General features: G+C 44.2%; 51 protein-coding genes (1 of these 51 running past the window's edge). 16 read left to right on the forward strand and 35 right to left on the reverse strand.

Annotation, left to right across the window (positions count from 1 at the left end; translation table 11 throughout):
• Positions 1-451: 451 nt before the first annotated feature.
• The gene (gene rpmB / locus CXF58_RS10520) at positions 452-688 is read left to right on the forward strand and encodes a 50S ribosomal protein L28 (protein ID WP_057761372.1); all 237 of its coding nucleotides are present in this window, start codon (positions 452-454) and stop codon (positions 686-688) included.
• A gap of 133 nt (positions 689-821) precedes the next feature.
• A complete protein-coding gene (rpmG, locus tag CXF58_RS10525) occupies positions 822-977 on the forward strand; it encodes a 50S ribosomal protein L33 (protein ID WP_010201403.1) in 156 nt (51 codons plus the stop codon).
• Positions 978-1151: 174 nt separating this feature from the next.
• Here rpmG and CXF58_RS10530 read toward each other — a convergent pair whose 3' ends face one another.
• From CXF58_RS10530 to ispH, 12 genes are all read right to left on the reverse strand, one after another.
• Entirely contained in the window at positions 1152-1463 is a 312-nt protein-coding gene (locus CXF58_RS10530) for a hypothetical protein (protein WP_068403843.1), read from the reverse strand.
• 206 nt (positions 1464-1669) lie between these two features.
• Complete coding sequence (locus CXF58_RS10535; protein WP_068403841.1) at positions 1670-1981, reverse strand: hypothetical protein; 312 nt, start codon at positions 1979-1981, stop codon at positions 1670-1672.
• 119 nt (positions 1982-2100) lie between these two features.
• Positions 2101-2460 carry a hypothetical protein gene (locus CXF58_RS10540; RefSeq protein WP_068403839.1) on the reverse strand — a complete coding sequence of 120 codons (360 nt, stop codon included), beginning with the start codon at positions 2458-2460 and terminating at the stop codon, positions 2101-2103.
• Positions 2461-2533: 73 nt separating this feature from the next.
• Positions 2534-3223, reverse strand: coding sequence for a ribulose-phosphate 3-epimerase (gene rpe / locus CXF58_RS10545; protein ID WP_068403837.1), 690 nt, complete (start codon positions 3221-3223; stop codon positions 2534-2536).
• Positions 3224-3346: 123 nt separating this feature from the next.
• Positions 3347-3664 (reverse strand): TIGR03643 family protein, encoded by a 318-nt coding sequence (locus tag CXF58_RS10550; protein WP_102077504.1) that lies wholly within the window; start codon positions 3662-3664, stop codon positions 3347-3349.
• A gap of 332 nt (positions 3665-3996) precedes the next feature.
• The gene (gene fghA, locus CXF58_RS10555) at positions 3997-4887 is read right to left on the reverse strand and encodes an S-formylglutathione hydrolase (RefSeq protein ID WP_068403835.1); all 891 of its coding nucleotides are present in this window, start codon (positions 4885-4887) and stop codon (positions 3997-3999) included.
• Between the two features lie 192 nt (positions 4888-5079).
• On the reverse strand, positions 5080-6552 hold the full coding sequence (locus CXF58_RS10560; RefSeq protein WP_226928889.1) for a C13 family peptidase: 1473 nt from the start codon (positions 6550-6552) through the stop codon (positions 5080-5082).
• Between the two features lie 253 nt (positions 6553-6805).
• Entirely contained in the window at positions 6806-8812 is a 2007-nt protein-coding gene (gene htpG, locus CXF58_RS10565) for a molecular chaperone HtpG (protein WP_227678608.1), read from the reverse strand.
• Positions 8813-9094: 282 nt separating this feature from the next.
• Entirely contained in the window at positions 9095-10624 is a 1530-nt protein-coding gene (locus CXF58_RS10570) for a catalase (protein ID WP_289051341.1), read from the reverse strand.
• A 317-nt stretch (positions 10625-10941) separates the two neighbouring features.
• The gene (locus CXF58_RS10575) at positions 10942-11757 is read right to left on the reverse strand and encodes a thioesterase family protein (protein ID WP_102077476.1); all 816 of its coding nucleotides are present in this window, start codon (positions 11755-11757) and stop codon (positions 10942-10944) included.
• A gap of 102 nt (positions 11758-11859) precedes the next feature.
• A complete protein-coding gene (locus tag CXF58_RS10580; protein WP_068403832.1) occupies positions 11860-12105 on the reverse strand; it encodes a hypothetical protein in 246 nt (81 codons plus the stop codon).
• 1 nt (position 12106) lies between these two features.
• Complete coding sequence (gene ispH / locus CXF58_RS10585) at positions 12107-13063, reverse strand: 4-hydroxy-3-methylbut-2-enyl diphosphate reductase (protein WP_068403830.1); 957 nt, start codon at positions 13061-13063, stop codon at positions 12107-12109.
• Positions 13064-13494: 431 nt separating this feature from the next.
• On the opposite strand from ispH, the gene gmk reads away from it, so the two are divergent.
• Together gmk and rpoZ are read left to right on the forward strand one after the other, a co-directional pair.
• Positions 13495-14121, forward strand: a complete 627-nt coding sequence (gene gmk, locus CXF58_RS10590) for a guanylate kinase (protein WP_068403828.1) — start codon at positions 13495-13497, stop codon at positions 14119-14121.
• 202 nt (positions 14122-14323) lie between these two features.
• Positions 14324-14584, forward strand: a complete 261-nt coding sequence (gene rpoZ, locus CXF58_RS10595; protein WP_068403827.1) for a DNA-directed RNA polymerase subunit omega — start codon at positions 14324-14326, stop codon at positions 14582-14584.
• A gap of 51 nt (positions 14585-14635) precedes the next feature.
• Here the strand turns inward: rpoZ and CXF58_RS13855 are convergent, their stop codons facing one another.
• Complete coding sequence (locus CXF58_RS13855; protein WP_180952573.1) at positions 14636-14803, reverse strand: hypothetical protein; 168 nt, start codon at positions 14801-14803, stop codon at positions 14636-14638.
• A 230-nt stretch (positions 14804-15033) separates the two neighbouring features.
• Between CXF58_RS13855 and CXF58_RS10600 the strand changes: the two genes are divergently transcribed.
• From CXF58_RS10600 to CXF58_RS10615, 4 genes are all read left to right on the forward strand, one after another.
• Positions 15034-17223, forward strand: coding sequence for a RelA/SpoT family protein (locus tag CXF58_RS10600; RefSeq protein ID WP_068403825.1), 2190 nt, complete (start codon positions 15034-15036; stop codon positions 17221-17223).
• A gap of 128 nt (positions 17224-17351) precedes the next feature.
• Positions 17352-17732 carry a RidA family protein gene (locus tag CXF58_RS10605; RefSeq protein ID WP_068403824.1) on the forward strand — a complete coding sequence of 127 codons (381 nt, stop codon included), beginning with the start codon at positions 17352-17354 and terminating at the stop codon, positions 17730-17732.
• Between the two features lie 150 nt (positions 17733-17882).
• Positions 17883-20180, forward strand: coding sequence for a primosomal protein N' (locus CXF58_RS10610; protein WP_068403823.1), 2298 nt, complete (start codon positions 17883-17885; stop codon positions 20178-20180).
• Between the two features lie 371 nt (positions 20181-20551).
• Positions 20552-21757 carry a cation diffusion facilitator family transporter gene (locus CXF58_RS10615; protein WP_068403822.1) on the forward strand — a complete coding sequence of 402 codons (1206 nt, stop codon included), beginning with the start codon at positions 20552-20554 and terminating at the stop codon, positions 21755-21757.
• Between the two features lie 164 nt (positions 21758-21921).
• Here CXF58_RS10615 and CXF58_RS10620 read toward each other — a convergent pair whose 3' ends face one another.
• On the reverse strand, positions 21922-22236 hold the full coding sequence (locus CXF58_RS10620) for a hypothetical protein (protein ID WP_068403821.1): 315 nt from the start codon (positions 22234-22236) through the stop codon (positions 21922-21924).
• 179 nt (positions 22237-22415) lie between these two features.
• Here CXF58_RS10620 and CXF58_RS10625 point away from each other — a divergent pair, with 179 nt between their 5' ends.
• Both CXF58_RS10625 and CXF58_RS10630 read left to right on the forward strand, forming a co-directional pair.
• The gene (locus CXF58_RS10625; protein ID WP_068403819.1) at positions 22416-23120 is read left to right on the forward strand and encodes a hypothetical protein; all 705 of its coding nucleotides are present in this window, start codon (positions 22416-22418) and stop codon (positions 23118-23120) included.
• A 75-nt stretch (positions 23121-23195) separates the two neighbouring features.
• On the forward strand, positions 23196-25082 hold the full coding sequence (locus CXF58_RS10630; protein WP_102077477.1) for a monovalent cation:proton antiporter-2 (CPA2) family protein: 1887 nt from the start codon (positions 23196-23198) through the stop codon (positions 25080-25082).
• A gap of 24 nt (positions 25083-25106) precedes the next feature.
• Here the strand turns inward: CXF58_RS10630 and CXF58_RS10635 are convergent, their stop codons facing one another.
• Positions 25107-26036, reverse strand: coding sequence for a DUF2628 domain-containing protein (locus CXF58_RS10635; RefSeq protein WP_068403817.1), 930 nt, complete (start codon positions 26034-26036; stop codon positions 25107-25109).
• Positions 26037-26425: 389 nt separating this feature from the next.
• Here CXF58_RS10635 and trmB point away from each other — a divergent pair, with 389 nt between their 5' ends.
• From trmB to CXF58_RS10650, 3 genes are all read left to right on the forward strand, one after another.
• Positions 26426-27241 (forward strand): tRNA (guanosine(46)-N7)-methyltransferase TrmB, encoded by an 816-nt coding sequence (trmB, locus tag CXF58_RS10640; protein WP_068403853.1) that lies wholly within the window; start codon positions 26426-26428, stop codon positions 27239-27241.
• 1092 nt (positions 27242-28333) lie between these two features.
• On the forward strand, positions 28334-29392 hold the full coding sequence (gene recA, locus CXF58_RS10645; protein WP_068403815.1) for a recombinase RecA: 1059 nt from the start codon (positions 28334-28336) through the stop codon (positions 29390-29392).
• 40 nt (positions 29393-29432) lie between these two features.
• The gene (locus CXF58_RS10650; RefSeq protein ID WP_102077478.1) at positions 29433-30503 is read left to right on the forward strand and encodes a regulatory protein RecX; all 1071 of its coding nucleotides are present in this window, start codon (positions 29433-29435) and stop codon (positions 30501-30503) included.
• A gap of 49 nt (positions 30504-30552) precedes the next feature.
• Here CXF58_RS10650 and CXF58_RS10655 read toward each other — a convergent pair whose 3' ends face one another.
• From CXF58_RS10655 to CXF58_RS10685, 7 genes are all read right to left on the reverse strand, one after another.
• Positions 30553-32010, reverse strand: coding sequence for an anion permease (locus CXF58_RS10655; protein ID WP_102077479.1), 1458 nt, complete (start codon positions 32008-32010; stop codon positions 30553-30555).
• Positions 32011-32336: 326 nt separating this feature from the next.
• Entirely contained in the window at positions 32337-33065 is a 729-nt protein-coding gene (locus CXF58_RS10660) for a YidB family protein (RefSeq protein WP_102077480.1), read from the reverse strand.
• A gap of 294 nt (positions 33066-33359) precedes the next feature.
• Positions 33360-33818, reverse strand: coding sequence for a hypothetical protein (locus CXF58_RS10665; protein WP_102077481.1), 459 nt, complete (start codon positions 33816-33818; stop codon positions 33360-33362).
• A gap of 82 nt (positions 33819-33900) precedes the next feature.
• The gene (locus CXF58_RS10670; RefSeq protein WP_068403808.1) at positions 33901-34194 is read right to left on the reverse strand and encodes an FAD assembly factor SdhE; all 294 of its coding nucleotides are present in this window, start codon (positions 34192-34194) and stop codon (positions 33901-33903) included.
• 153 nt (positions 34195-34347) lie between these two features.
• A complete protein-coding gene (gene folP, locus CXF58_RS10675; RefSeq protein ID WP_102077482.1) occupies positions 34348-35253 on the reverse strand; it encodes a dihydropteroate synthase in 906 nt (301 codons plus the stop codon).
• 191 nt (positions 35254-35444) lie between these two features.
• Positions 35445-37340: an ATP-dependent zinc metalloprotease FtsH gene (ftsH, locus tag CXF58_RS10680; RefSeq protein ID WP_068403805.1), complete on the reverse strand. Its 1896-nt coding sequence runs from the start codon at positions 37338-37340 to the stop codon at positions 35445-35447.
• A gap of 450 nt (positions 37341-37790) precedes the next feature.
• Positions 37791-38423: an RlmE family RNA methyltransferase gene (locus tag CXF58_RS10685; RefSeq protein WP_102077483.1), complete on the reverse strand. Its 633-nt coding sequence runs from the start codon at positions 38421-38423 to the stop codon at positions 37791-37793.
• A gap of 400 nt (positions 38424-38823) precedes the next feature.
• Between CXF58_RS10685 and CXF58_RS10690 the strand changes: the two genes are divergently transcribed.
• Complete coding sequence (locus CXF58_RS10690) at positions 38824-39135, forward strand: YhbY family RNA-binding protein (protein WP_068403801.1); 312 nt, start codon at positions 38824-38826, stop codon at positions 39133-39135.
• A 159-nt stretch (positions 39136-39294) separates the two neighbouring features.
• Positions 39295-40131 carry a DOMON domain-containing protein gene (locus tag CXF58_RS10695; RefSeq protein ID WP_102077484.1) on the forward strand — a complete coding sequence of 279 codons (837 nt, stop codon included), beginning with the start codon at positions 39295-39297 and terminating at the stop codon, positions 40129-40131.
• A gap of 124 nt (positions 40132-40255) precedes the next feature.
• Here the strand turns inward: CXF58_RS10695 and CXF58_RS10700 are convergent, their stop codons facing one another.
• Positions 40256-40981 carry a CHAP domain-containing protein gene (locus CXF58_RS10700; RefSeq protein WP_068403797.1) on the reverse strand — a complete coding sequence of 242 codons (726 nt, stop codon included), beginning with the start codon at positions 40979-40981 and terminating at the stop codon, positions 40256-40258.
• 164 nt (positions 40982-41145) lie between these two features.
• On the opposite strand from CXF58_RS10700, the gene CXF58_RS10705 reads away from it, so the two are divergent.
• The gene (locus CXF58_RS10705) at positions 41146-41661 is read left to right on the forward strand and encodes a hypothetical protein (RefSeq protein WP_102077485.1); all 516 of its coding nucleotides are present in this window, start codon (positions 41146-41148) and stop codon (positions 41659-41661) included.
• A 298-nt stretch (positions 41662-41959) separates the two neighbouring features.
• Here CXF58_RS10705 and lpxC read toward each other — a convergent pair whose 3' ends face one another.
• The 12 genes from lpxC to CXF58_RS10765 all read right to left on the reverse strand — a co-directional run.
• The gene (lpxC, locus tag CXF58_RS10710) at positions 41960-42877 is read right to left on the reverse strand and encodes a UDP-3-O-acyl-N-acetylglucosamine deacetylase (RefSeq protein WP_180952574.1); all 918 of its coding nucleotides are present in this window, start codon (positions 42875-42877) and stop codon (positions 41960-41962) included.
• A gap of 294 nt (positions 42878-43171) precedes the next feature.
• A complete protein-coding gene (gene ftsZ / locus CXF58_RS10715) occupies positions 43172-44368 on the reverse strand; it encodes a cell division protein FtsZ (RefSeq protein WP_068403791.1) in 1197 nt (398 codons plus the stop codon).
• Positions 44369-44610: 242 nt separating this feature from the next.
• Positions 44611-45903, reverse strand: coding sequence for a cell division protein FtsA (gene ftsA, locus CXF58_RS10720; RefSeq protein WP_197488851.1), 1293 nt, complete (start codon positions 45901-45903; stop codon positions 44611-44613).
• Positions 45904-46098: 195 nt separating this feature from the next.
• Positions 46099-46896 (reverse strand): cell division protein FtsQ/DivIB, encoded by a 798-nt coding sequence (locus CXF58_RS10725; RefSeq protein ID WP_068403787.1) that lies wholly within the window; start codon positions 46894-46896, stop codon positions 46099-46101.
• A gap of 479 nt (positions 46897-47375) precedes the next feature.
• Positions 47376-48497, reverse strand: a complete 1122-nt coding sequence (locus CXF58_RS10730; protein ID WP_227514909.1) for a D-alanine--D-alanine ligase — start codon at positions 48495-48497, stop codon at positions 47376-47378.
• A gap of 11 nt (positions 48498-48508) precedes the next feature.
• The gene (gene murC / locus CXF58_RS10735) at positions 48509-49966 is read right to left on the reverse strand and encodes a UDP-N-acetylmuramate--L-alanine ligase (protein ID WP_068403785.1); all 1458 of its coding nucleotides are present in this window, start codon (positions 49964-49966) and stop codon (positions 48509-48511) included.
• 77 nt (positions 49967-50043) lie between these two features.
• Complete coding sequence (gene murG, locus CXF58_RS10740; protein WP_068403783.1) at positions 50044-51129, reverse strand: undecaprenyldiphospho-muramoylpentapeptide beta-N-acetylglucosaminyltransferase; 1086 nt, start codon at positions 51127-51129, stop codon at positions 50044-50046.
• A 400-nt stretch (positions 51130-51529) separates the two neighbouring features.
• Complete coding sequence (gene gshB, locus CXF58_RS10745; RefSeq protein WP_068403781.1) at positions 51530-52501, reverse strand: glutathione synthase; 972 nt, start codon at positions 52499-52501, stop codon at positions 51530-51532.
• A gap of 134 nt (positions 52502-52635) precedes the next feature.
• Positions 52636-53367 carry an orotate phosphoribosyltransferase gene (gene pyrE / locus CXF58_RS10750; RefSeq protein ID WP_068403780.1) on the reverse strand — a complete coding sequence of 244 codons (732 nt, stop codon included), beginning with the start codon at positions 53365-53367 and terminating at the stop codon, positions 52636-52638.
• A gap of 76 nt (positions 53368-53443) precedes the next feature.
• Positions 53444-54430 (reverse strand): hypothetical protein, encoded by a 987-nt coding sequence (locus CXF58_RS10755; protein WP_068403778.1) that lies wholly within the window; start codon positions 54428-54430, stop codon positions 53444-53446.
• Between the two features lie 61 nt (positions 54431-54491).
• On the reverse strand, positions 54492-55349 hold the full coding sequence (locus CXF58_RS10760) for an SDR family oxidoreductase (RefSeq protein ID WP_102077487.1): 858 nt from the start codon (positions 55347-55349) through the stop codon (positions 54492-54494).
• 81 nt (positions 55350-55430) lie between these two features.
• Positions 55431-57671, reverse strand: partial view of an Lnb N-terminal periplasmic domain-containing protein gene (locus CXF58_RS10765; RefSeq protein ID WP_227678601.1) — the 3' portion only. It continues 21 nt past the right edge of the window; the window shows 2241 of its 2262 coding nt (coding positions 22-2262); the start codon falls outside the window, past its right edge; the stop codon is at positions 55431-55433.

A 57671-nucleotide genomic window follows, 5' to 3' on the forward strand; every position in this document is an offset into this window, starting at 1 on the left:
GCCATGTATCGAAAAACTGGGACTGTGACAGTCGGGGCAATTGATCTGTATTTGTGTCTTCATAACCTCAAATATATCATCTTGCTTCGGCTGTCACCCTTCCTTTATTACTCCAGCATACTTTTTGATACACCATCAAAAATCGAACTTTAGTATTAAATAATCAATCACATAGCACACGCAATTCAGGGTATAATAGCTATCGTTTAAAGCGACGATTATTATAAAAATATTTGAATATTCATTAGTTTTATGGTATAAATGTCGGCTTTAAAATTTTCTGAATTGGTTTGCCTGTTATTTGCCTTTAGATGACAGTAATATCAGCTCAACCTTCATAATAGTTTTGTTTGGTGCAAAGCTGCCGCTTGCTGTGTCCATGCCGCAAAAACGTGCAACTTGCCCAGACTGGTATGAGAATCCCTCATACCTCATAGATTAGGAGTTCGCCATGTCTAGAGTTTGCCAAGTGACTGGAAAGCGCCCTATGGTGGGTAATAATGTTTCGCACGCAAACAACAAAACCCGTCGTCGCTTTCTACCAAACCTTCATAACCATCGTTTTTGGGTAGAGTCTGAAAATCGTTTTGTACGTCTACGTGTGTCTACCAAAGGTATGCGCATCATTGACAAACTTGGTATCGACAAAGTGTTAGCGGATCTACGCGCACAAGGTCAAAAAGTATAAGTTAAGATAAGCAGCTTGAGTGGTCGATAATTTTCACCTTCCAAGCTGCTTTTTGGCTACGTTCTTCGTAGCAACTGACCTTTTTGCACTCGTACCTATCGTTTGAAGACCCCTCATTTACAGGAAAGCTATCATGAGAGATAAAATTAAATTAGTATCAACTGCTGGTACTGGGTATTACTACACCACTACCAAAAACAAGCGCACTATGCCTGGTAAAATGGAAATCAAAAAGTTTGATCCAAAAGTACGCCAGCACGTCATCTTTAAAGAAGCAAAAATCAAATAATTTATCACTAAATTATTTGAACAAAAAAAGGGTTTATCAATAGATAAACCCTTTTTTTATTGCCAGTTTTTGACCCACCAACCATTTCAACCATACACTATTTTAACCAGCTACTATATTTCGTTCTTACAGATTTAGAAGCTATAAATTTAGAAGACATCAGCCTGTTTAGCCTTAGCTATAGTGAGTGGGTTCTTTGTCATAGACATGGGCATGCCACTGGCTCATCTGTTTTTGCATAATGACCTGAATCGCGGCATGAATCATGTGCTGACCAATCGCTTGGGTATCGCTGCCTAGTATTTCTTTCAGCTTATCAGAAAAATCGATGGTCATCAGCGGTGCTTCTTCTTCCTCGGCATCACGTAACAGCAATTTGCCATCCGCTGCTTCAACCAACTCAAGCGTGGTTTCTTTAGCAAATCCAGCGAACTGATCGCGACTATCGTTATCTACTTCTATTTCATTATCAATATCGTATGGCATCTATTTTTTCCTTATTATCCCGCTTTATGTCTGTAAAAAGGCGCTGACTTCGTTTATAAAATCTTAGTTTTACAGATATTCGGGCAAAACTATCTTACTTATACAATGGACGCTTTGCACCGACAATTCAAGGCCTGACGCGTAAGTGTTTTGCCTAAATGCTATTTAATACTACTTATCAACCTTATGAACGAGCTAAATCGCTATTAACGCCAATAGCGTAATTTCGCTAAGGTAAATAAGAAAGCAACAAACATCCCCAGATAATACATTTGCTTGAGCTCAAGCGACGGGTCGCGATATTTAAACGGTAAAGCTACGGTAGCGGTGGCAGTTGGAATAATAAGCAACATGAGTAGCCAATTTTCAAAGACGTGTAGCCAGCCTTGCAGTCCGGTACCATGGCGCAGGTAGGATAAGCCTAAGAGCAAACAGGCGATAATCAGCAAAATAAACAAACTGTTTGGAAGGTCTTTTGGGAAAATAATATCGGTGATTTTCTTAGAGGAAGTAGCCATACTAGCAAGTGTCCAGTCGCATCATAAAGCGCGACTTATTAAAAAGTAGAAATCGATGAATGCCATAAAGACAAAGTTTTAAAAGATAACCATGTTAAAGCGCTAACATCAGCCAATTATTAGCTATAAGTGCCCATTAACCAAAGCATGGCTATACAAGAGGTTAAATAGCCCAAGCTAATAGCGTTCCAGCTTGCGATATGCAAACCTTTGAGCTTATTTAAAATGCGCGAACCGAGCCAAAAAAATAGCGGAATACCAATCATAAAGGCTGGCACTATCACTGCTGCATGACGCAGCACTTCTCCGACATCATCGCCAATCAGCAGGCGAAAACCATAACCAGAGAGACTAAGCACCAAGGCAAAAGCTGCCATGCCAATAGTGATACCCTTAGGTACTAAGCTTGGGGCTTGCGACTGTTTTTCTTTTATAGGCTCAGGCGATACTGACGAGTTAATGGGCTTTTGCGTGTTCATATTTCACCTTTATATAGCTTATCGAGTCCATCGTTATAACCTTAACACTCATACTAATAGTTATAAATGGGGATTAATAACCATTTGCCAAGGCTAATTCGGCGCGCATAGCGTCGATGGCAGATTTATAATCTTCTTGATTAAAAATAGCGGAACCAGCGACGAACATATCAGCCCCCGCTTCGGCAATCGCGCGGATGTTACTCGCTTTAATGCCGCCATCTACTTCTAGTCTAATATCGCGACCACTGGTAATGATACGCTGACGGACTTGGCGCACTTTATCTAAGGTACCATCAATAAATGACTGCCCACCATAGCCTGGATTGACGCTCATCAGTAAGATTTGGTCAACCTTGTCCATCACATAATCTAAATAATGCAGCGGTGTTGCTGGATTTAAGACCAAGCCACATTCAGCACCGCTATCTTTAATCAGCTGCAAAGAGCGGTCAATATGGGCGCTGGCTTCTGGGTGGAAGGTGATAATACTCGCACCCGCCTCTAAAAACTGCTCGATCATGCTATCGACTGGCGATACCATAAGATGGACATCAATCGGCGCCTCGATACCATAGTCACGCAGCGCCTGACATATCATGCTACCAAAGGTTAGGTTAGGCACATAGTGATTGTCCATCACATCAAAATGGATGACATCAGCGCCCGCCTCCAATACCTTTTCGACCTCCTCACCAAGTCTGGCAAAGTCAGCTGATAAAATAGAAGGCGCGATAAGATAAGGTTTGGCTGGGCTAGTCATAGTTGAGCTACCTATTTGGGTTGGTATAAACATTTAATAAAAAAGCTTTTAATCACTGGAATTGGTATTTAGATACTACACTTATTAAACGATTGGTTTTAAATGAGCCGTTTTAAAAAAACGTTAGCGCGGTTTATATTGGCTCTTACAATACGCGCGACCGACATCAAACGGACGCTTTGCTTGATGCTTGGTCACACGGCTGGTGACACGCCGTCGCCATAGGCGAAAAGACGACGGCTTTAACTCTTGGCGCATCAGCTTGATGACTGCGGTCTCGTTTAGAGCGTAGCTGTGCGCTATCGCTTCAAACGGTGTTCGGTCTTCCCACGCCATCTCTATCACCCGCGATAATTGCACGGCATCAAGCGCGTTAATATTAGCTGCATTAGCTGACTTTACTTTGCGAGTTTCTGATTTGACATTATCTTTTTGAACCATATTAGCTTGCTGCTTATTTTTTAAAGCCGCCCTCATATCAGCCATATCCGCTTGCATCGCGGCCAGCGATAATTGAGCCGCCTGCTGTCGATTAGTCAGATTTGTCTTCGATGGCGCTATCAGATTATTCATCATAAAACTTACCTTTAAAAAAGTTTTGCCTATTGGCAAGCTCGCTCTATTTTGCATCAATCTGTTTTGTACCGATCTATTTTATAACAGTAAAGGCGCTTGATTAAATAATCAGCGTAACGCTCTGTCAAGTTATATGACAGACGATACGCTCAGCTATTAGACGGCTATTATTTGTAGACAGATATTATTGGACAGGCTTAGCCCATTTGCGCCATACGCCAGTGGTGTTCGATGTGGTCATTAATCACTGTTTGGATAAAGTAATAGCTGTGGTCATGACCGGCTTGATAGCGTAACGTCAATGGCTGCTTGGCCTTGTCACACGCTGCTTGTAGCTTAGGCGTTTGCAGCTGACCTTCTGCTAAAAAATTATCAGCCGCGCCTTGGTCGACCAAAATACTGGCATACTGCTGGCCGACTTCTACAATCATCTGTGAGGCGTCCGCTTGCGCCCATAGCGACTTATCATCGCCGAAGTACTCTGCATAAGCGGCCTGCCCCCATGCCGACTCACTGGCAGCACAAACAGGCGATAAGGCGGAGACACTGACAAACTTACTTGGGAACTTAAAGCCCAATAGTAACGCCCCATGACCGCCCATCGAGTGGCCTGTGATGCCGATACTATCAATCGGAAACTCTGAGCGCAGTAAATCGTATAATTCATCAACGATATAGCTTTGCATATTAAAATGTTCTGCCCACGGTGCTTGCGTCGCATCGACATAATAGCTTGCGCCCTGCCCGACAAAATAACGCTCATCGTTTGCGACCTCGTGTGCGTCATGACTTCTAGGAGAAGTATCCGGCGCAATAAATATCATGCCAAGCTCGCTGCATTTTTGTTGAAAATGCGCTTTATGGGTGACGTTATCGGCATTGCAGGTCAAACCCGAGAGATATAAAACAGCCGGACAACGGCGCCCAGCCAGCGCTTCATCTGGCAGATAAATACTAAAGGTCATCGGCGTTTTGGTCGCGGTGGACTCATGACGATAATAATGCTGCTCGCCATCGAAGCAGCGATTGACGCTGATTTGCTCAATCTTTGAGTTGGTAGACAAACTGTGTTTATAAGAATTATTCATAAGTGACATCCTTTTTATCCAAGACGAAATAAGCGCTGAGTGACAACTGCCCATCCTTACTATTAGCAAGCAAACTGTTAAAGACAAGTAATTCAGTAAAGTCAATTAAAGACAGTCGGTCACTCGAGTAGTATTTTAAAAGTTCAAAAAGCGCGCCTTAGTAGCGACATAAATCTAATTTATCAGCAGGCCTTAGTCATTTTCAGGCAGATTATCGATTATGTTTGCCGTATCAGGAGCTTGAGTAACCTTAACAGAATTCGGCTGATTAGTCATATTGGCGAGTGCTGGGCGGGTTTTAGCAAACAGTACTTGCTCAAATGCTGGCAGCGCGGTTTCCATTAAGCTACCAATGACCATCTGCGGCTCTGATGGCTCAAAACCCATATAAAGCTCACGTTCTTGCACGCGGTAAGCGGCGTCTTTAAAGGCATCAGAAAAACTGGTGTTTTCGCGCAAGCTCTCCGCAAAGAAGGCCTGTCCAAAGTAAGTCATCTCAGCACTATTGGTGCAACCAAATGACATTTTATCAGCGGCGGAGGCAGTAATAATCACCGTTGTTGGCGACGCCAACTCATCGATAAATGAGCCTGAATAGCACGCCGACACCACAATTACCCGCCAGCGGATACCGGACGCATCTAACGCTTCACGCAGCCACGTAGCATCTAAATTATCCATCGCTAATGGTGGATTTGCCAGTTGAATAATATTCTCATCACCATGTGACGATAGGGTAAGAAATAACACATCTTCATCAGCATTCATCTGCTGACCGATGGTTTTTAACCCGCGCAAAATACTGGTCTTTGTCGCAATTGGCTCATCTAGCCACGTATAGTTATTATTAATCAATGCCAGCGAATGGCCACTGGTGCCAAAGCGCACATCAAACAACTCACGCACTTTATTAATCTCAGAACGAAAGACGTTTTGGTCTGAGAATCCTGCCACGCCCATAAAATACCAGTCACTTTTACCCGGTATACTCGGGTCGATACGGTCTAAAGCTTGCTGCAATAATCGCGGTTGCTCGTATAAAGCCGCTTCTTCTAGTACCGGCTCAACAGGAATTTGCTTAAATATCGGCTGGTCGGCGACGTTGCGCTGCCAAATGGTCAATAATGCCACTGCTCCTACTAAGACGATGATTCTCTCCCACCAAGAAATACGCAGGCGGCGGAAAAATATCCATAATAAAGCGAGGGTTTGCCATAAAAACAGCACTAAAAATAAAATGGGTAAAAAAGAATAACTCCAACTTGGCAACCACCCATAGCTGCCAAAAAACTGTACCAGGCTTTGCAGTAACGCTGATAGCGTATCGGCAACCAGCCATAAAATAACAGGTACAAAAACCAGCGTTTGATTGCCAGCGCGGCGGGCTAAAATAATACCGCCGAGCAAAATAATCATCGGCCAAATTAAATAGCTGACCAATCCTTGCTCATTAAAGACGCTGCCATTTGCGGCGGCTAACCACGAGAATAGGACATTACTACCCAGTGCCAATATGGCGAATACCGCAAACTGGATAAAGGTAGGTTTTACCCAAGAGAACGCCCGCGTCGACCCGACCAGCATCCATAAGGTAGCAATAATATTGGCCGCGAAATTGAGCGAGAAGCGCTGAAGCGATACGGTTTTTAATGACGCAAGTGACAAAGACTTAGACCTCTAGCCAGTCGAGAGAAATAACGCCAATTTATTATTATTTGACGATAAAATAGGATTGAAAAGCGAGAAATTTAACTTAATATTTTAGCTCGCTAATCTATCGCGATTGTAACGGATTGTCGCTCAAGAGGATAAGGCTGATTTGTAAAAACTGCCGAAAAATTACTCTAAACGTTGATCGACAATCCATTAAAAAAGGAGGCCTTAAAATCAAGACCTCCTTTTTATTAAACAGCAAATATTATCGCATCAATAGCTCATTGACGCGTTTTAGATAAGCGGCTGGATCTTCTAGTTGACCGCCATCGGCAAGTAACGCTTGGTCAAAAATGACCTGCGCCAGCTTGTCAAAATTGTCGTCAGACTGCTCGCTACTCTCTAACTTTTTAATCAGTGGATGATCAGGATTGACCTCAAGCGTTGGTTTGCTCTCTGGTACATCTTGACCCATTTGCTTCAGCATCTGAATCATCTGCGGTGACAGCTCACCTTCACCAACGACTAGACACGCTGGACTATCAACCAAACGCGTTGAGACTTTAACGTCTTTTGCGCGCGCGCCAAGTGCTGTTTTTAGCTTATCAACGACTGGCTTCATCGTCTCTTGCGCTTTTTCAGCTTCTGCCTTTTCTTCCTCATCTTGCAAATCGCCCAAATCAACCGCACCTTTGGCGATATTTTGTAGCGGCGTGCCATCAAATTGGGTTAAGAAGTTCATCGCCCATTCATCGACACGGCTGGTCATCAAAATAACTTCGATGCCTTTTTTCTTAAATAGCTCAAGTTGTGGACTATTCTTTGCCGCCGCCAAATTATCAGCCGTTAAATAATAGATGGCTTTTTGACCGTCAATCATACGACCTTTATAATCTTCAAAGCTGGTCTCAACCTTGTCATTGGTGCTGGTGGCATAACGCAACAATTTGGCGATACGCTCTTGATTGCCCATATCCTCACCAAGGCCTTCTTTAATCACATCGCCAAATTCGCTATAGAATTGGGCAAATTTTTCTTGTTTATCGCTGTCTTCGCTGTTAGCAAGGCTCGCCAGCAAGGTCAAAATACGGCGCGCGTTACCATCTCGGATAGATTTGACATCGCGCGATTCTTGTAGAATTTCGCGGCTGACGTTAAGTGGCAGATCCGCTGAATCAATCACCCCTTTCACAAAACGCAAATACATCGGCAGCAATTGCTCAGCGTCGTCCATAATAAAGACGCGCTTCACATAAAGCTTTAAACCGTGCTGCTGCTCACGCGTGTATAAATCCATCGGCGCTTTTTTCGGAATATATAAAAGCTGGGTATACTGAACGCGACCTTCAACGCGGTTATGTGTCCACGTCAGCGGCGCATCCATGTCATAAGTGATGTTTTTATAAAAATCGATATATTCATCATCTTCAACCTCAGATGCTGAGCGAGTCCATAAGGCACTGGCTTTGTTAATGGTCTCCCATTCATCGGTCAAGACCATCTGACCGCCTGCTGGCGCGTCACTGTCGTCGCTCTCTTCTTTCACATCTTCTTGCCAGACTTCTTTACGCATCTGGATTGGCAAGCTGATATGGTCTGAGTACTTATTGACCAAACGCTTGATTTTACCGCGGTCTAGGTAATTATCTTCACCCTCACTGTACTCTTCTTTTAGATGCAAAGTAATGCTGGTACCGCGCGTCTCTTTGGTGATTGGCTCAACAGTAAAGCTACCGGTACCGTCTGAAACCCAGCGTACGCCTTTGTCAGCAGGCTCGCCCGCTTTACGCGACTCAACGCTAATGGTATCAGCAACGATAAAACCTGAATAAAAACCAACCCCAAACTGACCGATTAATTGTCCATCTTGTTTTTGCGATTCAGATAATTTGTCGAGGAAAGCCTTAGTACCAGATTTGGCAATCGTTCCTAAGTTTTCGATAGCGTCGGCTTCATTCATCCCGATACCGTTATCGATAAAGGTAATGGTTTTGGCATCTTCATCGACAGCGATACGAATCTTTAACTCGCCATCATCTTCGTACAAACTGTCATCATTCGTCGCTTCAAAGCGCAATTTGTCGCAAGCGTCCGAGGCGTTCGAAACCAATTCACGCACAAAAATATCGGCATTAGAATAAAGCGAATGCGTCACCAAATGCAGCAGCTGCGCCACTTCTGCTTCAAAACTGTGTTTTTTTAATTCTGGGCTGTCTTTATTAATATTGATGTCATTAGCGTTTTTATTATCCGCTTGGGTCTGTTCACTCATAAAAACTCCTATTATTGATACCAAAAATGCTGTTACCAGCAGACGTTAATCACAAATTTTCAAATACTAGCAGCTGTGCCAATCTGCTTGTTAAGAAGGCGCTATAAATACTGCTAGGCTGCCTAATCAGATAGGGGCACGGGTAAAAATTTCAAGATCAAATAGGCTAAACTAAGCTAAAAAAATAATTAAGCATAAAAAAACCGCCCCAGTTTCCTAAGGCGGTGTTTTTATGCTTAATATAGAGCAGCTAAATTCTATCGTTTTCATTTTCTACAGATATTATAAACAGCTAGGTAAATGACGAGCAGGATCATTCTCACGTGCTGCCATAGCGTCTTCAACGCTCATGCCAAGGGCTTTGGCAACGCCTGTACCGTAAGCTGGATCACACCAGTTACAGTTGCGAATATGACGATATTTAATAAAATCAAGCGCATCACCCATCGCGCGGGCGGTATTATCAAACAACACTTGCTTTTGCTCATCGTTCATTAGGTTAAACAGTGCGCGCGGCTGGCTAAAATAATCACTATCGTCTTCACGGAAATCGTAATGCGCTGCGTAGCCATCAATCTTTAAAGCTGGCTCAGCGTACTGCGGCTGATCTTGCCACTGCTCAAAGCTGTTTGGCGTATAGTGTGGACGACCACCATAGTTATCATTGACACGCATTTGACCGTCGCGGTGGTTACTGGTCACCGGACAACGAGGTTTGTTGACTGGGATCTGCTTGTGATTGACGCCAACGCGATAACGCTGAGCATCGGCGTAGCTAAAGAGACGCGCTTGTAGCATACGGTCTGGTGAGGCACTGATGCCAGTCACGAGATTGTTCGGCGCAAAAGCCGCTTGCTCGACGTCTAAGAAATAATTGTCTGAGTTTTTATTAAGCTCAATCTCGCCAACTTCAATCAGCGGATAATCCCCTTTTGGCCATACCTTGGTCAAATCAAACGGATGGTAAGGTACTTTATCGGCATCGGTTTCTGGCATGATTTGCACGTACATTTTCCACTTCGGAAAGTCGCCATTGTCGATGGCATTGAGCAAATCTTCTTGATGGCTTTCACGATTCGAGGCGATAATTTCAGCAGCTTCGGCGTCGGTTAGGTTTTCAATACCTTGCTGAGTACGGAAATGAAACTTGACCCAAAAACGCTCATTATCGCTATTGATAAAGCTATAAGTATGCGAGCCAAAGCCATGCATATGTCTATAAGAGGCTGGGATACCGCGGTCGCTCATGGTAATGGTGACTTGGTGCAAAGACTCTGGCAATAATGTCCAAAAGTCCCAGTTATTGGTCGCCGAACGCATATTGGTACGTGGGTCACGCTTGACCGCTTTATTTAAATCTGGAAATTTGCGCGGGTCACGAACGAAGAACACTGGCGTATTATTACCGACCAAATCCCAAATGCCTTGCTCGGTATAGAATTTTAGGGCAAAACCGCGAATATCACGCTCAGCATCAGCCGCACCGCGCTCACCTGCCACCGTACTAAAGCGCGCAAACATCTCCGTTTGCTTGCCCACTTCGCTAAAAATATCAGCACGCGTATATTGAGTAATGTCATTAGTGACAGTGAAAGTACCAAACGCGCCCGAACCTTTGGCGTGCATACGGCGCTCTGGAATAACCTCGCGGTTTAAATCAGCGAGCTTTTCGTTAAGCCATAAGTCCTCTGCGAGTAGAGGACCGCGTTTGCCCGCGGTTTTGCTATTTTCATTGTCTACCACCGGCGCGCCATTACTCATGGTCAACGGCGTCATATCGTAAGGGCATTTTTTATCACTCATATCGTTCATGGCCATATTCCTTTAGTTATCGTTGTTGCAAGGATAAAGTGAAAGGTAACCTTCACTATCAAAACCCATCCTAGCAGTTTTGAATCACCTTGCCTCGTTGTGGTATTCCATTACAACCGATTTTCAATTATTTGTATAATCAATTAACTATATACTTTCGATTTGCTTTATATAATTAGATAACAAAATTTTTATAGCCTAACGTTATGAACTCAATAACTATTTAACAGGACAAACCGCAGCTTTGATAGCGTTACGTTTGGTTGCTCGTTGTTTAACCCATACTTATCTAATACATAGCTATTTAATAGCTAAAATTAACGCGGCATAGGGCGGATAGTCAGGATTTGCTCACTGCGACCAAACGGCCCGTGCACATCATGTAGCACGGCACTGGTCAGTCCAATACCGTCATCGCCGTATTGTTGCACCGCTTCGATGCCAAGCCAGCGCCCTTTTGGCGCGCGATGCATATGGATTTGCAAATCCGTATTGGGGAACATCCATTGCAATTCTGATAAGCCGAGCCCCAAGCGTGGCACGACGCCATTGGCGGTATCGACCATCCCCATTAGATGTACCAAATCGTCAGTCATTTCGCCTTCTACCATCTCGACATCATTGGTAATCCATACCATACCACGACCAGCACAGCGATCAGGCTCAGCAACCAAGCGAACGCTTTCGATAAAACCGCCCGGCCAGCCTTTCATACCCTCCCAAACAGGCAAATCCTCAGGCTGATGCAGCGCTTTTTGATCTTCAAGTCCGGCAATTTCGCTAGTATCTTGGGTCAGCAGTCGCCAAGCACGCGCGATAATGGTATCACGGCCACGACTGCTCATGACCGCTTCGATTAGCTCAATCGTTTTACCCGGACGGATACAACGCGTGGTAACGGTAAACTCATCAAGCGGTATCAAGCCTAAAATATCCAGACTGATACGAGCAATACGCATGTTTGCTTGCGGCGCATAACCTTCAATCTCAGCGGTCAGCAGGCCAGTGGCTGGCGCCATATGCTGCTCGTGTTCATTCCAAGCGCCTTGTGCATGTTTGGTTGGCTGATAATGGGCAACGCTAACGCCACCTTCTAGCTGTTCGCGTTTGATAAACTGATAATAAGCTGGCATGAACATCCTTAATCTAATCTTCTTTATTAATGCTGTATTCTCGACCACTTTAATAGGTTGGTCTTTTCATAATAACGGTTATATTTAATTTACCTTTAGCATTTACTTGGTAAGCTGTTGCTTTCTCATCATGAGCATGGTGCGACTTTTGGCCATTATAAATAGAAAAAACGCCATGACAGCGATAAGCGCGCCATATAAAAGACTATACTCTTTCATAAATTGCGCAGTGTTCAGCACCAGCATGACAATCAGCACAACGATGGTAAACAGATTAATTTTTAACTGTTTATTAATCTCAGCAAGCGTCGCTTCTGCTAACACAAAGCCTTTTTTCTGCTTATTCATGCTATTTACCTACTTGCGTAACCGGGATTCGTAGTGCTTTTGGCAAGCTAAAGGTCACGTTTTCTTCGATACCTGACAACTCACTTGGTAAATCTCCGCCCCAATCTTGCAATTGTTGTAGCACTTCTTGGATTAATATCTCAGGTGCAGACGCGCCAGCAGTAACGCCAACACTTTGAATGCCATCAAACCAGTTTCTATCCATCTCAGTAGCGTTATCAATCAGATAGGCACGGCAATCCATACGCTCAGCCAACTCACGCAAGCGATTAGAGTTTGACGAGTTTGGCGAACCAACCACCAACACCACTTCACAACGACCAGCTAAATCTTTGACCGCATCTTGGCGGTTTTGGGTGGCATAGCAAATATCGTCTTTGCGTGGGCCTTGAATACTGGGGAATTTTTCACGCAGCGCATCGATAACGCGCGCGGTATCATCCATCGAAAGAGTCGTTTGGGTTACAAAGGCCAAATGTTCAGCGTTTTGCACATTTAAAGCCTCAACATCGCTTTCATTTTCGACCAAATGAATTTGCCCGCCGTGGCGACGATTAAAGCGCCCCATAGTGCCTTCAACTTCAGGGTGCCCTGCATGACCAATTAATACCGCATCCATACCGTCTTGGGCAAATCGAGCCACCTCGATATGTACCTTAGTGACCAGCGGACAAGTGGCGTCGAATACGGTCAAATCACGGCGCTCTGCTTCATCTTCGACCGCCTTTGAGACACCATGCGCCGAGAAAATCACGATTGAACCATCCGGCACTTCGTGCAGCTCTTCGACAAAAACCGCGCCGCGATTGGCCAAATCTGAGACCACAAATTTGTTATGCACGACTTCATGACGCACATAAATGGGTGGCTCAAAACGTGTCAATGCTTCGTTCACTATCGCAATCGCGCGATCCACACCAGCACAAAATCCACGTGGATTGGCAAGATAAATTTGCATAAGAGGGCCTATCATTAGATAATTTATGGTTACAGCTCAACGTCAAACTGCTTAACCTCAAAACTTGGGATAACATCCATGCTCTACTTTAGCATAATTTGCTTTCATTGCCTTTGAAAATAGCCATGTTTCAAATCAACTGAGCATTAACGTTCATTGACACAGCGCCTTTTAATGCAAAAACAGACAATAAATAAGATTAAGTGCTAAAAAGCTTGCGCGAATTAAATAAAAGCGCGCCAAGCAGTTTATAATGACGTATCGATGAGAAATCAATACAACTCTATAGCGCCATACTTGATGGCGTTTTTTGTTTTTACCAGCTCAACACTTATTTGCGCCGTTTTTAGCTTTTTATTAGCGCACACTTTACTAGTACCTATTCCATTGTGGCACCTTACATTAGCAAACCATCCATTAGGAAAAACCGTATGACAGGTTCATTATTTATTATTACCGCCGCCTCAGGCACGGGCAAAACCTCACTGGTCAAACAGCTACTGGCCACCACCAACGACTTGACCGTTAGCGTATCGCACACCACGCGCGCGCCGCGTCCCGGCGAGATTGATGGTCAGCATTACCATTTTACCGACGTTGATAAATTTGTCACGGCTATCGGCGAAGGCAAGTTTTTAGAGCATGCCGAAGTGTTTGGCAATTATTATGGCACCTCAGAGCAAAGCGTGCGCGCGCAGCTGGAGGCAGGCGTCGATGTTATCCTTGAGATTGATTGGCAAGGCGCGCTACAAGTGAAAAAGATATTTACCGATGCGACGATGATTTTTATCTTGCCGCCAAGTTTAGCGACCTTACGTCAGCGCTTATCGACGCGTGCGCAGGATACCATGGAAGTCATCGAGCAACGCTTGGCGGGCGCGGTCACGGAGATGGCGCAATATGTACATTTTGATTTTGTGGTGATTAATGACAATTTTGAAGTGGCGTTAACCGAACTAAAAGCCATTATCGTCGCCGACAGACAAACCCTTAAACGCCAGCAGCAGCGCTATCATCGCACTATTGCCAATTTGCTAAATAGCCAAGTCGACGAATAAGCAAAGAAAACCTAGGGGAAAGAAAGCTTAAAAGTAAAAAATCTCGATTTTCGTATAACTAACAGCAGATATAAAAAGCAACTACGCGCCTAAGCAAAAAATGCTATAATGTCCAACTATCCCCCTTTTATATTTTTGATATTATTTTTATTGAGTGACGGACAAGCGCCGTGACTGATAAAAACAACCGAGGTAGCTATTTATGGCACGAGTGACGATTGAAGATTGTTTGGATAATGTTGATAATCGCTTTGAGCTGATTTTGGTCGCCAGTAAGCGCGCCCGTCAATTGGCCAAGGGTATCGCTGAGCCGATGGTTGACGTCGATAACGACAAGCCTACGGTCTTGGCATTACGTGAAATTGCTGCCGGCAAAATCACCCGTGATATTTTAAATCAGCCAGAGCATAACTTTGCGACAAGCTCATTAGATTTGGCTTTGTCGGGCGATCATAGCTTTTAATACAGAGCAGTTTTTAGTAAAACCTAACTTTTAGCAATAAGCACGACCACTTTATTCTGTGCTGACATTGCGAAAAGATAAGAACCACAGCGTCGGCTGTGGTTTTTTGGTTATGAAACGACTGATAACACCAAACGCTTGCCAATTATTGCGACCACTTATAGCGAAAATCATACCACTCAGGTAGAATTTTTTATTTTCTGCCAAACTTACGCGCATAAGAGTTGACATTGAGAACGATTTACGATTAATTAGAGGGTGGTCTGCCCTCTTTTCGCTTTGTGCGTTTTAAGTTAGTATGCTTTGACCTAATAGCTTACTCTTTTGCATAACCGCCGCTTATTCATCCAGCTATCATTTACCCAACAGTCCTAAACCCATTAAAAGTCCGTAGCCGACGAACCGTCCTGAACTGATAAATAGGTATTGGAAAATAGGATTACCACCTTATGACTCAAACCTTGCCCAAACTCAGTCATCCTTTAGTTGATGATGCTCAATACAACCTGCTGCGCTCAGTAGGTTATCTCACTGCGGCTGAACGTAGTGATATTATTGATGCCTGTGAGTTCGGTGATATAGCGCATATCAAAGATAAGCGCAAATCAGGGGAGCCTTATATCACGCATCCGATTGCCGTCGCCGAAATATTGGCAGGCTTTCGCTTGGATCGCGATACCATTATTGCGGCCATCCTTCATGATACGGTAGAAGATACCGAGGTTACCGCTGAGGATATTGAGCAGCGTTACGGTAAAATAGTATCCAGACTGGTCGATGGCGTGACCAAATTAAAATCATCAACCCATAACAAGCAAGAAAACAAAGCCGCCACCTTTCATAAAATCTTGACCGCCACCCTTGCCGATCCGCGCGTCTTGATTATTAAACTGGCTGACCGCTTGCACAATATGTCGACGCTCGATGCGGTACGTCCCGAAAAACAGCGCACCACCGCGCAAGAAACCTTGGATTTTTATGTACCCTTTGCGCGCTTGATGGGTCTCAATGACATTGCCGATTATATCGAAGTGCTGTGTTATCGTAATCTTGATTCTGATATGTATAACAAGCTGTCTGATAAGCTGCTGCAACATGGACTTGGGCGTAATTTTCAAAGAGAAGCCATTCATCGCTACTTGAGCATTGTGCTAAACAACCTTGATCTGAATGGCATGGTCAAAGTTTTAGACAATCGCGTCGTTATCTTCCGGCAGTTTTTCCGTAATCGCGGTGAAATCAATGCACTACTGCGCCACTATGCGTTTGAAATTGTGCTTGATAACATCGAAGCTTGTGACAAGCTTGCTTATTATCTCATTAAAAAATACCAGATTGATGACAGTCATATCGCTGATAACATTCGTCGTCCACTGCCCGGTGGCAATCAGTCGCTCACCCTTATTTATGAGCGTGACAATGATTTTGTTAAAGTCACCATCTTAACCAAGCAAATGCAAAACGCGGCAAGGCTTGGCGTTATTGGTGCCGAACACGCCTCCGATGTCAGCCAGTCGGTTATTCAAGCATCACTGCGTAATATGAAAGACTTGGTTGACGAAGACACGTTAGATGCCGATAGCCCTGATTTCTCCGCGGCCGTTTCTACTATTAATGAGCTGATGGATTATTTACACTCGAGTAAAATCATCTGCTACAGTCCGCAAGGCCGCGCTTATGAGCTGCCACAAGGTGCCACAGCCCTAGACTTTGCTTACGCCGTCGGCCCTATGGTTGGCAATGTTGCGGTCGGTGCCAATGTCGACAACAAACATGCAAAACTCGGTACGGTGCTGAAAAACGGGCAGTTGGTCGAGATTGAAGTCAGCAGTCATTCTGAACCAAAAGCGGAATGGCTCGGCTTTGTGGTGACCAATAAAGCCCGCGTGGAGATTTTACGTTGGTTTAAAGACTTATCGCCTGCAGATAAACAGCATCATGGCAGAGAGGCTTTAGACCGCGCGCTAAAAACCTATCAGAAAAGCCTCGATGATTTGACCGAAAGCGATTGGAAAAACCTGACCGAATGGCGGGGTCTAACAGAAAAAAATGCGCTGTTTGAGCAAATCAGCTCGGGCACGCTGCTGCCGCAACTGGTGGTCACCCGTTTGTTTAGCGATGAAGTCAGTGATATGCAATCGCAAGAAAGCGTTGATGATATGACCCAACCGCAACAATTGATTGTCAACGCTTCAGGCGTTGAGCTTGATTTTGCCAATTGTTGTCATCCGATTTATGGCGACCCTATCGTTGGCCATTTATCACGTCATGGTCTGGTTGTGCATCGCCATAAGTGCTTTTCGTTAGACGATATCCGTAAAGACAATCCTTATCAAGTTATCCAACTGCGCTGGCGCAATGATAAAGCCATTAAGCAAGGCGACTCATCCGGGGAACATAACAGCAAAATCCGCTTCCCTGCTTACTTAAAACTATCTATTGCTCTAAGCGACGAGCAAATCAGTGAAGTGATTTATCATCTGCGCCAGTTAAATATCGGGGTCGAAAAGGTCGACGTGCGTAGCAGCGACACCATTATTCATATCGTCGTGCGTAGTCGCAATCATTTAGCGCAAGGCATTCGCGAGTTGCGTTCGCTACTTGGCTTCCCTAATATTATTAGGCTTTATCAATTATAAAAGCCGTTAAAATACATGTTAAAATCTATCCCTTTTAAATCCATTCAATATTGAGCATTTAATATCGCCTGAAATTTTTTGGCCAATTTTTTAACCAAAAAACATCAAAAACATCATAAGGAAATCATATGACCCGTCAAACCATTCAAACCGATAAAGCGCCAGCCGCCGTTGGCACCTATTCACAAGCGGTAAAAGTAGGCAATACTGTTTATATTTCCGGTCAACTGGGCTTTGACCCTGATACCATGGAGCTAAAAGAAGGCTTTGAAGCACAAGCTAAGCAAGTATTTGCAAACATCAAAGCCATCTGTGAGGCAGCCGGTGGCAGTTTAAATGATGTGGTTAAATTCAACGTCTCTTTAACCGATTTAAATGACTTTGCCGCGCTAAACGACGTATTTATCGCCAACTTAAGCGAGCCATATCCTGCCCGCGCTGCCGTACAAGTAGCGGCGCTACCTAAAGGCGGTGTGGTTGAAATCGAATCTATCATGTATATTGAATAAGACGATTATTGAGCATTCCTGAGCATTACTGGTTTATAGTAAATGATAATAAGCTTAGCTTCATGCTAAGCTTATTTGTCTGTGCCTGTTTAGATTTGCGTTGTTGTTTCTATCCTCTATTCATTCGATAAAAGACTGCGAAGCCCAGTTATGTTGCTACAAGTTGCCCTGCCCGTGCCCCTTTATCGGGTATTTGACTACCGCTTGCCGGCAAACACGCCGACATTAGCAAATGGCGCTGCCATGGCGCTACCAGCGATTGGTAGCCGTGTTGAGGTACCTTTTGGTCGTCAAACCTTAATCGGTATTGTCATTGCTCATATTGAGGAAGCGGCTAGCGACGTACCGACGAATAAGCTCAAACCTATTAATAAATGCTTAGATGCTGAGCCCATTTTAGACAGCAATATGCTAAAGCTCGCGCATTGGCTGGCGCGTTATTACCACTATCCGCTCGGTGACGTGTTAGCGGTGATGTTGCCAACCCTCGTACGCCAAGGTAAGCCGCTGGATTTACTCACTACCCATTGGCGGATTTTACCGCACGTCACTGATGCTGACTTTCATAGCAATGCCAAAAAACAAAAGCAGCAGTTTGAGATGCTTAAGCTACACGGTGAGCACGGCGCTAGTGAAGACGTCCTATTATTAGAAGGTATGCAGCGACCCTTCTTAAAGATGCTAGAAGAAAAAGGGCTTATCGAGCGCTATATTGAAGCGAAATCTGCGCCCGCGCCCGTTACTTTAGCAAAAATGCCGCTTGACCTAAATGAGGAGCAACGGCTTGCCGTCGATGGCATTATTGCTGCGCATGAAAATAAGCAATATACGGGGTTTTTATTAAATGGCATTACCGGTAGTGGTAAGACTGAAGTCTACTTGCAAGCGATGCAAGCGGTCTTGGAAGCGGGCAAACAAGTTTTGATACTAGTGCCAGAGATTGGATTGACGCCGCAGACGCGCGCGCGCTTTGCCAGTCGCTTTGCCGCTCATATAGTCTTATTACATTCGGGTATGAACAATACCCACCGCCTGCAAGGTTGGCAAGATTGCCGTACTGGTCACGCGCAAATTATCATCGGTACACGCTCGGCGGTGCTGTATCCGTTTGCGAATTTGGGCTTAATTGTCGTCGATGAAGCGCATGATGGTTCTTATAAACAGCAAGACACGCTGCGCTATCATGCCGCTGACGTCGCGCTGTATCGCGGACTCCAAGCCAATATTCCCGTCGTACTTGGTACTGCGACGCCTTCGCTTGAACATCTAAAACTGGTCGATGATGGCAAGCTTATCGAATACCAACTGCAAACTCGCCCTGGTAACGCCAAACCTGCAACCATGCAGCTGATTGACGCGCGCCAGCAAAGCACCCATCAACAGACGACAGACGACGGTGCACGTTATGATACCGGATTGACCGACGCGCTTATCGGCGCGATACGGCAAACGCTAGAAGCGGGCGACCAAGTATTGATATTTTTAAATCGCCGCGGCTATGCGCCAGTTTTGCTCTGCGAAGCGTGCGGTTGGCAAGCCGATTGCCCGCGCTGTGATGCGCATTTAACCGTGCATTATAATAGCCAATCGCAATCCAATTCCTATTCAAACAGCTCTTATTTAAAGTGTCATCACTGCGACTGGCAGGCCTATATTCCGACGGTTTGCCCTGATTGTGGTAGTCAAAATTTGGACGCCAAAGGTATCGGAACGACGAGGCTAAGTGAAAATTTGCATGCAATTTTTGCCAATCCGCAAACCAGTAAAGCGCTGTATCCTATTATCCAAATCGATCGCGATACCACCAGACGTAAAGACAGCTGGGAGAATATTTATCAGCGTATCAATGAAGGCAAGCCTGCCATCTTAGTCGGTACGCAAATGGTCGCCAAAGGTCATCATTTTCCCAACGTCACGCTTGTCTGCTTGCCTAATGCCGATCGCGGTTTTTTGTCCGCCGACTTTCGCTCGCCGGAGCATACCGCCCAGCTCATGATTCAAGTGGCAGGCCGTGCTGGTCGCGGGGACAAATCGGGGCGCGTGCTTATTCAAACGCTGCAACCTGATAATGCGCTGTTATTAAAATTGGTAAAAGACGGTTACTTATCATTCGCACGTGAGCTATTGCAAGAGCGTAAAATGATGGGCTTGCCGCCGCATAGTTATGCTGCCCTAATACGCTGCGAAGGTAAAACGTTAGCTGCCACCACGCAAGCGCTAAAAGATGCCGTTGGTATTCTTCCAAACGCTCATAATCTTGCTGTTCTCGGCCCTATCGATGCGCCGATGAGTAAAAAGAACAGCCGCTACCACGCGCAATTACTGCTATTAGGCAAAGACCGACAGCAATTACATAGGGTACTCAATCACTGGTGGCAACCTGTACTTGCTTTGCCAAGCGCCAAATATCTAAAACTGACCTTAGATATCGACCCTGTCGGCTGGTAAACGTTCAATCTTAGAATACACCGCGCCAGTTTTAATCGTCATTCTATACATTAGCGTCAATAAAGAACGCTAGCCAAAATTCGCCTTATATCGTTTACTGCCTAGATACAGCAAGCCTTTAGTAAATGTGCTAAATTCTCTATAACTGTCTGGTTATGCATCGCAAGCCCAACTTTATAAGCAATCAAAGCTTTATATAGCGAGTGAAAAGTAATATCGATACATCACGCACTGCTGATATCAATTTTTCTTGCTTGCTGTGCCTGCGCAGACAGAGGCTACAAAAAATTGATATCAGCCATACCGTCGCGTTTTTAGGATATTTTGACTATAAATCCTCTATTTCACCTTTTATTATCCCGAGTATTGTTATGAATCAAGAGCGCCCGAAATCTAAACAACATGACCATTCTCATCAGAATGCGGCGATTGATACCCATAAACATGCTCAAAATCATGCAGATAATAGTAATATTCAAGACAGGTATACCAAGGATAATCAACACCATCATGACCACGATGAGCATCTAGAAGAGACGGTTGCACCGCGCGATACCAAGGGTTATCAGCGCACTTTGCTGTTTAGCTTTATCATCATTACAGGCTATATGTTTGTCGAAGCCATTGGCGGCTGGCTCACGGGTAGTTTGGCGCTGCTGTCTGATGCTGGTCATATGCTCAGTGACGCGGTAGCGCTTGGCGCGACGTTAATGGCCTTTAAAATTGGTGAAAAAGCGGCCACCCATCAAAAAACCTTTGGCTATAAACGCTTTGAGATTTTGGTGGCGACGGTCAATGGTGCAACGCTGGTTATTATTGCCATCATGATTTTTTATGAGGCGATTAAACGTTTTAACTCGCCGCCTGAGATTGCGACCCAAGGGATGCTTATCGTTGCGACCATTGGTATGCTGGTCAATATTGTGGTCGCTTGGCTGATGCATCGCGGCAGTCGCGGCACTGATACGCATGGGCATGCACATAATCATAACCATGGCGACAACCATGCACAGCAAGATGGACAAACTGAAGCTAAAGCACCAGTTAATTTAAATATGCAAAGTGCTTATTTGCACGTATTAAGTGACTTAATGGGTTCGGTTGCCGCTATCGTTGCCGCGCTTTTGATGATGAGCTTTGGCTGGGTTTGGGCAGATGCGGCAGCGTCGGTCATTGTGGCCATATTGATTTTATTTAGTGGTTATCGCGTGGTACGTGATTCGGTACATATCTTGATGGAAGGCACGCCAGAAGGCATCTCACTGGTAGAGGTCGAAGATAAACTACTTACCCATCCACAAGTCCAAAAAGTCCATGACCTACATGTTTGGAGTATCACCAGCGGTCTCAACGCCCTATCTTGTCACGTGGTCGTCGATGGTGAAATGAGTATTTATGAATCGAGTATCTTGATTGCCAGTTTAGAGCAGAGCCTTCTTGAGCTTGATATTCATCACGCAACGATACAGGTTGAAAGCTTAGCGCATCCGCAAACCAAAACCCATAGCGACGCCTTAGTCTGCGATATCTCCCAGCAGGCGACTAATAGCAATAGTCATATTGGTCACAACCATTAGGCATGATTTTAGGTAAGATTTCTAAGACACTAAACTTTAAACATTAGCCATTAATAAGCCAGATACGACATATCAAAAACAGTGCCCTTCTTATAACAATCAATTAAAACTAACCATCCATTAAAACCAACTATCCATTAAAACGTCGTCTATTTATGTTTCATTTATAAGCGACGTTTTGTCAAATAGTACTTTATCAAGTAATGGCTATAACGCAGCACAAACCAAATGAACCAAACTGCTGTTATGAGCCAAATACTTAGCCCCAGCCCCAACAGCGTCATGCGAATCCAAAAATCTAGCGCGCCGTCCATAAACTGTGGCAGATAAACCGGTCCCATATTTGACGCCAGTAGCAACCAAAATCCAAATACTAGCGCCAATCCTGCACCGGTAATTTTTAAAATCACTCTACTAAAAATTCTTAAGAAGCTCCGCCGATTATGATGATTTAGGAAGTATTTAGAGCCATTATCCATAAAAAAAGCGCCTAAGAAAGAGAGTTAATTTTAAACAAGCTTATATCAGGCGACTTTTTTCATTGTAATAGGATGTTAAAAATCATGGGAAATTTGGCCGCGTCGCCATATTTTTTATCTAAATTCTGTATACTTAAAGCTGAAACGCCCAATTTGCCACTACTGGATTATTTTCTGCCATGTCAAGACGCTCAGCTCCTTTCGTTGCTCCAAGCTACATTGATGACCCTATCTCAAGCGAGGGTAAAAAGCATGCCAAAGCATTGCTATCGACGCTGCAAGAAGATATTGCCAGCTTTCGAGATGAGCAGTTTCCGCCTGATATTTTGCGGCAAATTCGTGATATGCCGATTTATGAAGGCAATTTAGCCGAAGTCCAAGCTTATCAGCAGCGTTGGCACAGTCTGCTTGAGCGCGCGATGGCATTTTATCCGGCGGCCAATCTGCCACCCGACTATTTGCCTTTGCCCGCCAGCCTTGAGATACCGCAGTTTATTTATCATGTGCAAAGGTTACATCTGACCAAGACCCGCGCCAAAGAATCCAAAAGTTTTGGCTCGGTCGGAGCGCTGACCGATAAATGTGGCGATTATAGTGCCGATGAAATCGCCCGTATGAGTGCCGTATTTGACAATGATGATGAGGCACGTTTGGTGGCGCATCGTGAATTTATTGATTTGCGCGCATATGTATTTTGCCGCGATACCAAGGGCGAGATGCTAGAGCCTGAGCGCGTACGCTTTTACCGCACGGGGCTTATCGTTCATGCCCTACCTGATTTTAAAATCGTCGACAGTCGTCAGACCCCGCGGAAACGCCGTAACGATGCTTATAGCAATCCGCTGGCAGACAATGGCGTATGGAAGATTTATCGTAAAAAATAAACGATGTTCAAAATTTTTGACTATTGATCTACCCCGTTTTACTGCTTATTTTATCGTTACCGCTAAGGATTCCAGATGCTCGCTGCCGCCGCCGGCTCACCAAACTTGATGTTACAAGCTACAATTTTCTTGGGGGCAGCGCTGCTGTTTGTACCACTTGGCAAGCGTTTCGGTATTGCGACGGTGTTAGGATATCTGATTACTGGTTTAATATTGGGCCCCAGTGGTTTAGACGTTGCAGGCGACGCCGAGAGCTTATTGCACTTTTCCGAGTTTGGCGTGGTCATGCTGTTGTTTATTATCGGTCTTGAGTTGCAGCCTTCACGATTATGGGCGCTACGGCGTTCGATATTTGTCCTCGGGGGATTACAAGTCGGTCTGACAGGCACGCTATTGATGTGGCTGTTACACCAGTTTTTTACCTTGCCGCTCGATACTGCTTTTATCGTCGGCTTTGGTTTGGCGCTGTCATCCACTGCTTTTGTCCTGCAAATATTAACAGAGAAACAGCAGCTTTCTAGTACCCATGGCCGTGAAGCCTTTACTATTTTATTATTCCAAGATATCGCCGTTATCCCTTTATTAGCCGTCATTCCGTTTTTATCAGGGGTGCGCGAGCAAAGCTACGATTTGATTTATTTTGGTAAAGTATTTGCCGTTTTTGCCGGACTTATCTTTGCCAGCCGTTATATCATTCGACCTTTCTTTAAATTTGTGGCATCTAGCGGTGCTTCAGAACTTTTAACCGCCGTCGCTTTATTTATCGTCATGGGCGTGTCTATTTTAATGGGACAAATTGGCCTATCGATGGCATTAGGTGCATTCTTGACTGGCGTATTGCTGGCGGATTCTGAATATCGTCATGAGCTAGAAGCCAGTATCGAGCCGTTTAAAGGCTTGCTGTTAGGGCTGTTTTTTATGTCGGTCGGCATGCTCACCGATGTCAAACTCATCTTAGCAAGGCCTATCTTTATCATCGGCTGCGCTATGGCGTTGATGGTGATTAAATTTGCGGTGATTACTGCGATTGCAAAAGTATCGGGCAATCGCTGGCCGACCAGTATTCGTTTGGGGGTTACCCTCGCTCAAGGTGGTGAATTTGCCTTTGTATTATTCAGTGTGGCGAGCGTGCAAAATGTATTGCGTCCTGAGCTTGCCAACACTTTAAACCTTATCGTCACCATCTCTATGGCACTGACGCCACTGGCATTTTTACTCTTAGAAAAAATCGGTGAGCCGCTCTTTGCCAAAAGAAAACCCAGCCGCGAGTACGATACCATTCCTGACGATGAGCATCAGGTGATTATTGCCGGTTTTGGGCGTGTAGGGCAGATTATCGGTCGGGTGCTGCGTATGCACAACATCGAATTTACAGCGATTGAGCGCTCGGCAAATCGCGTCGATTTCGTGCGTAAATTTGGTAACCAAGTCTATTATGGCGATCCAAAAAACCCCGAGATACTACGCGCCGCCGGTATCAAAAAAGCACGCGTTTTTATCCTTGCCATCGACGATGTAGAGCGCTCTATTACCACCGCTCAATATTTGCGTAAAAACTATCCTGATATGATTGTCTTAGCACGCGCCCGTGACCGCCAGCATTATTACCGTTTGCGTGAAGTCGGCGTCCGTCATATTTGGCGTGAGACCTATTTATCGTCTTTAGATATGTCACGCGAATCGCTACAGTTACTTGGTATCTCAGCAGAAAAAGCACGCGAAACCGTCCAAACTTTCCGCGATTATGATGATGATTTGATTGAACGCCAGCAAGCGATCTATGACGACGAAGCCAGTATGATTGAATCGGCACAATCAGCCATAGCGGAGCTTGAGAGCTTATTTGATGAAGATATCGATAAAGCCCGTAAAATGGATTTGACGGACTTTTATGACGCGCTAAAAAACCAATCCATACCCGCCGATGAAAAAGACGATCTGACCGCTGACTCTAAAAACTAACGGCTATTATAGTTTTATCGTTTATTAATCCTCGCTACAGCCTTTAGGCGCTTGCCTTTTATTTAGCGAGGTCGTACAGCGCCAATTATCACTATCGGGCAGATGATAAAAAACCAGCGTCTGCTCATTTAAATAACGTAATGGAAATTTGACGTTTTGAATGGTAGCGATAACTGCGCAATCGGTGTTTGTCACGCCAGCAGCTTGGGTATCAACCGCGATATTGACTTGCTGCGTGCCCATATCTAAAGGCAGATTAAGCGGACACTGTCCTGTTTGCCGATAGCTAAGCGCCACACGATTTTGTGCCGTTTTAGCAGTATCATACGCATCAAATAATATTTCATTTTCTTTAGGCTTGGCGACAATGGGCAAAAACTGTAGCTTGATTACCATTAATGCAAAAGCAAAAAATCCAAAGCCTAAGCCTAAGCCAAATAAACTGACCCCGCCTTCCTTTTTTAAATGCGCTTTTTGCGCCGCTTCATCGCGCGGATAATCATTGATAGCATCTGCAATCTCGCGCCGTGCCATACGGTAATAATAAGCATCTGTCCAGCGTGCCACCATAAACGACCAAAACAGCCAAATCAGCGCCGCGATAGCGATACGTATGCCCATCTGATACGCATCGGCAATAAAAGGCATCGCCACAAACTCAAACGCTACCAATATCAGCGCCACATTCAGTTGAATAAATGACCAACCTGCGACGCTATATACAATCGCATCCATATAGCGCTTGCGATACAACAGCCAAGGAAAGGTGACAAAGAACGCCGCCCAGTGCCATTTAGGCGACAGGTAGCCTTGCTCATCAAACTCCTTAAAGCGTTTAAGATAATACGACTGGCTACGCTGACTGATAAACCATTTATCCAGTTGTTCGCGTTTAGCAGCGCTCAGCTGTTCTTGATAAAACGGTGGCGGCGAATCCGTCTCGATAAATAACATGGTGATAGGCCTTACTGATTATTAAGCATAAATATTAACGCGCGGATTTGTATATCGTTTTTTTATCCAACGATTCTGATTAAGTGGTTATTTTTAAACCCTTATTTTTAAAACATGCTGGCTATATGATAACGCCAAAAGCCCTGCGTAGAAAACCCATATATATGAAACCTATATATACAAACAGCCTATAAAGTTATAAGCGTTATAGCGGGTGCGCTAAAACTGTATTGTGCGTTCACAGTGGTGACGATTTCACTTATAATGAGGCAACTTTATCTACTTAATTAAGCTTTGTTAATCCTATGAGTCAACATCCTAAGCACAATGACATCAATAGTAGTGGTAACGATACGACTGATGCGCAAAACCCCAATACCGCTGATACCATGAACACAGAAATGCAAACCGCTTCTAACATTAACACTGATAGCGTTAATACTGATAACGTGGATGTGGATACTGATGCCAGCAGTCAGACTGAAGAGTCAACGGACAAGCACATTCGTATCGTTAATACCTTTATGAAACGGCGGACGCACATGAATAAAAATGCCGAACTGGCATTGACTGCGCCAGAGTTTGCGCATTACTTGGTCAATAACAGTTTCGGTGATGGCAATCTTGAGGGCATTAACGATTTACGCGCGTTATTTGCAGATAGCCCGAATGGCAGTGATGCGCCGCTGACTTTAGAGATTGGTTTTGGTCTAGGCGATTCGTTTATCGAGATGGCCGCCGCAGAGCCGACGCGCAATTTTGTTGGTGTTGAAGTCCATGAGCCAGGCATCGGTAAATGCGCCTATATGGCAGGGACGCAAGGGTTAACCAACGTTAAAATCATCAACGGTGATGCCATCCAATTGCTCAAGCAGCTACCAGAAAATCATATCGACCGCATTCAGCTTTACTTCCCTGATCCGTGGCAAAAAAAGCGCCACTATAAACGCCGTTTTGTCAGTCCTGAGCGCATGACAATTGTTACGCGCAGCTTAAAACAAGGCGGCTGGTTCCATACGGCGACCGACTGGGAACATTATGCCTTTTGGATGGTTGAGGTTTTAGATGCTTTTGCTGGACTGACCAATCAAGCAGGCGCAGGTAATTTCACCGTCCGTCCTGACTTTCGTCCAATGACTAAGTTTGAGCGCCGCGGTTTAGAGCGCGGACACGGCGTTTGGGATTTGATCTATATCAAGGATTAGGCTTGGTAGCGTAAACCTAGCATTCCTGCACGATAGCGGCTAAGATACTAATAACGTACTTAGCCGTTTTTTTATGCCAATTCATTTTTCCGCTTTTAGCTGAATTTTGCTACTTTTAGCATAGCCCTTGACATATAAGGCTTTGCATGTCGTTTTTAAGATATTGAGCCATTCAAGGCTGTTATTGAACGCCCTGTAGGCGCAGGCATTATGTGAAACATAGGCGTAACAGAACAATTTCTTTATTAAATTTAAAGTTGCAAAAATAGAAATCATCAATATTTCGCCTGTCTCTAAGTTTTTATGTCTGCGCAAACATCGGTAACATAAGGGTTTGCTGAGTTCTCCCCATAAGCTGTGGATAACCCTGTGTATAAGTCGCTACTTGACAAGCATTTCCTTAGATAGCTTAAAGGGTTAGGTAAAATCGTTCATTTTTTGTACAATTTTAAAAGCATTATAAATCAATTACTTACGACATATTTAAAAGATAAATAATATATTTTTAATTTTTTTCAAATTAATTTAAAGCTTATCAATGTTTCACAACCTACAAATAAAAATACTTTTTTTATTGTGGACAACTTACAAAACTATTGACAAACCGCCCTGTTATTAAGTTCAAAATATAGGGCAAAGCATAACTACTTCGTCATAATATCAGTAGAATAATAGGCGACATTCACTGTCGTTTAGCCGCTTGCTACGCTAAATATTGGGCTTGGCTTTTGTTATAATAGCCTTATCTAAACAACAGCGATATAACACAGAATAGCGCGACCAGTATCGCAAAGATAAACCTACAGCCATTATTATGGCAAATGAGCATTCGCATCTATGAACTTTTTTTTGCTTTTATCATGATTCGTTTTTACTGTATAGTAAGGTGATATAGCCGATATCACTGTCTTAAACCCACTATAACCCTCTACCTCAAACTTGCCAAACGTGTCGTTTACTGATGATGAAAGTCGTGAGTGATTTCACTGAGCAAGTCGTTATTTAACAAACGCTTTAAACCTATCGTTTTAAATGCCACGTTTGACATAACCAGACCATCTTATATTTATTATTTTTCACAAGGAGTCCTACATGGACGAAAATAAAGCCAAAGCCCTCAAAGCGGCATTAGGTCAAATTGAAAAGCAATTTGGTAAAAACACCATTATGCATCTTGGTGACGACTCAGCCACGCTTGACGCCGATGTGGTCTCTACCGGCTCATTGGGTCTAGATATCGCGCTTGGTATTGGCGGTCTACCAAAAGGTCGTATCGTTGAGATTTACGGTCCTGAAAGCTCTGGTAAAACCACCATGACCTTGCAAGCGATTGCCGAATGTCAAAAGCAAGGCGGCGTTTGTGCCTTTATCGATGCCGAGCACGCTCTTGACCCAGTTTACGCCCGTAAACTTGGGGTAAATACCGACGATTTACTCGTGTCACAGCCAGACAATGGCGAGCAAGCGCTTGAGATCACCGATATGTTAGTGCGCTCAGGGGCAGTTGATATGATTGTCATCGACTCCGTCGCGGCGCTAACCCCGCGAGCAGAAATCGAGGGTGAAATGGGCGATTCGCACATGGGTCTGCAGGCACGTTTGATGAGCCAAGCGCTGCGTAAAATCACCGGTAATGCCAAACGCTCGAACTGTATGGTGGTCTTTATCAACCAGATTCGTATGAAAATCGGCGTTATGTTTGGTAGCCCTGAAACCACAACCGGTGGTAATGCACTAAAATTCTATGCGTCCGTACGTATGGATATCCGCCGTATCGGGGCGGTAAAAAATGGCGATGATATCATCGGTAACCAAACCCGCGTCAAAGTTATCAAAAATAAGATGGCGCCGCCATTCCGTCAAGCTGAATTTGAAATCACTTACGGTGAAGGTACCAACCATCTAGCAGAAGTGATTGATTTGGGCGTTGAGATTGGCGCAGTTGGTAAAGCAGGCTCGTGGTATAGCTATGGCGATGAAAAAATCGGCCAAGGTAAAGCCAATTCGGTACTGTTTTTAAAAGAAAACCCTGCAATTGCTGAAGAGATCGAAGCGAAAATTCGGGCTGAAAAACTTGGCGTAGTCGACCCTAATAAAGCTCCAGACAAGGAAGAGCCTGAACAAGACTTTGCTCCTGAGCCTGTGCAATAATAGATTTTTTGTAGAATATGATTGTCTATCATGATTGATTATGAAAATTAAAACCTTAGCTGAAATACTCGCTGAGTCGGAAGCCGATTCAGCGAGTGCTACTCCTGCCAAATCCAAAAAGTCTACCAAATCCTCTGAGTCTGCTAAAAATTCTCAGCAGCCCTATCAAGAAAAGTCCAGGAAAAGGGCTAAACATACGACTTATACAAAAAAAGAAGCAACACCTTTACAGGACGATGCTATAGCGGATATAGACTCGCTTGCCTCATCTTCCTCTTATAATAAAAAACCTTCTAAAAACAAAAAGCGCAAAAAAAACTTTCATCCAGCGGCAAATTTCATTCCTGAGCCTAATAACGTACCTGCCTATCAGCCACCAGAAGCGCAAAGTATTAAACAGCTACTTGCCGAGGTCAAACACGATGTTCATAGTAGCGAAGATAATGACCATACAGACAGTAACACTGCTAAAGATCATAGTGAATTAAACCATCAAGCTAATAATCAAACAGACAACCTACCTGCGGCGCTTAAAGCCTATTTGCGTACGCCTGAGCAACGCCAAGCGGATATCGACGCCATCAAAGCCGAAAGCCGTTTGCGCTGGTTGGCATTTTATTATCTATCGCGCCGTGAATACGGTAAAGCTGAACTCAAACAAAAGCTGCTAGACAAAGAACAAGACCCCGATAAAATTGATGCCCTACTTGATGAGTTTGCAGAAAAAGGCTATCAAAGCGATTATCGTACCACGCTGATGTTGATACGAGAAAATATCCGTAAAGGACGCGGACGCGCTCGTATTAAGCAAGAGTTCTATCATAAAAAGATAGCCATGCCCGGCAATATTGATGAGCTGATAGACATGGCTAATGTCGAATCTGAAGAGTTTAGTGAATTTATCGAGGAAGATACCGATAACTTGGTCGAAGGCGTCGATTGGCTAAAACTTGCCGTCACCGCCCGTACCAAAAAATATGGCGATAACATCCCAACTGAGCAAAAAGACAAGGCTCGCCAGCTACGATTTTTGCAATATCGTGGCTTCAATACCGATATCTGCTTTGAGGCGTTAAATTATACGTTAGATACCTTAGATGAGCGCTTCTAACCAATTTGAGCAAAATCATCGATGATTCATAATATTATCAGTCTATTTATCAATAATAACCAAGCAGTTTCCACCAAATCAAACCTGCGCCTATCCATACCACAAGATTGACCACACTCATGATGGCGCCGATAATCCACCACTCTCCTAGGGTCACATAGCCCGAGTTAAAAATAACCGGCGCCGTACCTGTTGCATAATGGGTCAGCGTCATCATAATATTGCCTGCCGCTGCTAAAATAAGCGCATATAACATCGGCGGCGCGCCTAGGCTTAACCCTACTGCATAAAAAGCAGCAAACAAGGCGGTAATATGGGCGGTGGTACTGGCAAAAAAGTAATGAATATACAAATAAACCAACGTCAAAATCACCACAGCGCCGATCCAGCCGACGCCTATCACGCCAATCATTGATTCGATGTTGCTTGAGAACCAGCCAACCAAGCCTAATTTATTGAGGTAAGACGCCATCATAATCAGTGCCCCAAACCATACAATGGTATCCCATGCTGATTTTTCTTTAAGCACGTCATCCCAAGTTAATACGCCTGTCAGTATAAGCGCCGTCAAACCGATAAAAGCAGTGGTTGTCGCATCGACACTTAATTGTTCACCAAAGATTAGTGCTGGAATATTGGCCCACAATATCAGCATTAAAGCGAAGACGCCCAACATGATTTTTTCCTGCGTGCTCACCTGCCCCATCTCGCTTAGATTGTCTTTAGCAAACTGTTTGGCATCTGGGGTGACTTTGACATCGGGCGGATAAATCAGATAAATAACCAACGGCATCAATAATAAACAGAGCATCCCCGGTATAAACATGGCCACTGCCCACGTCGTCCATGACAGCTGAATCTCACTCCCTGTGGCTTCATTGACCAAATCTACCACCAGTGGGTTTGGCGCGGTGGCGGTAATAAACATACCAGAAGTAATCGGATTAGCGTGATAATTAACCATCGCTAGATAACGGCCAATTTTATTTTGCGTGCCCTCTTCTGGCGTTGAATGAAAGCTTTGCGCAATTGACCGCATAATGGGGTGAATAATACCGCCACCACGAGCGGTATTAGAAGGGGTAATCGGCGCTATCATCAGCTCCGCTGCGCTTAACGAATAAGCAACGCCAATGGTCTTTTTTCCAAATATCGAGATGAAGTAATAAGCAATACGCCGCCCCAAACCCGTTTTTATAAGTCCTCGCGATATCATTACCGCAATACCGATGAGCCAAATCAGCGGGCTTGAATAGCTCGATAAGGCATCAGCGATGGCGTCTTTTGGACTGTCATTAGTCACCCCAGTCAGCGCCACCAACATAACGGCGATAATGGCAATCGCCCCGATGGGCAAGACTTTACCGATGATGGCCACAATGGTGGCGATGAATAAGGCCAGCATATGCCATGCTTCTGGTGTTACCCCATTTGGTACAGGAATCACAAACCAGATAATCAAACCAACTAAGATGGCAATTGCTGCTTGGATAGGCTTAAATGGCATGAGTAATATCCTTGTAAAATACTTATACCTTTATATCGCATGACTTTATATAAAGCTTTTTAAAGAAACTGGGTAATAACATGCAAAGCTATGAAGTAGCCTTAAATAAATTATACCGTTATCATAAATTTTTTGAATCTTCTTAGCGACTTTAGTCACGGTTCTTAACATATCTATCTTTTTAGCACTCGACTCACATAGAAAACTCTGCGCCCTTATCGCGTTAGAATGTAAGTATTTTTGCTAAGCTAAAACAAAAAAAAGAGCGCATGTATATGCACTCTTTTCTTAATGACGGAAAGGAAGATTTATAAAGGACAATTATTTTACTTTAATGTGCCTAATCGATTTGATAACTGATTGATAATTTGGTCAATCTCTTCATTGGCTTCAGGTTCATTTTCCAAATTGCCATTTGGCGTTAATTGGTTCATAACCTCAGGCAGTAGCTCAGCCAGACCTTGGCGAACTTCCATCTCATTTGCGCCGGTATGCGCCGCTACCTGCTGAATCTCACTTTCATCAAATAGACGGGTAATCTCATTAGGATCAAGATTATCATTGACCTCTTGGTTACTCATCCAAGAACGCGCTTGATTCTCGTAACCCATGCCAGTGATTTTTGATAAAGCGCCACTCAAACCACCATTGCGTTTGATCCAACTGAGTACCATCGGCATCAATGCAGCGATCAGCATACCTTTACCACCAAATCCCGCGCGCGAGGTTCGACCGCCACCCATTTGACCACTTAAGACGCTACCTAAAATATCGCCAAGTCCACCCGCGCCTGCACTCATACCGCCGCGCTGGTTTGCGCCCGTAAGCCCGCCGATGATGTCATCTAAACCAAAACCATTATCACTGCGGCGCTCATACTGCTGTGGATTGTAGCCACTTGGCTGGGTGCCACCACCTAATACACTGCCCAATATATCGCCTAAACCACCGGTGCGGCGTGGATTAATACGTTGGTTGACCGGGTTGCGTTGTCTATCCTCTGGGTCCATCGCACTGCGCGCCACTTGGCTGACTAAGTTTCCTAATAAGCTCATGATATCGTCCTTTTATTATAAATAATGTATCGTCAAATATCTGATCTTCTTTACTCATCTAAAAATCTATTCGCCACGGATATGGCAAATCCTTAAATAATAAAACAAATAAGATTTTGACGATTATGATTACTATAGCAAAACCCTTACTTAGCCTAGATAGACGTTTTGTTATGGCATGTAGCGGCATGTTAGTGATTGAAAGGATGAAATGAGAGGTAGGAAAAGATATATAAAGAATTGCACCATATAGATGACGCTACTTGTATTATTTTCTTAACGCGTGGTCTTTATTTACGCTATTTTAGCAGAAACGCTATTGGCTAAAATAGACAATTTGCGCCATTGCTCGGCGCTGACTTGATCCCGAAATACCGCGACTGCTAAAGGGCGCTGATAAGGTTCTTTGACAATAAATTTAAAGCATATCACCCAAGAATAGCTGCTGACTGCGACCAGCTCAGCTTGCCACAAGTTATCGCCGCGACTGCTCCGCATCAGAAGTTGCCAATGTTGATAGATGCTCTTATTTAAGGGCGGCTGGCTTAGATGCAGTAAAATCGGTCGCGATAGCGCTAAATAGCTTAGGGCAGCGGCACTTACAATCAATATGAGTACATACTGCCACAACGCCAATGACGCAAGCGCTGCCAATATCAGCAGCGCACTGACCAAAAGCAGATAAAACATCAAACGTATACGGCTCGCAGGCTGGATTGGCGCGTCGATACGTAAGGAGCTTAGCAATGTCATCGTTAGCATCCAAGCAGGATTTTATGTATTCAAAGCCTCTATCTAAAAGGCTGGTACTTTGAAAAAACCTCAATGGTTACGTTTAACTTTTACTATGACGCCATGTTTTAATTTTATTAACCAAATCCCATATCGCTGCATTTTCTGGACGGCTTTGGTTGGTAAAATAATCCAATAAATCTGGGTCTTCATGGGTCAGCATTTCTGCGAAAGTCGCCTGTTCACTCGGATCAGCGGTTAAATATAACTCTTTAATATAGGGGTCAATATAAAAGTCCAATTCTTTTAAGCCACGGCGTGCTTGATAAATAATGCGGCGTTGCTCGAGGGTGGGTTCTGGTTGCTTGTTTGGCTCTGGTTGATTGCTAATCGTCATAAAAATATTCCCATAGGTTTAAATGGTATTTAACTAAATAGACGTTAAATAAATAGTAAGGTTAATAAATAATAGGAGTCAGCCGTGCTTATAAAGGCATCGTCTATAAAAGGCAGTCTAGCAACAGCCAGCTTATAAAAAGCTATTAGCCTATCAGCTTTGATTATACGCCGATAATTGCTGCCATAGCGTCACCGCTTGCTGCATCATAGCGACATTATGGGTGCGGATAATACTAGCGCCTTGCTGTAGTGCAAAAATTCCCGCCGCCGTTCCTACCGCGTCACGCTCTAGCGCTTGAGTATTGGCAAACGCTTCGACTCCGCTTTTGCTTAATACTTCAGCTAAAAAACGCTTGCGTGAAATACCAAACATCATTGGCAATCCGAGCGTTTGCAAACGTTCGAGCTGACTTAATAACGCACAATGATGCTCATAGTTTTTTGCAAAGCCAAAACCTGGATCGATAATGATTTTTTCGCGCTTGACGCCCGCGTTTGTCACTTCAGCGATACGCGCTGTTAGCTCGGTACTGACTTCTTTAATCACATCATCATACTGAGCAAGATTGTTCATCGTCGTAGGCTCACCGCGCATGTGCATCAGCATGACAGGAACATCAAGCTTAGCTGCCATCTCTGCTGCGCCTTCACGCTTCAGCGCGCGAACATCATTCCAAATATTAGCGCCTGCTTCAAACGCTGCCTGCATAACGATAGGATTACTGGTATCAATAGATAACCAAATATCCTTACCTATATCGCCTAGCTGTTGGCGAATCGCTTTGACGACTGGCACGACACGCTGCACTTCTTCTTCGGTAGACACAGCAGCGGCATTGGGGCGCGTAGACTCACCGCCAATATCTATAATGGTTGCGCCCGCGCCTATCATGTCTTTAGCGTGAATGATGGCGCTATCAATCGCAGTAAACCGTCCGCCATCAGAAAAGGAATCAGGTGTCACGTTTAAGATCCCCATAACATGCGGCTGTGATAAATCTAAAGTTTTATCGCGGCTCGACACTTTATAATTAGGTAAAGGCTGGAATAATGACATAACTTATCCATGATAAATTGTATTTTAAAGAATTGTGTTAGCGGTATTTACACTGTTTAAGATTATAAACGTCCATGATAGCAGCAAATCTTATTCCGTCCTAAAGCCTTCGTCAAATGACGCCCACAAAAAAGCCCTTTATCAAAAAGGGCTTTTTATCGACTATCTATGAGATTGTAATAAACGAGAAACTACATCGCTGGTAATGGCGGCGGTGTAGAGTTCGTCGGTTTAATATCAGTTTTCGATAAGTCTACTTCATTAGGCTGATAGACTCTTGGCGGACGAGGCTCTTCACCTGCCAAAATATCCTGCAACTGATCGCGGTCAATGGTTTCCCATTTCATCAGCGCATCTACCATCGCATGCATTTTGTCTTGATTGCCTTCAATCAATTCGCGGGCGATATCGTATTGCTCTTCCAGCATACGGCGTACTTCTTCATCAACTTTTTGCTGCGTGGCTTCCGAAATCGTCCGACCGCCACCACCAAAGTAACCTTGTGAGCTATCATCGTCTTCGTAAACCATGATGCCTAGCGCATCTGACATACCATATTTGGTTACCATCGCGCGTGCCATTTTGGTCGCACGTTCAAAGTCGTTTGAAGCGCCCGTTGACATTTGATTGATAAAGACTTCTTCAGCAATACGGCCACCAAACAATATCGCAATATCGTTAAGCATTTTCGATTTATACATGCTGGTCTGATCATGCTCAGGTAGCTGCCAAGTCACACCAAGGGCAAAGCCACGCGGCATAATCGTCACTTTATGAACAGGATCGGTGCCTGGTAGCAATTCTGCAACTAGCGCATGACCCGCTTCATGATAGGCCGTCGCGCGGCGCTCTTCTTCACGGATAACCATAGATTTACGCTCGGGACCCATATATAGCTTGTCTTTTGCGTCTTCAAAGTCATTCATATCAACGCTACGTTTGTTACGACGCGCGGCAAATAACGCCGCCTCGTTAACCAGATTGGCAAGCTGCGCACCACTGAAGCCCGGCGTACCACGTGCCAATGCATGGGCATCAACACCAATCGTATTCGGTAATTTACGTAGATGCACTTTAAGGATTTGCTCGCGACCTTTAATATCTGGCAGACCTACTTGCACTTGACGGTCAAAACGACCTGGGCGCAATAATGCTTTATCAAGAACGTCTGCACGGTTAGTTGCCGCAATGACGATAACGCCTTCGTTCCCTTCAAAACCATCCATTTCAACCAATAATTGGTTCAATGTCTGCTCACGCTCATCATTACCGCCGCCCATACCAGAGCCACGATGACGACCGACCGCATCAATCTCATCAATAAAGATAATACAAGGCGCGCTTTTCTTCGCTTGCTCAAACATATCCCGCACACGTGAGGCACCAACACCGACAAACATCTCAACGAAGTCAGAACCTGAAATCGAGAAGAAGGGTACTTTGGCTTCACCAGCAATGGCTCTTGCCAATAGTGTTTTACCCGTACCTGGAGGGCCAACCATCAAGATACCACGTGGAATCGTCGCGCCAAGCTTGGTAAATTTGTCAGGGTCGCGTAAAAACTCAACAACCTCGACGACTTCTTCTTTGGCTTCTTCACAGCCAGCAACGTCATCAAAGTTCACCTTGATTTGGTCTTCGGTCAGCATTTTGGCTTTTGATTTGCCAAAGCTCATTGGGCCACCGCCTTTACCGCCAGCACCGCCCTGCATATTACGCATAAAGAATAAAAACAGACCAATAATCAATAAAATTGGGAAACTGGCTATTAGCAGTTGCATCAAAACACTTTGACGCTTAGGCGCGGTGCCTTGCACTTCAACTTGGTTTTCGCGCAATAGTGGCATCAGCTGATCATCAGTCACAGCTGGACGAATGGTCTCAAATGATGAACCATTTTTCTTCTCGCCGGTGATTTGCTCGCCATCGATTTCAACACTGGCTACTTGGTTTTCTGACACGGCGGTCACGAACTCCGAGTAGTTAAGATTATCCGGCTCAGATGATTTGTCAAAGCCGCTAAACACCAGCACTAAAACACCGATCACCACCAGCCACAATAAGGTATTTTTTACCATGTCGCTCACTAGTTATTCCCATCCCTTACTTATTGGTGTGTTTACTAAACACGTGACGTCTATATATAAACGTATGGCTCACAATTCAATGCCTAGCTGCAAATTATTATTTTTACTAAGATTTAATGACTCTAAAAACCTGAGCAAAATGATAAATAGGCGAACTAAAATGAATAACTGAGCGGTTAAAGCGTTTACTCTCAGACGACTTTGCTTAAAACATAGGCTTGATACATAGATGTAAAAATATAGATGTAAAACAAAGTTAATATATCATGATATGCGGTGCTAACCTGTATAATTCAAGCAGCAATCAAATTTATTCAGTTAACGGATTGTAGCGTTTTTACGCTCATTAACCATAGCCTTTATGGTGACCTTTTATCACACTTTATAGGATGGATGATTTGCGCAACTAATTGACGTTAAAACCTTTTTATTAAATAGTCAAACCACCTACTACTTAATGGCAATCCAAAACATCTCTTTTGAGCGTGGTCGTGAAGCACCCGGTTTGATACTACGAATTTTACTAAAATCCTCCTGCATCTGCTTGCGTAATTCTTGTGTACCCTCGCCTTGAAACACTTTCATAATAAGCGCGCCACCTTCGGGTAAGGTTGCCAGCGCGAAATCGACCGCCAGCTCGCATAAATATATCATGCGCGGCTGATCAATGGCGCTGTTACCAGCGGTATTGGGTGCCATATCTGATAGCACCACATCGACCTGCCGGTTGCCGACTTCTGCCATGATACGCTCGAACACCTCTGCCTCACGAAAATCACCCTGAATAAAGGTCACGTCGGGCAAGGTATCCATCGGCAGTATATCCGAGGCAATCAGGACGCCTTTTTCACCGACCAATTTGCCAGCGACTTGCGACCAACTGCCGGGCGCACTGCCCAAGTCAACGACGGTCATGCCTTTTTTAATCAGGTTGGTTTTCTCATTTATCTCCAGCAATTTATAAGCAGCGCGGGCACGGTAGCCATCTTTTTGGGCTTTTTTCACATAAGGATCGTCAATATGCTCTTGCATCCAAGCACTGCTGCTTTTTGACAATTTTTTATTTTCAATACGCGTGACCAAAATGACTGCTCCTATTGTCTGGTAATATACCTGCTTGCTAATACATCGTTTGTAAAACACGACTGGCGGTTTATAAAGGGATTGTTTATGACATTTTTAATAAGTGTCTATTAATTATCTATAAAAGCGCTTTTATCAGCATATCATTACGCTAGTGCTGAACAACGAAATCTTGTATCTGTCTCATTACCCTTTAACCGCTAAATTCTCTTGGCAAAAACACTGCTTTATAAACCTGTAGCGTTTATAATGTACTTATACTTTCAGTTTAACATTTTCATCACGTAAAATCGTGCAAAATCCTGCTGATCTCATGCAAGGTGACCATAGATTATCTATAATGGTCATTATCTGCTCGCAATAGCACCTGCTTTTATTTTTACCAACATCTAGGAATAGTATGCAACTCGATAACGCTACCGTTAAACGCCTAAAAGGCATTGGTCATGACCTAAAACCGATTGTTATGATTGGCAATAAAGGCATTACCCCAAGTATCGCTGAAGAGATTGATCGCGCTTTGACCGATCATGAACTTATCAAAGTAAAATTGCCAGCTGGCAGCAAAGAAGAGCGCGATGTCATCGGCGCTGAGCTTGCCGCAGCGGCTAATGCGACTTTGATACACTCAATTGGCCGTATGGCGCTGTTACTGCGTCAAAACCCAAACGCCAATCCAAAGCTATCAAACCTTGCGCGTCACGCCCAATAAATAAGCTACCTATTTAATTTTAGCTTATGTTCTATCTTATTGAATAAAAGCCGCGCTGCATTTGCTCGCGGCTTTTCTGCTATTCATAGTCAGTTCTAAATAAAATACTACAAATATTATAATGTGCTACTGATATTAAACTCTGGATATTATCGACCTATGAGCCAAATTTTTAATTTATGTTTAGCAACTGATACGCTAGCCGCTGATGCCGAGCAGCTAGGTGTCACCATAGCTGACTTACAAGGCATTCAAATAGAAGTGGTCGCAACTTTGGTCAATAGAGCTAAAACTGCCCAACCTACAAATACAAAGTGGCAGTTACAGCTTGATTACTGCATCACGTTACCGCTTAAATCGTTAGCAGCGCAATTGTACTGGCCAACATGGCAAGCTGAACAAGTAGGTTTTGCAGATTATTTGTGGGAGCAGACTTGCCTTGAGTGCTTTTTAGCAGGCGAGTTGATAAACAGCGCCGTTTCGATAAATGAAAATAATAACAAAACAAATCCTTATATGGAAATTAACGCCAGTCCTGACGGCCGTTATGCGCTTTATCAATTTGCCGACTATCGCAACCCTGCGACATTACCGCTAGCGCCCCTTTTACAAGGAAATGGGCAAACACGGGCTTCTATTGATTGGAAAGCTACTCCCTTCTCAGTGAGTAATGCCGCTCATAACGCAGCGCTGCAAGCGGGTTCGATGCCAACCTCCTCTTTTAATGGTCCATTAATAGCTGGCGCTAAAACTTATCATTTCGAGCGTAGCTTTTATTTATCATTAAACCAATTATCCCAAGTACAGACTACCAACGATGAGATTGGCATTGAATACATCCATCCTTGTGTGATTTTAAGCTTTGATACTAAATTTGGTAAGACAGCATTATATTTCGCGCCCAATCACGCCGTCCCGCCCGATTTTCACGACACGCAGTATTGGTCAATATTTGATGAAAAAGTGGCAATGCTCAAACCTCACTCTATTCTTTAATCGTATTTACCTTTTATTCTCATACTTTAGAACAAAAAAAACCAGTAATGCCATCAAGAGCATTACTGGGTTCGGAGAAAACACTGAATTCTAAAATCTATAATCGTTATTTCTTGCTCGCTGATTAGTCAGCCATAGCAAGATAGATTCCGCGGTTCGATGCATCGTCAACGTATTTAGAATCGCGCCAAGTGGTATAACTGTATACACCGCTATATGGGCTGATGCTACTCTGGCGGAAGTCAGATACCCAATCATTGCCATCAAAGATTTGAATATGACCATGCGGATGCTTTGAGCTGCGATCATAAACCACAACATCGCCTACTTGTGGCTGTGTATTATTACTAATCTTAGCAAAGCCAGCTTGGGCTAGCGTACCACGAGAGGCATACTGATAGGCTGACGGATTTGGCGTAAACTCGTAACCTGCTGACTGTAATGCTTTACGGACGTAACGGGCACAGTAACCTGTGCTGCTTGAGCGCGCAACGCGTGACGCATTGGCAGCGGCGATAGCAGGAGCAGAATAACGATCAGGTACTGATTTTGCTTGCTGCTGACGCTGCTCATAAGATAAGCGGCTGGTTAGCGAAGCAAGCTGGTATTCTTTCTGTTTTGCATGCGCACTAAGATTGTCAATCGCTTGACTGATTTCGTCATTGCTAGAAACATAAGCACCACTATTAGTGCTATAGATATTGCGACTTGAACCGTAGTTCGCAGAAGTAGAGATATTTGTAATGGTATGACTCAAGGTATTATTTGGTTGAAAGGTTGTTTCGACAGCACCACTCGTCTGTGCTATACCCATTCCCAATACTGACAAAATTAATAAAGCTTGTTTCATAAATTTACTACCTATTGTAAATACAGGATTGCTCGCCGTCCGTGACAAAGCATGAATTAATTTAGGGAAGATGACCATGAAATAAACATGATAAAATCCGTAGTACAAAAGCTCGCTGTTTATGATGAATATCGCTGCTGTCACCTAGAAGATGAGTGTTTACGATGTCAAAGAAACAACCTAACCGACTTGCTAAACTGATTGATCATCAAGCTTTTGCCGGTAGCGCACTACCACAAACTCTTGCTGACAATATGCGTTTATATCTACAAGCAACGACCGAGGTAAAAGAGCTTTTGGTAGATTGTCTACCTGAGGAAATCCTCAATAACTGCTGGGTCGTGGGCTTAACCGCTGAGCAACTTATACTCAGTGTGGGCTCGATAACCGCTGCCAATCATATTCGCTATTTACAGAACGCCTATTTGCAGGTATTAACAGAGCAGTCGATTACATTTAAACAACTCAAGCAAATTCGCGTCGTCGTAGCCAATATTCCCGCTCATAATAATTATTCTAAATCATCAAAAGCGTTATCAGCGACCTCATCAAAGCCTCGTAAAGCCCATGAAAATCAGGTCCTTAGCCAAAACACAAAGCGGACTATATCACAGGCTGCAGAGCATGTCACCACCGATAAAAATCTTAAAAATGCACTTTTGCGCTTAATTAATTCCTAAAAAAGTACGGTTTGCTATGTAAAGTTATGTAAACTAGACCCATATTCGACCCGGATAAAGCTGCGTTTTTGTAATCTTACAAACAAAAAAAATCATCTGTCAGTGTGATTCATAATGTGAACCGTACTGACAGATGATTTTTTTATCTCCTACAGCTTTTATTCTATCGAAGTTGTAGCTCATTTTTTCAAAAATAGATGAGAAAATATCTATTTAAATGAATATTATTTAGTACTGCTTATAACCAAGTTATGTAATATTGCGTAAATGTTTCGATACTTCGTGTATATTCGTGTATTTATCCTTCGACTGTTATACGATTCAAAGGTAAATATTCGATAGGACAACTTACATTGTCATCAAAAGTTACAATTTCAAAGTTACTAGGATCGGATAATATCTCGCGTACCAACATGTTGTTTAATGCATGACCAGATTTATAAGCATTAAAACGGCCTAAAATAGGATAGCCAATGAGGTATAAATCGCCTAAAGCATCGAGAATTTTATGACGCACGAATTCATCATTAAAACGTAGCCCCTCTTCATTAAGAATATTGGCATCATCAATAACAATCGCATTGTCCATACTGCCACCTAACGCCAAGTTATTTTGGCGTAGAGCCTCGATATCTCGTAAAAAACCAAAAGTACGCGCTGAGCTTAATTGTTCAATAAAATTTTGCGTCGAGAACTGCAATTGTGCATGCTGAAAATCTTTATTAATAGCAGGATGGTCAAAATCAATCTCGAAATTTAACTCAAAGCCGTCATAAGGACGCAGCTCTGCCCATTTGTCGTCAACTTTGACGCGGACAGGACGTACAATTTTAATAAAGCGCTTTGCTGCTTCTTGTTCACAGAAACCTGCTTGCAGCAGAAAACCTACAAATGGCGCGGCGCTACCGTCCATAATCGGTATCTCCGACGCTGACACGCGAATTAATAGATTATCAACCCCAAGCCCTGCTATCGCACTGAGCAGATGCTCAACGGTACCCACACGCGTGCCACCAAATACTAGATTCGATGACATCATGGTATCTTGTACCAAAAAGGCACTGGCAGGAATCGGTTCGCTACCTGCTATATCAGAACGCTCAAAAATAATGCCAGTATTAATAGGCTGCGGATGAAACTCTAAGTCAACAGGTTGACCACTATGAAGACCAGTACCTGTAACGGCTATTGCTGTTTTTATGGTTCGTTGGTTCATGGCTGTCTTCTCACATATTTTGTTACAATTGCCATAGTGTAGCATTACCCGACCCTATTTCGCTAGCGCTAAAAAGCGTTAATTTGCTTATCTCTTTGATTGATAACACTTATCGTCATTATTTTAACGTTTATTTTTATAACGTAACAAATGCTCAATCTTAGCTAAATTATGACTAAAGCCTATTTATTAACCATCAACCTTATATTTTTTTATTTTTTTAAAAAACAAAAAAGCCAGTATCGAAATACTGGCTTTTTTATCCAAACTATCTAACGATTGCTTTGTTAAAGACTATTTATTCTGTTGACGCTTAAGGTAGTCTTGAATGCTGTTGGTTTTAGTTTTAGGCTGTTCTTGCGTCACATTTGCGCGTACGGGGCTTTCTTGATACTGCGCTTGGGCTTGCTTTTGGCTGTTTAGCGCACTGGTATGCAAGTTCGGATCAACAGGCTGGGTACTATTAACAGAAGGTACTGGCTGCTCCACGACTTCAGGCTCTTGACCCGCATTTTCATCTAAGGTCAGACCCGTTGCGATAACCGTCACATGCAAATCATCACCCATTTTTTCATCAATAACAGAGCCGTAGAAAATATGGGCATCGTCGATATCGGTGATTTCTTCAACGATAACACTGATTTTGCTCATCTCATCGAGTGATAATGACTCAGATGAAATAACGTTAACGAGTAAGCCTTTGGCATTCTCTAAACGTAAATCATCAAGTAACGGCGATCTAATGGCTTTTTCGGTTGCTTGACGCGCACGATCATCGCCACTAGCACGTCCAATCCCCATCATAGCATGACCTTTAGCAGTCATTGCGGTGCGAATGTCATTAAAGTCAATGTTAATCATACCTTCGCTAGCGATGGTTTCTGCAATACCTTGTACCGCATGCAATAAAACGTCATCGGCCTTTTTGAAAGCATCCTGCATAGAGATGTTGCCGTAGACGCTCATAAGCTTATCATTAGGAATCGTAATGATTGAGTCAACGAAATTGGTCAACTGCTCAATACCTGCTTTGGCAGCCTTAATACGCTTACCACCTTCAAACTTAAACGGCGTCGTCACAACCGCTACAGTCAAGACTTCCATTTCTTTGGCAATACGCGCAACCACTGGCGCCGCACCCGTACCTGTACCACCGCCCATACCTGCGGTAATGAACACCATATCTGAATGCTCGAGTAACGCACGGATGGCTTCTTCATCTGCTTCTGCCGCTTCACGGCCGACTTCTGGGTTTGCCCCTGCGCCAAGACCGCGGTTGGTTTTGGCACCAAGCTGCAATTTATGCGGCGCTGTAAGACGATCGAGCGCTTGTTTATCGGTATTGGCACAGACAAATGTTACACCTCTAATCCCTTGTTGTACCATATGCTCAACCGCATTACCGCCGCCGCCGCCCACACCGAATACAGTGAAGCTTGCCTGGCCGTTACTTTGAAGCTGATTATCATCTGGCATGGTGTATTTTGACATAAAAAGATTTCTCCAGTTGCAGATAGCGTGATGGTCGATACGTAGTAACACACTCATAGGGCGCGCTATCGACTTACTATATATAAACGTATTTAATTAAAACAGGGCAATGGCTTAAATAGTCATGCGTTGCCAATGTATGCCGTTATGGTACAGGGTGCTGCTATTAATCTGTTTGCTTATTATGCTGTGACTTACTCTTCTCTGCTTAACGCTTAACAGAAGCAAATTTGCCAGCAGAATTATAATATCTTTTTGAGTACACTGGCAAAACGTTGTCCGGCACTTTGAAAAACACCCTTCACGCGACTTTTTTGAATCGCTTCTGGCTCACTTTTTTCACTACGACGAAATTGCTCGCTCTGACTATATAGTAAGGTACCAAATGCGGTTTGATAAGCGCGATCATTGACCTGCATATTCAGCTGTTTGAACGATTCATCATTGTCAAAGTGATTATAAGCGCTAATCGCAGGATGGGTATTGGTCAATACTACTGGCATTTTTAGCAATTTTTTGGCAAAAGGTATCATGCCTTTAATAGAACTGCCGCCGCCTGAGAGTACCAACCCTTTATCAATATAGCCTAACAAGTCGGCGTCGTGTAATTGGCGTACCACTTCGGTAAATATTTGCTCATAGCGCGCTTCGATAATGCGCGCTAGATTATAAGTACCGATATTAATCTCGTCACCTGAGCCTTGCGGCTTAAAAAGAAAGAACGAGCTGGGATCGACGCTATTGACATCGACCGTGCCGTGCGTTTTTTTAAGGCGCTCAGCTTCTATCATTGAGATACCAACATCGGCTGAAATGTCCATCGTCACTTCATGGCTACCCGTGGCAATACAATGGGTAAAAATCAGCTTATTTTCTTTATAGACGCAAATACTGGTGGTACTGGCACCAATATCGACCAAACAAACCCCTTGCTGGCGCTCATCGGGCATCAAGCTATATTCTGCGCTGGTCACCGCATCAAAAACAATGTGGTCGATACCGACGTCACAGCTTTGCAAAAGTTTTTGAATATTCTGACGGCTAGAGACAGGCATCATCATCATATGATACATGACGGTGATATTGTGGGCGACCATGTCAATGGCATCGTCAACCATAAACTCTTGATTGTCGATATAAATACCTTGTTGGCAACAATGCATCAAATAATAATCAGGCGACAAATCTTGTGACTTAGCATTGGATAACGCTTGCACCATATCTTGGGCACGGACAACTTCGTCTTCTACCCTAACATCTCCGGCACTGTTTTTACTTAACAGCTCAGGAGTCGCTAAGGTCAGCCAAACGCTATGCACGCGGCAATTGGCAGTGTCTTCAGCTTCTTGAATCGCTTGTCTGATAGCGCCTTGTAAGCGTTCGCGATGCTTTATCTGACCTTGATAGAAGTCGTTATTTTTAACTTGCCCCACACCCATAATACGTATGTCTTTTGCAGACACAACATTACCAATAACGACATAGACTGCCGTGGCACTTAAATGGACAACAACCAGATTTTCAGTATTTTTCATGGTACCAGACAAATTATCGCTAAACAGGAGAGCAAATGATGTCTCCATTAAATCATTGAAAAATGCGTTATGATCACGCGGTCATATTATCAGTAAACTCTCTTTATCAAGAAGCAAACGGGTATTGGAAATCGATTGCTTTCTTAATTTATGGTGCTTTATTTTTATTGCTTAGTATGATTTTACGATGCTATTTTATGGCGGTGTTTCACCATCTTTTGGGGGCGCCAAATTCCATGCGATAGTAAATCCATTTTTATAACGAAGATCGACGGACTGCATTTCATCGCGGCGATTACTTAATTGATTACCAAGCAGTTGACTTAAATTCAACAGTTTTTGCGCAGTGTTTTCATTGTCAACGATAACACGTAAGCCATTATCAAAGCGAATCAGCCACGTCATTCTTGGCGATAAAATGATATCCTCAACTTGCATATCGAGCGGTGCATACCAGTCGTTAACTTGTTGCATCTGTTGCATAATAACTGGCGCTTGCGCTATATCGCCTTGCAGCGTCGCAAATTGCTCTTGCGTCAGCTCTCTACTATCAGCCGGCACAAAAACCGCGCCTTTCGCATCAACTAAACGCTCGGTACCAAAATTTGCCACGGCCTGTTTTGGTAGCGCTTTCACGACAATACCTTGTTGCCAGTCACGGCTGATACTGACTTGGTCAACCCAAGCAAGACCGGTAGAGATATCTCTGAGCGCCTGCAAATCAGAGGTAAAAAAACTGCTCACGCTCTGTTGGTTCATCACTTGTTGTAACGCACGATATTGCGCTACGGTCAGCCCTCTATCGTCGACATGAATAGCGGCAGGCGGTGCATCACGCAATGCTTTACCGCCCATGACCAATATCAGCACCAGCAAACCTAACACCAACACTGTGAAAAAATATCTGAGCATAGAGGGTATTTGCAAATTAGATTTAGGGCGCGAGGTGTTATCACTCATCAAGTCAGCGATGTCATTGACAGTTTGAGTCATAATACACGTCGTCCCTATTTTTGCTTAAACTATTTGCATAACGCCAATAGTGCTTATTATTAATGGTAAATCTGCTAATCGGTACAGCAATCGATGAAACTGCCATATTATCAATTTATTTGTCTAAAACGAGCGATAAAGCTCAGTTAGGCGCATTAAAACGTAACATTTTTCTTATTTAATGAATAACTTAAAGAAATTTGCATAAATAACCATAAATATCACTAATATAGACCAATAATTACAATATTAACGTATTTTACGTTTAAACAATAGCCTAACCCTTACTACTAACAACGAATTTACACAAGTTTACACGAAGCTGTGTTATAGCAGGGCTAGCGATACATTTGTCTGTATTAGACAGCGCTATTAATGACTAAATATATCGCTGATCAAATAGAACTTATGATCAAATAGAGCTTATATAGTCAATTTAAAAACCATTCACACAATTTTATATGTGGCTAAATGCCTAACTATAAAGTTTGCGCTAGAATATGCCAGCATAAAGCATCAAAATCCATACCGCGAGCTTTGGCAGCCATTGGCACTAAACTATGACTGGTCATACCCGGCACGGTATTAATCTCGAGTAGCCAAAAGTTGCCTGCTTCGTCTTGCATCGCATCAATACGTCCCCAGCCTTTAGCATCGACAGCACGGAATGCCGCCAAGCTCAAATCTTGCAAGTGCTTTTCATCCGCAGTACTTAGCCCACAAGGTATGTAGTAGCTGGTATCGTTACGATTGTATTTGGCTTCAAAATCATAGAAGTTGGTGATATCAGCAGGCTCAAGGCGAATAACCGGATAAGCTTCGTCATCGATAATAACAATGGTAAATTCGCGCCCAGTAATCCAGCGCTCAGCCATCACCGCGTCACCGCACTGCACCGCCGTTGCATAAGCGGCAGGCAATTCATCGAGGTTATTGACTTTGGTCATACCAATGCTTGAGCCTTCATGGACTGGTTTGATAATCAGCGGCAATCCAAGCATATTCACCACTTGCTGCCAGTCGGTATCCGCGGTTAACAATGAAAATGGCGCGGTTGATAAGCCGCAGCCTTGCCAAAGCTGCTTGGTGCGGACTTTATCCATTCCAAGCGCTGATGCCAAAATACCTGAACCAGTTTGCGGAATATTAAACCATTGCAGCACGCCTTGTAGCAGACCGTCTTCGCCGCCGCGACCATGCAAGACATTAAAAACGCGATCAAACTTACGTAGCTCGGTAATATCTTGATCTTTTGGGTCAAAATGAGTGGCATCAACACCTTGGTTTTGTAGCGCTTTTAATACGGCAGCCCCACTGTCTAATGACACGCTGCGCTCGTTGCTACTGCCGCCACAAATGACGGCAACTTTACCAAACTGACTGGCGTCTTTGACTTTGCTGTTTGCGATGCTAGGAACGGCCTTATCGTTTTGCTCATGACTTGCAGCATTATCTTGCTGTGCTTGTGCCGCCGCTGCTAACGCCAGATCTGGATTGACAATCGTAGCTTTAGCGTCTGCATTGATACTTTTATCAATGTTGCTTTCATTTTTTTGCTGATTGTTTTCTTGTTTAATGTTTTCTTGGTTATTAATAGTCATGAGTCTTATTCCTAAAATTCTTTTGCGGCTTGTTTGATATATAGATTATTAGCGGCCAATTCGACTGCTATTTGTCCGACATTTCCTGCCCCCTGGGTGATTAGCATGTCATTGGCTTTGAGCAAACGCTGCATGACCGGGGCGATATTAGCTTTATCGATAATCGTTGGCTCAACGGCGCCGCGCAAACGGATACTGCGTGCCAAGGCTTTGGTATCAGCGCCCGCAATCGGAGTTTCACCAGCAGGATAAACGTCCAATAACAACAACTCATCAACGCTTGAAAGCACTTCGACAAAATCATCAAAGCAATCACGCGTACGGCTATAGCGGTGCGGCTGGAACATCATGACTAAGCGGCGCTCAGGGAAGCTTTGACGCGCCGCTTTTATAGTGGCATCGACTTCTCTTGGATGGTGACCATAATCATCAATCAGCAAGACGTTACCATCGTCTATCTCTACAGACGCTTGCTGCTCAAAGCGGCGACCGACACCGGCAAATTTTTGTAGGGCGCGGGTAATTGCTTCATCGTCGACGCCTTCGTCGGTTGCCATGGTAATAGCAGCCAGTGCATTATAAACGTTGTGTACACCGGGGATATTCAAAGTCAGACGTAATGGCTCGCGATCACGGCGTAGCACGGTAAAGTGAGTTTTTGTACCTTCGCTGACCAAATCAACCGCCTGTACATCGTTAAACGGCTCAAGCCCAAAGGTTAATACCGGACGCCCGATGTCATCAATCATAGCGTACAATTCAGGGTCGTCACCGCAGACCACCGCTAAACCATAAAACGGCATATTTTGTAAAAACTGGATATAAGCGGCTTTTAATTTATCAAAACTGTTGCCATAGGTTTCCATATGGTCTTGATCAATATTGGTGACAATCGCCGCCATCGGATGCAAAGTTAAAAACGACGCATCAGATTCATCGGCTTCGGCAATTAAATAACGGCTGCTACCAAGCGCGGCATTTTTACCAGAAGCATTTAATTTACCACCAATGACATAAGTCGGATCGAGCTTACCTTCTGCCATCATCGTCGTCAGCAGACTGGTGGTGGTGGTTTTACCATGCGCGCCCGCTACAGCGATACCATGACGATAGCGCATCAACTCGCCGAGCATATCTGCACGGCGTACCACAGGCAGACGCGCTTCAAGCGCTGCCTTTACTTCAGGGTTGCTACGGTCGATGGCAGATGAGACGACGATGACATCGGCATTGGCGATATTTTTGGAATCATGCCCAATCGCGATATCAATACCAATCTGTGCTAGGCGCTTCGTCACCAAGCTTTCAGCAATATCCGAACCACTGACTGTATAACCTTGATTGTTCATCACTTCAGCGATACCACACATCCCCGAGCCACCAATGCCAACAAAATGCAAATGCTGGATACGGCGCATTTCTGGTATTTCAATCAAACGTTTGGTTAAAGATTTAGCAGAGGTCGGCATAGGGTTTTCTCTTTATTGAAGACGAACAAATTTGGTTAATAATAAGTAATAAAAATAATAAACAAAACAATCAGTTTTTATAACGCTTGCCAGATAATATCGGCAACTCGCTGACAAGCTTGACGATTGGCAAGCGCATGGCCTTTTTCTGCCATTTCCAAACAAGCGCGTCTATCTAGCATATTGAGCTCATTACTCAGCTTGTTAGGAGTTAGCTCGCTTTGTGGCAACAAAATCCCTGCTTGGTGCTCGGTCAAGGTGCGCGCATTGGCGGTCTGATGATCATCAACGGCGCTTGGTAGCGGGACAAATATTGCCGCTATCCCAACATTTTGAATTTCCGTCACCGTCAATGCCCCCGCTCGACAAACCACGATATCAGCCCAATTATACGCCGCTGCCATATCATCGATGAATGGCTGCACAGTAAACTGATGAGCGCTTAACGCTTCACTATCATACGCCGCTTGCGTAGCGGTTTCATTATCGCGTCCACATTGATGACGCACCTCAAACGGACGGTCAAGCAAAGCCAATGCTTTTGGCAGCGTCTCATTTAACACTTGCGCGCCAAGCGAACCACCAACCACCAACAGTTTAAGCGGCGAGTTATCATTAACATCGTAACGCACACTAGGCTCGGCAACTCCGCTAATAGCATTGCGCACGGGATTTCCCACCGTTTCAATCTTGCTATCATGCTGGCTATTCGCAAAGGTATTCTCAAACGCTTGCATGACCTTGGTCGCCATCTTGGCCAAATAGCGATTGCTCATGCCTGCAATGGCATTTTGTTCATGGATAATTAGCGGCGTTTTGGTTAAGCGCGCCGCAATACCGCCGGGCGCGGTGACATATCCGCCAAAACCAACAACCACATCAATCTGATTGCCACGGATGACTTTGATCGCCGCCATCGTCGCTGACAACAAATTAACCGGTAACTTAAGCAAGCGCCCTACGCCTTTACCGCGCAGCCCTTGCATATCAATCGCATGAAAAGGATAGCCAGTCGGTGCAACCAAGCGATTTTCCATGCCATGTGGCGTACCCAGCCAGTGAATAACAGCGCCGCGCTTGGTCAATTCTTCGCTAACTGCTAGCGCTGGAAATACATGCCCGCCTGTCCCCGCAGCCATCATTAATATATGCGGTGTTTTCATGAACGTCTGCCTATCTTTTCTTTATGTATATGAAAGACTTATTATCTTTTGATTGCGCTATCTATCGAACCAAAACAGCCTTATAAAAGCCCGCATAGTATAGTGTAAATCGCTGCCGGATAGACAGCATTTTGTGCCGTATGAATAATAAAAATCCAAGCCGTGATTCATCGCGGCTTGGCTTTTATAAATTCACTTAACAGGTCAAAAAATCATTTTTCATGATTTTTTATCACTTTTTAAAAGTGCTATTAAGAGATACGGTCTATCATTATAGCTTAGCACACTGTTTTTTAAGTATTGTGCACATAGCTTAGTGATAAATTACTCTATCCTTACGGCGTTGCCTAAACTTATCGTTTAAAGGCTTTATTTAGACCAATACTTTAGAATAAATAGCTTAAACAGCCAGTTTTTTCTCGATAGCGACAATAAAGTCAGTTGCAATATCAGTACCGCATTGGTCATCAATCTCACGCACACAGGTTGGACTGGTGACGTTAATTTCAGTGATACGGCCACCGATTAAGTCTAAACCGACGAACATTAGCCCTTTTTCTTTGACAATCGGTGCCACTACCTCTGCTACTTGGCGCTCGATATCGGTGAGCGGCATCGCAACCCCACTACCACCGGCGGCAAGATTTCCGCGCGTCTCACCTTTTACCGGGATACGCGCCAAGCTATAATCGACCACTTCACCATCGACGATTAACACACGCTTATCACCTTGCTTAATCTCTGGCAAATAACGCTGCGCCATAATAGGTAGCGTCTCAAGTTCCGTTAAAATCTCCAGCGTCACGCCGATATTCGGACTGTCAGCGGTCAAACGGAAGATGCCCGTACCGCCCATACCATCTAATGGCTTAACGATAACGTCTTGCTGCTCAGCGATAAATTGACGAATATGCGCCTGTTTACTGGTCACAATCGTTGGGCTCATATAATCGCTAAACCACGTCGCAAACAGCTTCTCATTACAATCACGAATCGCTTGTGGGTCATTCACCACCAACACGCCTGCGGCTTTAGCATGATCAAGCATATAAGTGGCATAAATAAAGCGCATGTCAAACGGCGGATCTTTACGCATCAAAATCACATCATAGTCGCTGACTGGCGCTGTCGCTTTATCCCCTAACGCATAAAAATCCTCGGGGTCACGCTTGACTGTCACCGGCTGGCTATCGACCATCAATTGCCCACGGTCTAGCCATAAATCATGAATCTGACAGTAGCCAAGGCTGTGCCCACGGTCTTGCGCCGACCACATCATCGCCAGCGTGGTATCTTTTTTATAATTGACCAGCTCAATTGGATCCATAATGACCAGTATTTTTAACGATTTTTTTTGTTGTTCTTGGCTCATGATAAGGCTCACTTTCGTTATAGTATTAATTATTTAAGCAAACATCTCAAAGACATTGAGGACATAGCGTATGGCTCAAATGTCACTTAAACTTTATTTAAACATGACCTGAGTGCAGCCACATTTGCGATAAATTATACGCCGTACTGGGCGCGGTAATGCTGCATTTTTGCAAGCTGGGCAGCATCTTTATCTGTGCTACTTCCTGCTAAGTAGCTGATTAAATCGTCAATATCGACCAAGGCACGTACCGGCACGTCTAGGGTTTCTGCCAACTCTTGAATAGCAGAGCGCTCCGCTAAACCTTTTTCTTTACGGTCAAGCGCAACGATAATACCAGCCACCCTGGCGCCCGCTTGCTCCAAAATCTCAACCACTTCGCGCATTGCCGTACCAGCGGTAATCACATCATCAAGCACCCAGACGGCCTTGCCACTGACATCAGCGCCGACTAAATTACCACCTTCGCCATGGGTTTTGGCTTCTTTACGGTTATAGCCCCATTTAGCATTGATGCCATGGTGTAGCCATAACGCTTGTGCGGTTGCGGCGACAAAGGGTATGCCTTTATAAGCCGCTCCAAAAATGACCAGCTCTTGCTCATTTGTACCATTATCACTAGCTGCCATTTGTTCAGCCATCTTTTCCGCTAAGGCATCGGCATAACCACGGGCTAATAACGATAACATCTCACCTGACGCCAGCAAACCTGCATTAAAAAAGTATGGACTAATACGTCCAGACTTAAGCACAAACTCGCCAAATTTTAAGACCTGATTGTCTAAAGCCAATTGGATAAATTGATGCGATGAAAATGAGGCGTTTTGTGCATGTTGAGCGTTATTAAGCGTGGCGGCATTCAGCATAGGGTCTTCCTATCAGCAAAGAAAAATGAAAATTGAACAATCAAAAAGTTGTGCAAGGCATTATAGTCGCGTCGGCTTAACTTGACCAACCGTTGATATCATAATCTTGCATATTCGCATAACGCGTCAATAATCCGCAGCGCGATGAGATAGTAAAGTAGCATTGCCCATCGTGACTGACTTGTATGTCCCAGCCTAAATGATAGGCAGCAACGATAATATGCCCCGTAAATAAGCGCACTTGACGATAAGCATGGCGCTGTGCGGGCTCAAACACTATTTGACTGAGCAAATAACTACGCAGATGCTGACAAATTTGCGCCGCGCTGTAGCTGTGATTGATGGTTCTGCGCGTACCGCATTGCTTTAAAGCATGGACGGCGACACTACAAGCCATAATATCGGTCGCCAAACTGCCCGCGCCGCTGTCAAATTGCTGCGGCTGCAATACCACTTGCCAATCGTCAGCATAGACGCTATTAAGCAGCTCATCAGGATTATAACGTCTGGTCAATGCTCGTAGGGATTCTGTCTTTAAAGGCTTATTAATATTATTATCAATATTTATGCTATCGACACTCGCAAACCCATAACGTGTCAGCTTTGGGTATGCCTGTAGCGCGCGCTGAATATCTGCCATATCAAGCAACGTCATATCAGTCAATGGCGATAATAACGGCTGATCGCTATGATTGTGATAAAAACTCTCGGGCAACTCAATCAGCTTTGCCGCACTGAGCAGTGATAAATGCTCGGCCAATGCTTCTGAAGCCACTAGCGCCCATTTCGATAAGCGGTCCGTCTTAGGCTGATAAAAACGTGCCGAGCTGCCATATAAGCGGCGCAGCTGACCATTTAAGCGCCGCGCAGGCTCTGGAATATCAGTCAATGGCCGAGCAGGATCGAGTGGCAAACGCTTAGGATCAAAATTAGGATGGACAATCGCCGGCTGCTGACTATTTGCTAAATGAGCGGACTGCTCAGCATAACCTTCTGCAAATTGCTCCTCTGCCATAGAATCAGCACTGGATAAACCATCGTCAGAAGTAGAATGCTGAGTCATAGATGTTCCCTAGGCTTACCAATTTAAAAGATGTAAAAATAAAAGCAATCAAACAGTCATTTTACTTTTGATGTTGTTTTTGCTCTTGATGCTGCAAAATATCTCGATAACCTGCTTGCCAATCAGGATAGTCCAGCCACGCTAACGGAATATTGCTATGCAAACGTTTTCCCGTTACTTTCGTTTTTGAATTATCCATAGCAGGCGGCTTTGCATCTATTTGTTCACTTAACCAAGTGCTCAGCTCAAAAGTGGTGACTGGTGCATAATCAGTAGCGATATAAAGTGGTTTTGGCGTGCCTATGGTCATGACATTGGCAATAATAGTAACCAAATCACGATCCATAATGCGATTGCTCCAGTGCGCTGCTGCCACTGGCTCTTTTTGTTCCTCGCGGGCTTTACGCAGCCGCATCAGGCGCTCGCGTCCATAAATACCACTCGGGCGAATGATAATCGCCTTATTACCGAAACCTTGTTGCAATACTTGTTCTGCTTGCAATATCACTTGCGAAGCTTCACGCTCTGGCGTTACAGGGGCGGTATTTTCATCAATCCATGCGCCATTATCCTGCCCATAGATACCCGTTGATGAGATAAAAACAACGCGCGTAAGGTTGGTTAGTTTATCCGCCAATGTTGCCAAATGCTGGCTGATGGCTAAGTAACTGTCATGATAACCGCTGGTCGAATAGTCATCAGGGGTGACGATAATCGCTATCGCAGTAAAGTCTTGCAGCTGCTCAGCGCTGAGCGTTAACGCATCGGCTTGCAAAAACTTAGCTGAATCATGGATATCATAATGATGACGCTCACGGCGTGCCAGCCCCATGACGTTTAGGCCGTCTTGAGCGAGCTTATTGGTGACGGGTAAGCCGATATCACCTTGACCAATAATTAGTAAATTTTGCGTACTCATCATTTATCCTTTGTTCGATAACTGCTTGTGAGGACTGTCTATTAAAACCTTTATTAATAAAACGGCTTTTCATAAAAGATGCTAAAAATAGCGTCTATACGACAGCTGTATGTCTTCTTTGGCATCGATACGATCTTGCCATTCGTAGTTGGCATTGATACGTAACGCTTGTTTTTTATCAATATCGTATTGCAGCCCTAACGTCGATATCGGCTGCCAATAATGCCCACGGGCATTAGACTCGTCGCTGCTGCCATGATACCAATATGGCAGTTGCAATTCAGCCTGCGCACGTAACTGATTGTTAATCTGATAACGGCAACCAGCATTGACGCCTGCGCCGACACGATAGCCTTTATTAATACCGCGGCCTGCTTGCGCCGTACCTGCCAAGAATGTATAGCATAGCTGCGGCGGCATCTCGCCTGTGCCCGCGCTAGGGGTGCCAAACGCCCATGACCAACCCGTCTCATAGCCCAAACTGCCGACTAAATGATCGCTACCCTCTTGCTGTGAGCCGTCATTTACGCGTGTCGCTTCGATACTTGCGCCCCAGGTTTTACCTTTTTTGGCAGAATTGACTGGATTGAACGAGCGACCGCGCACCAAGGTCACATTTTGCAAGACCACACTACTTGGATGATTGGCCTTATCATTATCGCTGTCATACAGACGCAAGGTTGCAGCCGCGCCTTCTAAATCAAAGAACTGCGGGAAACCTGACGGACGGTCAAGGGTATCGTGATAACCTGCGCGCACGCCTAAATCAATATAATTATTATCACCGCGCTGCCCTAGCCCGATAAATCCCAGTTGCAAGGGATGTCTGTCTATCGGATTGTTATCCGCTACTGTAATAAGCCGTGGGAGCAATGTCTGACCGTCAGCGGCTATGCTTGAGACAGCATTAGACTGAGCAGATTTAATCTCATTCAGCGTCTGCTTAGCACTATTATGATAGCCCAATTGCGCACGCTGCTCTTTAACCTTGTTTAACTGCGCTTGACGCAAGGTGCTATCGGCGGGCGTATAATTGGTGCTGGCAAGTAGATTTTCGCTATCGAGCAATTGCACGACATCTGAGGGAATAACCGCATAAGGTAGGCGGCTTAATAAATGCTGCTGCGGGCGTACTACATCAATCAAGCGTAAAATCTCAGACGCACAGTTATCAGTGGTAAAGTAATATGGCAACTTCAAATCCTTGATCTCCCAAACATGCAGCATAATTTGCTGCACTTCCGCTGGGGTCAAATCCAATTGATAGGTCCACGCATCGCGCTCATCTTCTTGCAGGTATTTCGCCAGCTTCTCCGGATATGGGTCAATTTCAATCAAATTGTCATAACCACCGCTCATCGATTTGATGGCATAGACCAAAAAGTTATCGCTTGAGTCGCCACCTACCGTATAATTTAACGCAACCGCATGATGAATTTGGCTTGGATCGGCAACGCTGGCTTTAGAGTCAATACGCAATAATGTATGAGCAAAGGCTGAAATAGGATTGTCTAAATATTCTTGTGCAAACATAATAGACAGCTGCTCAGGTGCCAGCTTTTGCATCCAGTCATTCAGCTCTGGACAGTCGGTTTGCAAGCCGCTTTTGTCGATATTGAGTGTATCAGTCAGCCATTGTACGCGCGCGGGAAAACGGCATAGTACTGAGCTTTGTACTGAATTTTGAGCGGTAGGATTAGAAAGCTTGCTATTAGCAGTCCTATTATCCGGAGTCGTAGCCATTTCGTCAGCAAGGGCAACGAGCAAGGCATCAAGCTCGGCCGCTGAATCATGCTGTCCATTTTTACTTAAGTAAAATGCATCATCATCAACGATACTGCTGTCTTTTTTCTTGCCGATTAGATTCCTTTGATCATCAAAGAAATATAATAACCGTCGCCATGTTATATGTTGGGCAAGATTTTTTACTTGTGCGTGCGCGCGCCATGATGCTAATAGCTGCTCTGTATCGGCGTTATTAATATTTTTAGTATGAGATGTAGAAGAAGCTACCTCTATCTTTGGGCTGTGACTTTCTTCGATGATATTATTTGTTTCGGCATTTGCTTTGGCAACAATGGGCTTCGTATAAGTCGATAATATTGGCTCAGCATTTTGTGATGTAGTGACCAAGTTGCTATCAATAGTTTCATTGGCATCCAGCGCCAACTCCCCTGTCGTCACAAGAGACGCGGGCGTTGGCAAAAACGCCTGTGCTTGCGCGGTCAGTAGCAGTCCAGCTATGGTAAGCGGCAAATGCGCTCGCCTGCCAATGTTTGTTGGCGTGTTTGTTGGCGTACAATCTAGCGCCAAAAGGTTCGA

The sequence above is a fragment of the Psychrobacter sp. Sarcosine-02u-2 genome, assembly GCF_002836335.1.
Classification (GTDB): Bacteria; Pseudomonadota; Gammaproteobacteria; order Pseudomonadales; family Moraxellaceae; genus Psychrobacter; species Psychrobacter faecalis.

What these genes read in the sequence shown, in the direction of transcription:
- htpG (WP_227678608.1), bottom strand. Translation starts at nt 8,812, where the DNA reads ATGAGTGAACAGACCCAAGCGGATAATAAAAACGCTAATGACATCAAT.
- CXF58_RS10530 (WP_068403843.1), bottom strand. Translation starts at nt 1,463, where the DNA reads ATGCCATACGATATTGATAATGAAATAGAAGTAGATAACGATAGTCGC.
- ftsZ (WP_068403791.1), bottom strand. Translation starts at nt 44,368, where the DNA reads ATGTCAAAATACACCATGCCAGATGATAATCAGCTTCAAAGTAACGGC.
- CXF58_RS10670 (WP_068403808.1), bottom strand. Translation starts at nt 34,194, where the DNA reads ATGACGATTAGCAATCAACCAGAGCCAAACAAGCAACCAGAACCCACC.
- CXF58_RS10550 (WP_102077504.1), bottom strand. Translation starts at nt 3,664, where the DNA reads ATGGTTCAAAAAGATAATGTCAAATCAGAAACTCGCAAAGTAAAGTCA.
- gmk (WP_068403828.1), top strand. Translation starts at nt 13,495, where the DNA reads ATGACAGGTTCATTATTTATTATTACCGCCGCCTCAGGCACGGGCAAA.
- CXF58_RS10600 (WP_068403825.1), top strand. Translation starts at nt 15,034, where the DNA reads ATGACTCAAACCTTGCCCAAACTCAGTCATCCTTTAGTTGATGATGCT.
- rpe (WP_068403837.1), bottom strand. Translation starts at nt 3,223, where the DNA reads ATGACTAGCCCAGCCAAACCTTATCTTATCGCGCCTTCTATTTTATCA.
- CXF58_RS10620 (WP_068403821.1), bottom strand. Translation starts at nt 22,236, where the DNA reads ATGGATAATGGCTCTAAATACTTCCTAAATCATCATAATCGGCGGAGC.
- CXF58_RS10540 (WP_068403839.1), bottom strand. Translation starts at nt 2,460, where the DNA reads ATGAACACGCAAAAGCCCATTAACTCGTCAGTATCGCCTGAGCCTATA.
- rpmB (WP_057761372.1), top strand. Translation starts at nt 452, where the DNA reads ATGTCTAGAGTTTGCCAAGTGACTGGAAAGCGCCCTATGGTGGGTAAT.
- CXF58_RS10650 (WP_102077478.1), top strand. Translation starts at nt 29,433, where the DNA reads ATGAAAATTAAAACCTTAGCTGAAATACTCGCTGAGTCGGAAGCCGAT.
- murG (WP_068403783.1), bottom strand. Translation starts at nt 51,129, where the DNA reads ATGAAAACACCGCATATATTAATGATGGCTGCGGGGACAGGCGGGCAT.
- CXF58_RS10655 (WP_102077479.1), bottom strand. Translation starts at nt 32,010, where the DNA reads ATGCCATTTAAGCCTATCCAAGCAGCAATTGCCATCTTAGTTGGTTTG.
- CXF58_RS10695 (WP_102077484.1), top strand. Translation starts at nt 39,295, where the DNA reads ATGAGCCAAATTTTTAATTTATGTTTAGCAACTGATACGCTAGCCGCT.
- rpmG (WP_010201403.1), top strand. Translation starts at nt 822, where the DNA reads ATGAGAGATAAAATTAAATTAGTATCAACTGCTGGTACTGGGTATTAC.
- CXF58_RS10610 (WP_068403823.1), top strand. Translation starts at nt 17,883, where the DNA reads ATGTTGCTACAAGTTGCCCTGCCCGTGCCCCTTTATCGGGTATTTGAC.
- CXF58_RS10760 (WP_102077487.1), bottom strand. Translation starts at nt 55,349, where the DNA reads ATGAGTACGCAAAATTTACTAATTATTGGTCAAGGTGATATCGGCTTA.
- ftsA (WP_197488851.1), bottom strand. Translation starts at nt 45,903, where the DNA reads ATGAAAAATACTGAAAATCTGGTTGTTGTCCATTTAAGTGCCACGGCA.
- CXF58_RS10570 (WP_289051341.1), bottom strand. Translation starts at nt 10,624, where the DNA reads ATGAACGATATGAGTGATAAAAAATGCCCTTACGATATGACGCCGTTG.
- CXF58_RS10755 (WP_068403778.1), bottom strand. Translation starts at nt 54,430, where the DNA reads ATGACTCAGCATTCTACTTCTGACGATGGTTTATCCAGTGCTGATTCT.
- CXF58_RS10625 (WP_068403819.1), top strand. Translation starts at nt 22,416, where the DNA reads ATGTCAAGACGCTCAGCTCCTTTCGTTGCTCCAAGCTACATTGATGAC.
- CXF58_RS10580 (WP_068403832.1), bottom strand. Translation starts at nt 12,105, where the DNA reads ATGAATAAGCAGAAAAAAGGCTTTGTGTTAGCAGAAGCGACGCTTGCT.
- CXF58_RS10725 (WP_068403787.1), bottom strand. Translation starts at nt 46,896, where the DNA reads ATGACTCAAACTGTCAATGACATCGCTGACTTGATGAGTGATAACACC.
- CXF58_RS10535 (WP_068403841.1), bottom strand. Translation starts at nt 1,981, where the DNA reads ATGGCTACTTCCTCTAAGAAAATCACCGATATTATTTTCCCAAAAGAC.
- CXF58_RS10705 (WP_102077485.1), top strand. Translation starts at nt 41,146, where the DNA reads ATGTCAAAGAAACAACCTAACCGACTTGCTAAACTGATTGATCATCAA.
- lpxC (WP_180952574.1), bottom strand. Translation starts at nt 42,877, where the DNA reads ATGAACCAACGAACCATAAAAACAGCAATAGCCGTTACAGGTACTGGT.
- fghA (WP_068403835.1), bottom strand. Translation starts at nt 4,887, where the DNA reads ATGAATAATTCTTATAAACACAGTTTGTCTACCAACTCAAAGATTGAG.
- trmB (WP_068403853.1), top strand. Translation starts at nt 26,426, where the DNA reads ATGAACACAGAAATGCAAACCGCTTCTAACATTAACACTGATAGCGTT.
- CXF58_RS10660 (WP_102077480.1), bottom strand. Translation starts at nt 33,065, where the DNA reads ATGAGCTTATTAGGAAACTTAGTCAGCCAAGTGGCGCGCAGTGCGATG.
- CXF58_RS10690 (WP_068403801.1), top strand. Translation starts at nt 38,824, where the DNA reads ATGCAACTCGATAACGCTACCGTTAAACGCCTAAAAGGCATTGGTCAT.
- CXF58_RS10700 (WP_068403797.1), bottom strand. Translation starts at nt 40,981, where the DNA reads ATGAAACAAGCTTTATTAATTTTGTCAGTATTGGGAATGGGTATAGCA.
- CXF58_RS10665 (WP_102077481.1), bottom strand. Translation starts at nt 33,818, where the DNA reads ATGACATTGCTAAGCTCCTTACGTATCGACGCGCCAATCCAGCCTGCG.
- CXF58_RS13855 (WP_180952573.1), bottom strand. Translation starts at nt 14,803, where the DNA reads ATGCGCGTAAGTTTGGCAGAAAATAAAAAATTCTACCTGAGTGGTATG.
- pyrE (WP_068403780.1), bottom strand. Translation starts at nt 53,367, where the DNA reads ATGCTGAATGCCGCCACGCTTAATAACGCTCAACATGCACAAAACGCC.
- ispH (WP_068403830.1), bottom strand. Translation starts at nt 13,063, where the DNA reads ATGCAAATTTATCTTGCCAATCCACGTGGATTTTGTGCTGGTGTGGAT.
- rpoZ (WP_068403827.1), top strand. Translation starts at nt 14,324, where the DNA reads ATGGCACGAGTGACGATTGAAGATTGTTTGGATAATGTTGATAATCGC.
- CXF58_RS10575 (WP_102077476.1), bottom strand. Translation starts at nt 11,757, where the DNA reads ATGCCAGCTTATTATCAGTTTATCAAACGCGAACAGCTAGAAGGTGGC.
- CXF58_RS10615 (WP_068403822.1), top strand. Translation starts at nt 20,552, where the DNA reads ATGAATCAAGAGCGCCCGAAATCTAAACAACATGACCATTCTCATCAG.
- gshB (WP_068403781.1), bottom strand. Translation starts at nt 52,501, where the DNA reads ATGAGCCAAGAACAACAAAAAAAATCGTTAAAAATACTGGTCATTATG.
- CXF58_RS10730 (WP_227514909.1), bottom strand. Translation starts at nt 48,497, where the DNA reads ATGACTATTAATAACCAAGAAAACATTAAACAAGAAAACAATCAGCAA.
- murC (WP_068403785.1), bottom strand. Translation starts at nt 49,966, where the DNA reads ATGCCGACCTCTGCTAAATCTTTAACCAAACGTTTGATTGAAATACCA.
- CXF58_RS10630 (WP_102077477.1), top strand. Translation starts at nt 23,196, where the DNA reads ATGCTCGCTGCCGCCGCCGGCTCACCAAACTTGATGTTACAAGCTACA.
- CXF58_RS10635 (WP_068403817.1), bottom strand. Translation starts at nt 26,036, where the DNA reads ATGTTATTTATCGAGACGGATTCGCCGCCACCGTTTTATCAAGAACAG.
- folP (WP_102077482.1), bottom strand. Translation starts at nt 35,253, where the DNA reads ATGTCATTATTCCAGCCTTTACCTAATTATAAAGTGTCGAGCCGCGAT.
- recA (WP_068403815.1), top strand. Translation starts at nt 28,334, where the DNA reads ATGGACGAAAATAAAGCCAAAGCCCTCAAAGCGGCATTAGGTCAAATT.
- CXF58_RS10605 (WP_068403824.1), top strand. Translation starts at nt 17,352, where the DNA reads ATGACCCGTCAAACCATTCAAACCGATAAAGCGCCAGCCGCCGTTGGC.